Below are 55,602 nucleotides of genomic sequence, written 5' to 3' on the forward strand. Positions count from 1 at the left end.
GCCCGCTCCCACAAGGACTGCATTGATCACCTGTGGGAGCGGGCTTGCCCGCGAAGAGGCCCTTGAAAGCGCCACAAATCCCCTCAAAAACTATCCGGTGACCGCGCTTTCTCCCGCGCATGCTCCCGGCTGATCAAGCCCTTGTTCACCAGATCCTTCAAGCACATGTCCAGCGTCTGCATCCCGATCGATCCCCCGGTCTGAATCGACGAGTACATCTGTGCCACCTTGTCTTCGCGGATCAGGTTACGAATCGCCGATGTGCCCAGCATGATTTCGTGGGCGGCTATTCGCCCGCCACCGATCTTTTTCACCAGGGCCTGGGAAACCACCGCCAGCAGCGACTCGGACAGCATCGAACGCACCATCGATTTCTCATCCCCCGGAAACACATCCACAATCCTGTCGATGGTTTTCGCCGCCGAAGTGGTGTGCAGCGTGCCAAACACCAGGTGACCGGTCTCGGCGGCCGTCAGCGCGAGGCGGATGGTTTCCAGATCACGCATCTCCCCCACCAGAATCACATCCGGATCCTCCCGTAGCGCCGAGCGCAGGGCTGTGGCGAAGCTGCGGGTATCGCGATGGACTTCGCGCTGGTTGATCAGGCATTTGCGCGATTCGTGGACGAACTCGATCGGGTCTTCGACGGTAAGAATGTGATGGTGGCGATGGTTGTTCAGGTAATCGATCATGGCCGCCAGGGTGGTGGACTTGCCAGAACCGGTCGGACCGGTCACCAGCACCAGGCCGCGGGAGGATTCTGTAATCTTGCGAAACACTTCCCCCATCCCCAGGTCCTCCATGCTCAGCACCTTGGACGGGATGGTCCGAAACACCGCGCCAGCACCGCGGTTCTGATTGAACACATTGACCCGAAAACGCGCGACACCGGGCACCTCAAAGGAAAAATCGGCCTCCAGGTGTTTTTCAAACTCCACCCGCTGAACATCGTTCATGACGTCGTAGATCAACTCATGGACCTGCTTGGCGTCCAGTGCCGGCAGATTGATGCGCCGCACATCGCCATCGACGCGAATCATCGGTGGCAGGCCGGCAGACAGGTGCAGGTCGGACGCACCTTGTTTGGCGCTGAAGGCCAGCAGCTCAGTGATATCCATAGCGTTCCTCAATTCCAGTAGAATGCCGCGACCCTCAGACCCGCTGGCGCCTTTCGAATGTCCACGATAGCAGACAACGTCACTCAGGTTAGTTCACGCATCCACGCCGCGGCTGTTGCCGCCCATCGTGACGAAAACAGCGTCCAGCTGCTGGCTGTGAGCAAAACCAAGCCCGCTGCAGCACTGCGCGAAGCCTATGCCGCCGGGATCCGCGACTTTGGCGAAAATTACCTGCAGGAAGCCCTGGGCAAACAGCTCGAATTGGCCGACCTGCCCTTGATCTGGCACTTCATCGGCCCCATTCAATCGAACAAGACTCGCGCTATCGCCGAGCACTTCGCCTGGGTGCACTCCGTGGATCGATTGAAAATCGCACAACGCCTGTCCGAACAACGTCCCGCCGATTTGCCCCCCCTGAACATCTGCATCCAGGTCAATGTCAGCGGTGAAGCGAGTAAATCCGGCTGCACCCCGGCCGATCTGCCGGCCCTGGCCAATGCCATCAGCGCCCTGCCGAATCTCGAGTTGCGCGGACTGATGGCGATTCCCGAGCCGACTGAAGATCGCGCCGAACAGGATGCAGCCTTTGCTGCCGTGCAGAGTCTGCAAGCCAGCCTGAACCTGCCGCTCGACACACTTTCCATGGGCATGAGCCACGACCTGGAGTCGGCCATTGCCCAAGGTGCCACTTGGGTCCGTATCGGAACGGCGCTCTTTGGTGCCCGCGACTATAGCCAGCCTTGAAACCATGGCTGACACCTCTCTCTATAAGGACCTGACATGAGCAACATTCGTATTGCCTTTATCGGTGCCGGCAACATGGCCGCCAGCCTGATCGGCGGCTTGCGCGCCAAGGGTCTGGACGCTGCGCAGATCCGCGCCAGCGATCCGGGCGCCGACACCCGCGCCCGTGTGAACGCCGAGCACGGCATCGAAGTATTCGCCGACAACGCCCAAGCCATCCAGGACGCCGATGTGGTCGTGCTGGCAGTCAAACCCCAGGCGATGAAAGCCGTCTGCGAAGCCATTCGCCCAAGCCTCAAGCCGAATCAACTGGTGGTGTCGATCGCCGCCGGTATCACCTGCGCCAGCATGAACAGCTGGCTCGGCGCCCAACCGATCGTGCGTTGCATGCCCAACACCCCGGCGCTGCTGCGTCAGGGCGTAAGCGGTTTGTACGCAACGGCCGAAGTGAACGCCGAACAACGCCAGCAGGCGCAAACGTTGTTATCCGCCGTCGGCATCGCGCTGTGGCTGGACGAAGAGCAGCAACTGGACGCAGTCACCGCCGTCTCCGGCAGCGGCCCGGCGTACTTCTTCCTGCTGATCGAGGCCATGACCGCTGCCGGCGTAAAGCTCGGCCTGCCAGCGGATATCGCCGCACAACTGACCCTGCAAACTGCATTGGGCGCCGCGCACATGGCAGTCGCCAGTGACGTCGATGCCGCCGAACTGCGTCGTCGCGTGACATCGCCTGCGGGCACTACGGAAGCTGCGATCAAGTCGTTCCAGGCCGGGGGCTTCGAAGCCCTGGTAGAAAAAGCACTCGGCGCCGCTGCTCACCGCTCGGCCGAGATGGCTGAGCAACTCGGTCGCTAATCAGCTCTTACAAAGGAATCAAAGATGCTCGGACTCAATGACGCTGCCATTTTCATCATTAAAACCCTAGGCAGCCTGTACCTGCTGATTGTGCTGATGCGCTTCATCCTGCAACTGGTCAGGGCGAACTTCTATAACCCACTCTGCCAGTTCATCGTCAAAGCCACGCAACCGCTGCTCAAGCCTCTGCGCCGGGTGATCCCGAGCATGTTCGGGCTGGACATGTCGTCGCTGGTACTGGCGTTGATCATTCAGATGCTGTTGATTGCAGTCATCCTGCTGCTCAAAGGCTTCATGGTCGACTGGCTGCTTCTGGTGCCATGGGCACTGATCGCGCTCTTCTCGCTGTTTTTGAATATTATTTTCTACGCGATGATCATCAGCGTGATCCTGTCTTGGGTTGCACCGGGCAGCCACAATCCGGGCGCTGAACTGGTCGCACAGATCACAGAACCGGTACTCGCTCCGTTCCGCCGGATCATTCCGAGCCTGGGTGGTCTGGATATCTCGCCGATCTTCGCGTTTATCGTGATCCAGCTGCTGCAAAGCTGGCTGATCCCACGCCTTGCGTACTTCGCCCTCATGCCCAACGGGCTGCTCGGGCTGATCTGATCCGGTGAGCTTGATCAGTGGCGAGTTGAACCGGCAGAAGCGGGTGCGGATTTGTTCGCCGAAGAAGCTGCCGGATTTGCCTGATCTGCTGCGTACGGCAGGCTGACCGCGTCATCGTTCTTCGCGGGCAAGCCTCGCTCCTACGGGATTTATGCGATCCCTTTGGAGCGAGGCTTGCCCGCGAAGGCCGCGCCTCGATTTGACATGAAACAATCAGGCCCGGCCTTTGCTTGCCGCTAACCCCCCCGGTCTTTAGACTTACGCCTCATTTCAACGAGAGCAGGGTCGATGCCAACTGCCTTCCCCCCCGATTCTGTTGGTCTGGTGACGCCGCAAGTGGCGCACTTCAGCGAACCCCTGGCCCTGGCCTGTGGCCGTTCGCTCCCAGCTTATGACCTGATCTACGAGACCTACGGCACGCTGAACGCCACGGCGAGCAATGCCGTGCTGATCTGCCACGCCTTGTCCGGCCACCATCATGCCGCCGGCTTCCATAGCCCCGACGACCGCAAACCCGGTTGGTGGGACAGCTGCATCGGCCCCGGCAAACCGATCGACACCAACACGTTCTTCGTGGTCAGCCTGAACAACCTCGGCGGCTGCAACGGCTCTACCGGCCCGAGCAGCATCAACCCGGAGACCGGCAAGCCGTTCGGTGCCGACTTCCCGGTACTGACCGTGGAAGATTGGGTGCACAGCCAGGCACGCTTGTCCGACCTGCTCGGCATCCGCCAGTGGGCGGCCGTGATTGGCGGCAGCCTCGGCGGCATGCAGGCGCTGCAGTGGACCATCACTTATCCGGACCGCGTGCGGCACTGCCTGGCCATCGCCTCGGCACCCAAGCTGTCGGCGCAGAACATCGCGTTCAACGAAGTGGCGCGCCAGGCGATCCTCACCGACCCCGAATTCCACGGCGGCTCCTTCCAGGAAGCGGGTGTGATCCCCAAGCGCGGGTTGATGCTGGCGCGGATGGTCGGGCACATCACCTACCTGTCCGACGACTCCATGGGCGAGAAATTCGGCCGCGGCCTGAAGAGCGAAAAGCTCAACTACGACTTCCATAGCGTCGAGTTCCAGGTCGAAAGCTACCTGCGTTATCAGGGCGAAGAGTTCTCCGGGCGTTTCGACGCCAACACTTACCTGCTGATGACCAAGGCGCTGGACTACTTCGACCCGGCGGCGAACTTCGACGATGACCTGGCGAAAACCTTCGCCGGCGCCACCGCCAAATTCTGCGTGATGTCCTTCACCACCGACTGGCGCTTCTCTCCGGCCCGCTCGCGGGAACTGGTGGATGCGCTGATGGCGGCGAAAAAAGACGTCTGCTACCTGGAAATCGACGCTCCGCAAGGTCATGACGCCTTCCTGATTCCGATCCCGCGTTATCTGCAGGCGTTCAGCAACTACATGAAACGTATATCGCTTTGAGGAAGACATGAGAGCCGATCTGGAAATCATCCAGGAATGGATCCCCGCCGGCAGCCGCGTGCTCGACCTCGGCTGCGGTGATGGCGAGTTGCTGACCTGGCTGCGGGACAACAAGCAGGTCACTGGCTATGGCCTGGAAAACGACCCGGACAACATCGCCGAATGCGTGGCCAAGGGCATCAACGTCATCGAGCAGGACCTGGACAAGGGCCTCGGCAACTTCGCCAGCGACAGCTTCGACATCGTGGTCATGACCCAGGCGCTGCAAGCGGTGCATTACCCGGACAGGATTCTCGAGGAAATGCTGCGGGTCGGTCGCCAATGCATCATCACGTTTCCCAACTTCGGCCACTGGCGCTGCCGCTGGTACCTGGCGAGCAAGGGGCGGATGCCGGTTTCCGAGTTTCTGCCCTACACCTGGTACAACACGCCGAACATCCACTTCTGCACCTTCGCTGACTTTGAAGCCTTGTGCCGCGAACGTGAAGCCAAGGTCATTGATCGGCTGGCCGTGGATCAACAGCATCGGCACGGGTGGGCCAGTAAGCTATGGCCTAATCTGTTAGGTGAGATCGGTATTTACCGCGTCAGCAGCCCGGGGCTGCAAGACCACAAGGTCGCGGTCTGAACAGCGACACTACGAGGAGAACATCATGGGTCGTCTAGCGCTGTTTTTACTCACTGCCTGCCTGAGCGTCACGGCCATGGCCGCCGACGTCATCAAGGGCGAGCGCAAAGAAACCTTTGGCGACGTGACGGTGCATTACAACACGTTCAATTCCACCTTCCTGACACCCGATATCGCCAAAGCGGCCGGGCTGACGCGAAGCAAGAACCAGGGTGTGATCAACGTCTCCGTGCTCAAGGATGGCAAGCCTCTGACCGCTGAAGTCAGCGGATCGGTGAAAGACCTGACCAGCCAGACCGTGCCGTTGAAGTTCAAACAGATCACTGAACAAGGCGCGATCTACTACATCGCCCAGTTCCCGGTCGATCAGCAAGAAATCCGGACCTTCAACATCAAGGTGCAGAACGGCGATAAAATCAACACCATCAATTTCAACCAAGAGCTCTTCCCCGGCGAATGATCAATTTCACGCAACTCGTACTGGCCAGCCATAACGCCGGCAAACTCAAGGAACTCCAGGCCATGCTCGGCGAATCGGTGCACTTGCGCTCGATCGGCGAGTTCAGCAGCGTCGAGCCTGAAGAAACCGGCCTGTCGTTCGTCGAAAACGCCATCCTCAAGGCCCGCAATGCCGCGCGCATCTCCGGTTTACCGGCGCTGGCCGACGATTCGGGGCTGGCGGTGGACTTCCTCGGCGGTGCGCCAGGGATCTATTCGGCGCGTTATGCCGACGGTCTGGGCGATGCGGCGAACAACGCCAAACTGCTCGACGCCTTGAAAGACGTGCCTGAAGCCGAGCGTGGCGCACAGTTCGTCTGCGTGCTGGCGTTGGTGCGGCATGCCGAGGATCCGTTGCCGATCCTCTGCGAAGGCCTGTGGCACGGGCGTATCCTGCCTGCGGCCAGTGGCGAACACGGCTTTGGCTACGATCCGCTGTTCTGGGTGCCGGAGCGCGATTGCTCCAGTGCAGAACTGAGCCCGAGCGAAAAAAACCTCATCAGCCACCGCGCCCGTGCAATGGATCTGCTGCGCCAGCGTTTGGGCTTGAAATGACCCATGACTCGTCCGCGTCGCCGCTGATCTTCGGCGGTGCCGCACAATCGCCACGGGCTGCGCTCCCCATGCTGCCGCCCCTGGCGTTGTACATCCACATCCCGTGGTGTGTGCGCAAATGCCCCTATTGCGACTTCAACTCCCATACCGCCAGCCCGGTGCTGCCGGAAGAAGAGTATGTGGACGCCTTGCTGGCCGACCTCGATCAGGACCTGCACGCCGTCTACGGCCGTGAGCTGAGCTCGATCTTTTTTGGTGGCGGTACGCCAAGCCTGTTCAGCGCCGAGGCGTTGGGCCGCTTGCTCAAAGGCGTCGAGCAACGCATAGCGTTTGCCAGCGACATTGAAATCACCCTGGAAGCCAATCCAGGAACGTTCGAGCAGGAAAAGTTCGTCGCCTACCGAAAACTGGGGATCAATCGCCTGTCGATCGGCATCCAGAGCTTTCAAGAAGAAAAACTCAAGGCCCTGGGGCGGATTCACAACGGCGATGAAGCCGTGCGTGCCGCCGGCATGGCCCGCCAGGCAGGCTTCGACAACTTCAACATGGACTTGATGCACGGGCTGCCCGATCAGTCCCTGGACGACGCCCTGGGCGACCTGCGCCAGGCCATTGCCCTGAAGCCGACCCACTTGTCCTGGTACCAGCTGACGCTGGAGCCGAACACCGTGTTCTGGAACCAGCCACCGACGCTGCCGGAAGACGACACCTTGTGGGACATCCAGGAAGCCGGTCAGGCCCTGCTGGCCGAGCACGGTTATGCGCAATACGAAGTCTCGGCCTATGCCCAACCGGGGCGTGCGGCGCGGCACAACCTCAATTACTGGAGTTTCGGCGATTTCATCGGCATCGGCGCCGGCGCCCACGGCAAGCTCAGCCATCCGGACGGACGCATCGTGCGTACCTGGAAGACGCGCCTGCCGAAGGACTACCTCAATCCCGCCAAAAGCTTCCAGGCCGGGGAGAAAGCCCTGACCAACGAAGAGATGCCGTTCGAATTCCTGATGAACGCCCTGCGCCTGACCGAAGGCGTCGAATCGCGACTGTACCCCGAGCGCACCGGCATGACCCTGGAAAGCCTCGCCGAAGGCCGTCGCGAGGCCGAACAAAGTGGCTTGTTGCAGGTCGAACCGTCACGTCTGGCAGCCACGATGCGCGGACAACTGTTTCTCAATGACTTGTTGCAGACATTTCTGACATAAGGAAATCGAATGGATTTGGTACTCGACCTGCTCGCCACGGCGTCCCGCTGGAGTCGCAGCAATCTCTCGGAAATCGCCCTGGCCCTGGTGGGTTGTCTGCTGGTGCTGTTTGGCGCGGATATAAAAGGCTGGGTCGATCAACGCCTGGGCAGCATCGCCGGCGCCTTGCGCGTGCCGCTGATGGCCCTGGTGTGCATGGTCGGCAGCGGCGTGGCGCTGATCTACGCCACACCGTGGATCATCAAAGGCCTGAGTCAGTTCAACAACTACAGCCTGGCGCCGGTGTTGCTGGTGGTGCTGGTGTTGATCGGCGTGGTAGCCGACCGCCGCTGACTCAAACACAACACAATACGACTGTGGGAGCGGGCTTGCTCGCGAAGAGGGGGTGTCAGTCGACATTAATATCGACTGATACACCGCCTTCGCGAGCAAGCCCGCTCCCACAGTTGGTATGGCGTATGATTTAAGACTGTTTTTCGAACTTCAGATCCCAAACCCCATGCCCAAGCCTTTCGCCGCGGCGTTCGAACTTGGTGATCGGACGCTCGGTCGGGCGCGGGACGCACTTGCCGTCTTCGGCCAGATTGCGATAACCCGGCGCGACGTTCATCACTTCCAGCATGTACTCGGCATACGGTTCCCAGTCGGTGGCCATGTGCAGCACCCCGCCGACCTTCAACTTGCTGCGCACCAGCTCCGCGAACGAGGCCTGAACGATACGGCGCTTGTGGTGGCGGCTCTTGTGCCACGGGTCCGGAAAAAACAGCATCAGGCGATCGAGGCTGTTGTCGGCCACGCAACGGTTGAGCACTTCGATCGCATCGCAATCGTAGACCCGCAGGTTGGTCAGGCCCTGGGTCAGCACGCCATTGAGCAGCGCGCCAACACCCGGACGGTGCACTTCCACGCCAATGAAATCCTGTTCCGGCGAGGCTGCAGCCATTTCCAGCAGCGAATGGCCCATGCCGAAACCGATTTCCAGCGAGCGCGGCGCCGAACGGCCGAACACTTGATCGAAGTCCACCGGCGCATCGGCCAACGGCAGCACGAACAGCGGCGTGCCCTGGTCCAGACCGCGCTGCTGGCCTTCGGTCATGCGCCCGGCGCGCATCACGAAACTCTTGATGCGGCGGTGTTGGCGCTCGTCGCCTTCTTCCGTCTGGATAGGCGTGTCGTTTGATTCAGTCATCAATGGCTCTTACTTGATCAGACCATCCAGCGGCGAGGACGCGCTGGCATAGAGTTTTTTCGGCATGCGGCCGGCGAGGTAGGCCAGGCGGCCCGCGACGATCGCGTGTTTCATGGCTTCAGCCATCATGATCGGCTGCTGGGCATGGGCAATGGCCGAGTTCATCAGCACCGCTTCGCAGCCCAGTTCCATGGCGATGGTGGCGTCAGAGGCGGTACCGACACCGGCATCCACCAGCACAGGGATCTTGGCTTCTTCGAGGATGATCTGCAGGTTGTACGGGTTGCAGATCCCCAGGCCCGTGCCGATCAGACCGGCCAGCGGCATGACCGCGATAACGCCGATTTCCGCCAGTTGACGGGCGATGATCGGGTCATCGCTGGTGTAGACCATCACGTCGAAACCTTCCTTGACCAGCACTTCGGCGGCCTTGAGGGTTTCGATCACGTTGGGGAACAGGGTTTTCTGGTCGGCCAGTACTTCCAGCTTCACCAGGTTGTGGCCGCCGAGCAGCTCACGGGCCAGGCGGCAAGTGCGCACAGCCTCGGTCGCGTCGAAGCAACCGGCGGTGTTCGGCAGGAAGGTGTAGCGGTCCGGCGACAGGACTTCGAGCAGGTTCGGTTCGCCCGGGTTCTGGCCGAGGTTGGTGCGGCGCACGGCGAAGGTGACGATCTCGGCACCCGAGGCTTCGATGGCCAGGCGGGTTTCTTCCATGTCGCGGTACTTGCCGGTGCCTACCAGCAAACGCGACTGGTAGGTACGACCGGCCAGGACGAAGGGCTTGTCGCTACGAACGATGCTCATGGGAAATCCTCTGTTGGGGTGAGGTTCTTGCAGAATTCTGTGCCCTTGCGGGCCCGACGGCTAGCCGCCGCCGATGGCGTGGACCACTTCGACCGAATCGCCGTCGTTCAGCGTGGTTTCAGCATGCTGGCTGCGCGGGACGATATCCAGATTGAGTTCGACCGCCACCCGGCGTCCGGTCAGCTCCAGACGGGTCAGCAGGGCCGCAACGGTTTCACCGTCGGGCAGTTCAAGGGATTCGCCGTTCAATTGAATGCGCATACCGAAGGGCCGCCATCATTTTTAGGGGCTGGCATTCTAGCCCGATCAGTCTTGGCGACCCAAGCCATTCGTCATGATTTGGACAGACGCGCCTTGCCCCCTGTAGGAGCTGGCTTGCAGCGAAGAGGCCCTTACAGTCGACATCATTGTTGTCTGAAAGTACGCCTTCGCTGGCAAGCCAGCTCCTACAGGGGGGGGGGATCAGGCCAACCGCCAGGCGGCGAGGCCCAGGCAGAACCAGCCAACCAGGAATGCCAGGCCGCCGAAGGGCGTGATGATGCCCAGCTTGCTGATGCCGGTCATGGTCAACACGTACAAACTGCCGGAAAACAGCAGGATGCCGATGGCAAAGGACGCCCCGGCCCAGCCGATCAAGCGACCGGGGATCTGCGTGGCCAGCAGCGCCACGCCCAATAATGCCAAGGTGTGCACCAACTGGTAGGTGACGCCGGTGTGGAAGATCGCCAGGTATTCGGGCGTCAGACGGCTTTTCAAGCCGTGAGCGGCGAACGCGCCAAGGGCAACGCCGGTGAAGCCGAAGAAAGCGGCCAGCATCAGAAAGCCACGCAGCATGAAGAACTCCAGTCAGACTCGATCCACAGGGTCTGTATAATGGCCCGCTCGACGGGTTCGGCCAAGCCATCTCTATGCTGCGTTTATTCTTACGACGATTCATGAAGGCCCTGCTCTGGTTCGCGGGCGGCAGCGTAGTGCTGGTCCTGATTTTTCGCGTGGTGCCACCGCCAGGGACCACGCTGATGGTCGAGCGCAAGATCGAATCCTGGATCGACGGCGAGCCGATTGACCTGCAACGCACCTGGAAGCCCTGGGATGAAATCTCCGACGACCTGAAAGTCGCGGTGATTGCGGGCGAGGACCAGAAATTCCCGGAGCACTGGGGTTTTGACTTCGGTGCGATCCAGAAAGCATTGGCCCACAACGAGCTCGGCGGCACTATTCGGGGTGCCAGCACCCTGAGCCAGCAGGTCTCGAAAAACCTGTTCCTGTGGTCCGGCCGCAGCTGGCTGCGCAAAGGCCTGGAAGCCTGGTTTACCGGGTTGATCGAAGTTCTTTGGCCCAAGCAGCGGATTCTTGAGGTGTACCTCAACAGCGTGGAGTGGGATGAAGGGGTGTTTGGCGCTGAAGCGGCGGCTCGGCATCATTTTGGCGTAAGCGCCAAGGGGCTGAGCCGACAGCAATCAAGTTTGCTGGCGGCCGTACTGCCCAACCCGCGCGTGTGGAGCGCCAGTCATCCGACCAACTACGTAGCCCGGCGGGCGGGGTGGATTCGGCAGCAGATGAGCCAGCTGGGTGGCGACAGTTATCTGGTGGGCATCAACGATTCGCGCCGGGCGCCTTGGTCAAATTAACGCCGCGCCCCTTGCAGGAGCTGGCTTGCCAGCGAAGGCGGTATGCCTGACACACCGAGTCGCCTGATTCGCCGGCAAGCCAGCTCCTACAAGAGCAGCGCCAGGCTTAAGATTCCGGGCACCAACAAAAACGCCCCGATCAATGAACGGGGCGTTTTTTATTGCCGGTGTGCAGGTTATGCAGCAATCGACAACTTGAGCTTGTTCATCGCGCTCTTCTCGAGCTGACGAATACGCTCGGCCGACACGTTGTACTTCTGCGCCAGGTCGTGCAGCGTGGCTTTTTCTTCTGCCAGCCAGCGCTGGTAGAGGATGTCACGGCTGCGGTCGTCCAGCACTTCCAGCGCTTCGTGCAGGTTGTGGTTGGAGTTGTCGCTCCAGTCGGCATCTTCCAGTTGACGGGCCGGGTCGTACCGGTGGTCTTCCAGATAGTTGGCCGGCGATTGGAATGCACTGTCGTCGTCCGCTTCCGCGGCTGGGTCGAAGGCCATGTCATGGCCGGTCAGGCGACTTTCCATCTCGCGCACTTCCCGCGGCTCTACGCCAAGGCTTTCCGCCACACGGTGGACTTCCTCGTTGTTCAGCCACGCCAGACGTTTCTTCTGGCTGCGCAGGTTGAAGAACAGCTTGCGCTGGGCCTTGGTGGTCGCGACTTTCACGATGCGCCAGTTGCGCAGGATGAACTCGTGGATTTCCGCCTTGATCCAGTGCACAGCGAACGAAACCAGACGCACACCCATTTCCGGGTTGAAGCGCTTCACGGCCTTCATCAGGCCGACGTTGCCTTCCTGAATCAGGTCAGCCTGAGCCAGGCCGTAGCCGGAATAGCTACGGGCGATATGTACGACAAAACGCAGGTGGGCGAGCACCATCTGCCGAGCCGCCCCCAAATCCTGCTCATAATAGAGACTCTCGGCCAGTTCACGCTCCTGCTCCGGCGTCAGCAATGGAATGCTGTTGACGGTGTGCACATAGGCCTCCAGGTTCGCACCCGGGACCAGAGCATATGCAGGTTGCAAAGAATTGGTCATACGAAAAAACCTCCGACTTACAAACTCGTGCAGTTCAGCACTGCGAAAATTGACCGGAAACCAAAGAACAAGTTCCCTAAACCCATAAAAGCTGAAAGGTCAATACGAGCAAAATGATACTACTTAGGCGCAAGCTCCCTCAGGTGGCGTGCGACTGCAATCCATGCACCGATATACCCTAACAGCACCGCGCCAAGCAAGAGCGACAGACCGTCGGCAACCGGCACGCCGGCCAGCGCGAAATCACTGCCGTACAAACCGGCCAGCCCGACTACCGCGTCGTTCAGCCAGTCCAGGCCGAACGCCAGTACGCCCCATGAAAGAATCCCCGCACCAAAGCCATACAGCGCACCCATATACAGAAAAGGCCTGCGCACATAGCTGTCAGTGCCGCCCACGAGTTTAATCACTTCTATCTCTGTGCGGCGGTTTTCAATATGAAGACGAATGGTATTGCCTATCACCAAAAGTAATGCAGAAACCAGAAGCACGGTCAGACCGAAGACAAAACGGTCGCCCAGCTTGAGGATGGCTGCCAGACGCTCGACCCAGACTAGATCAAGTTGCGCCTGTTGTACCTTCGGCAGCTCGGAAAGTTTTTGTCTCAATGCTTCAAGCGCAGGCTTGTCGACTTCGTTCGGCGTCACCAGCACCACGCCTGGCAACGGGTTTTCCGGCAATTCCTTCAGGGCCTCGCCCAGTCCGGACTGTTGCTGGAACTCTTCGAGCGCCTGATCGCGGCCGACATAGTCGGCCTCCGCGACCCCGGGCATGCCCTTGATCTGCTCGCGCAACGCCTCGCCCTCGGTCGGGCTGGCGTCGATTTGCAGATAAAGGGAAATCTGCGCCGCACGCTGCCAGGAACCGCCGAGGCGTTCGACGTTACCTAGCAAAAGTGACAGGCCCATGGGCAGACTGAGAGCAACCGCCATCACCATGCAGGTGAAAAAGCTGCCGACCGGCTGCTTGCCCAGGCGTCGCAAACTATCCACCATGCTGGCACGATGGCTTTCGATCCAGGCGCGCAGCAGCGTGGCGAAATCCGGACCATCGTCATCGTCGCGTTTTTTCTTCTGCGGTTGCGGATCGGCACCCTTGGGCGCTACGCGCTCGGACACCTTGGGGCTGCGTGTCGCGCTCATACCGCGGCCTCCCCGTCGCCGATCAATCGGCCGCGTTGCAAGGTCAGCATGCGGTGACGCATGCGAGCGATCAGCGCCAGGTCGTGACTGGCGATCAGTACGCTGGTGCCCAGGCGGTTGATGTCTTCGAAGACGCCCATGATTTCGGCTGCCAGGCGCGGGTCGAGGTTACCGGTCGGTTCGTCCGCCAGCAGCAGGGCCGGGCGGTGGACGATTGCACGGGCGATGCCGACGCGCTGTTGCTGACCGGTAGACAGATCGCCCGGGTACAGATCGGTCTTGTCCGACAGCGCCACGCGCTCCAGGGCCGAGTCCACACGCTTGACGATCTCGGCCTTGGACAGGCCAAGAATCTGCAACGGCAATGCGACGTTGTTGAACACCGTGCGATCGAACAACAACTGGTGGTTCTGGAACACCACGCCGATCTGCCGACGCAGGAAAGGTATCTGCGCGTTGCTGATGGTGGCCAGGTCTTGCCCGGCCAGCAGCAATTTGCCCGTGGTCGGGCGTTCCATGGCCAACAGCAGCCGCAACAGAGTGCTTTTACCGGCGCCGGAATGGCCGGTGACAAACAAGAATTCGCCCCGACGGACTCGAAAGCTCAGCTCATGCAAGCCGACGTGACCGTTCGGGTAGCGTTTACCGACCTGTTCGAAACGAATCATGAACGCTCCCGCTCGGCAAACAGTGCCTGGACAAAGGGTTCTGCTTCAAAAGTACGCAAATCATCGATGCCTTCACCGACGCCAATGTAGCGAATCGGCAGGCCAAACTGCTTGGCCAGGGCGAAAATCACCCCGCCCTTGGCGGTGCCGTCGAGTTTGGTCAGTGCCAGGCCGGTCAATTCGACGGTCTGGTTGAACTGTTTGGCCTGGTTGATGGCGTTCTGGCCGGTGCCGGCATCCAGAACCAGCAACACTTCGTGGGGCGCGTCGGCATCGAGCTTGCTGATCACCCGGCGCACCTTCTTCAGCTCTTCCATCAAGTTGTCTTTGGTGTGCAGGCGACCGGCGGTGTCGGCAATCAGGACGTCGATGCCACGGGCCTTGGCGGCCTGCACGGCGTCGAAGATCACCGATGCCGAGTCGGCGCCGGTGTGCTGGGCAATCACCGGGATCTTGTTGCGCTCGCCCCAGACCTGCAACTGCTCGACCGCTGCGGCGCGGAACGTGTCACCCGCCGCCAGCATGACCTTCTTGCCTTCGAGCTGCAGCTTCTTCGCCAGCTTGCCGATGGTAGTGGTCTTGCCGGCACCATTGACACCGACCACCAGAATCACGAACGGCTTGTTCTGCGAGGTGATCTTCAGCGGCTGCTCGACGGGCTTGAGCATTGCCGCCAGCTCGGCCTGCAGGGACTTGTAGAGCGCATCCGCATCGGCCAGCTCCTTGCGCGCGACCTTCTGGGTCAGGCGCTGGATGATCACCGAAGTGGCTTCGACGCCCACATCGGCGGTCAACAGACGGGTCTCGATGTCTTCGAGCAGCTCGTCATCGATGATCTTCTTGCCCAGGAACAGGCTGGCCATGCCTTCGCCGATGCTGGCACTGGTCTTGGACAGGCCTTGCTTGAGACGGGCGAAGAAACCGGCCTTGGTTTCCTCAGTACGCACAGGCGCTGCGGGTGCTTCGACGGGGACGGCAGGTGCCGGAGCAACGGGGGCAGTAACAGGAACGGGTGCCGGAACAACCGGAACAACGACAGGCGCGGGGGCTGGGACAACCGGAGCCGAAACGGGAACAGGAACAGGAGCTGGAGCTGGAGCAACCGGAGCCGCAACGGGAACGGGTTCTCGAGCAACCGGAGCAACAAACGCTGGAGCCACAGGCTCCGGAATCACCGGAACAGGCTCGGCCACCACAACGGGAGCGACCACCGGCGCCACCACCGGTGGCTGAACCGGCTCGAGAGCAAAGGCAGTCGGGGCTGGAATCGGTGGCGCAATATGCGGCGCCAGTTCATCTTCGACCAATGCCACCGGCTCCTCTGCCACAGGCAATGTCAGCCAGGGCTCGGCGGTGGGGGTCAACGGATACTGGGGCACGGTGTCGGCCACGACCCGGGATTCAGGCTCGGTGACCGGTTGCAACACCGGCTCGGCGATCGGCAAGACCACCGGCGCGGGCTGTTCACCGATGACCGGCGCAGGCGTTGGCTCAGGCAGCTCAGGAAGTGGCTGTGGCTGTTCGACGACGGGTTCCTGCGGCTTTTTGCGCAGCCATCCGAACAGGCTTTTCTTCTCGCCAGCCGCAGCTGGGGCTTTCTTGTCGTCGTTGGAACCAAACATGGAGGACGGCTATCTCACAGTAGCGACGCGCCAAAGGGCGCCTCGGCAAATGAATATTCGATGCTGAACAGACTGCGATTGATCCAGCTTGTTCACGCGCAACATTTTATCGAGGTGCAAACGGCACCTTACAAAATCGATTTCACGAAGGACTGAAGCGGCAAAATCGGCGAAAAAGCAAAGTCTAGTCGATAAACCACAGCCTTTTGCCGCAAACCCATACAACCTGATCAAACACAAAGGCCTGATAGGCGTGGCCGCCAGTAAAACGGATCAGTATCCTAGCACCCTCTCGCCCGCTGACGCTAAGAACAAGCGGGCAGCCCCAAAGGTTTAAAAACGAATGAATGCTCTAGCCCGCCGCGCTGCAGGCCTGCTGCTCAGCACAGTTTGCCTGCCCCTTTCGGCCCTGGCTGCCGATCCACAACCCACCCACGAATTCACCCTCGATAACGGCCTGAAGGTCGTCGTGCGCGAGGACCATCGTGCGCCGGTGGTGGTTTCCCAGGTCTGGTACAAGGTCGGCTCCAGCTACGAGACGCCGGGTCAGACCGGTTTGTCCCACGCCCTGGAACACATGATGTTCAAGGGCAGCGAGAAAGTCGGCCCCGGCGAGGCCTCCCTGATCCTGCGCGACCTCGGTGCCGAAGAGAACGCCTTTACCAGCGACGACTTCACCGCCTATTACCAGGTCCTGGCCCGCGACCGCCTGGGCGTGGCCTTCGAGCTGGAAGCCGACCGCATGGCCACCCTGCGCCTGCCGCCGGACGAGTTCGCCCGCGAGATCGAGGTCATTAAAGAGGAACGTCGCCTGCGCACCGACGACAAGCCGATGTCCAAGGCCTACGAACGTTTCAAGGCCATGGCCTACCCGGCCAGCGGCTACCACACGCCGACCATCGGCTGGATGGCGGACCTGGACCGCATGAAGGTCGAAGAGCTGCGCCACTGGTACCAGTCCTGGTACGTGCCGAACAACGCCACCCTGGTGGTGGTGGGCGACGTGACGCCGGATGAAGTCAAAACCCTGGCCCAACGCTACTTCGGCCCGATCGCCAAGCGTGACGTGCCGGCGGCGAAAATCCCGCTGGAGCTGGCCGAACCCGGCGAACGCCAGATCACCTTGCACGTGCAGACCCAACTGCCAAGCCTGATGCTGGGCTTCAACGTGCCCAGCATCGCCACCGCCGAAGACAAACGCCCGGTGAACGCCTTGCGCCTGATTTCCGCCCTGCTCGATGGCGGCTACAGCGGCCGCATCCCGACGCAACTGGAACGCGGCGAAGAACTGGTGTCGGGCGGTTCGTCGAGCTACGACGCCTATACCCGTGGCGACAGCCTGTTTACCCTGTCGGCAACACCGAACACCCAGAAAAACAAAACCATGGCCCAGGTTGAAGCCGGCCTGTGGAAGCTGCTTGAACAGCTGAAAACCACGGCGCCGTCCACCGAAGAACTGGAACGCGTCCGCGCGCAGGTCATTGCCGGCCTGGTCTACGAGCGTGACTCGATCACCAGCCAGGCCACCGCAATCGGCCAACTGGAAACCGTGGGCCTGTCCTGGAAGTTGATGGACACCGAACTGGCCGACCTGGAAAGCGTCACTCCGCAAGACATCCAGAACGCCGCCAAGCTGTACTTCACCCGCGAACGTCTCAGCGTCGCCCATGTCCTGCCACAGGAGACGACTCATGAGTGAGCGTAAAAAAACCCGCCTGGCCCTGGCCGGCCTGATCGTCGCCGCACTGGTCGGGTCTGCCGTGTTTTACTTTGCAAAGACCGACGAATCAAAGGCCAGCGAAGCCCTGGACAAGGCCAAGGCCAGCCAGAAACTGCAATCGCTGGCCGAGCTCGATGGCAAGGCACCCAGCCGCCGCAGTCTGGATGTGCAGACCTGGAACACCGCCGAAGGCGCCAAGGTACTGTTCGTCGAGGCTCGCGAATTGCCGATGTTCGACATGCGCCTGATCTTTTCCGCCGGCAGCAGCCAGGACGCAGACGCGCCGGGCCTGGCCGTACTGACCAACGCCATGCTCAACGAAGGCGTGGCCGGTAAAGATGTCGGCGCCATCGCCCAGGGCTTCGAAGGCCTGGGCGCGGACTTTGGCAACGGCGCATTCAAGGACATGGCACTGGCCTCCCTGCGCAGCCTCAGCGCCGCGGACAAACGCGAACCCGCGCTGAAACTGTTCTCGGAAGTGGTCGGCAAACCGACCTTCCCTGCCGATTCGTTCGCGCGCATCAAGAACCAGATGCTGGCCGGTTTCGAATACCAGAAGCAGAACCCTGGCAAATTGGCGAGTATGGAGCTGATGAACCGCCTGTACGGTGATCATCCTTACGCGCATTCCAGCGATGGCACGGAGAAAACCATACCGGCGATCACCCTGGCGCAACTGAAGGCGTTCCATGAAAAAGCCTACGCCTCCGGCAACGCGGTCATTGCGCTGGTAGGCGACCTGTCCCGCGCCGAAGCCGAGGCGATTGCCGCACAGGTATCCGGTGCGCTGCCCAAAGGACCGGCCCTGGAGAAGATCCCGCAACCGGCAGAACCCAAAGCCAGCATTGGCCATATCGAGTTTCCGTCCAAGCAGACCAACCTGATGCTCGCGCAATTGGGCATCGACCGTGACGATCCGGACTACGCGGCACTGTCCATGGGCAACCAGATCCTTGGCGGCGGTGGTTTTGGCACCCGGCTGATGAGCGAAGTGCGCGAGAAGCGTGGCCTGGCCTACGGCGTCTATTCGGGCTTCACCCCGATGCAGGCGCGTGGGCCGTTCATGATCAACCTGCAAACCCGCGCCGAAATGAGCGAAGGCACACTTAAACTGGTGCAGGATGTACTCGCCGACTACCTCAAGACCGGCCCGACGGCAAAAGAACTCGACGACGCCAAGCGTGAACTGGCCGGCAGCTTTCCGCTGTCTACCGCCAGCAACGCCGATATCGTCGGTCAGCTCGGCGCCATGGGTTTCTACAACCTGCCGTTGAGCTATCTGGAAGATTTCATGCAGCAATCCCAGAGCCTGACCGTCGAACAGGTCAAAACCGCACTGAACAAACACTTGAGCACGGACAAACTGGTCATCGTCAGCGCTGGCCCGACCGTGCCACAAAAGCCGTTACCGGCCCCTTCTGATAAACCTGCCGAGCAACCGCTCGGGGTTCCGGAGCATTGATGGCCACTCGTCCTAAAAAACCCGTACACAACGTGCATAACGGCGTGAACCAACTGCGTATCATCGGCGGTGAATGGGGCAGCCGAAAGCTGAGCTTCCCCGATGCACCGGGCCTGCGCCCGACCCCGGACCGGGTGCGCGAAACCCTGTTCAACTGGCTCGCACCCTATGTCGCCGGGGCAAAAGTATTTGATCCATTCGCCGGCAGCGGCGCGTTGTTTCTCGAGGCTTTATCCCGTGGCGCAGCGATGGGCCAGGCGCTGGATGCGAGCAACATCGCGGTAGCGAGCATCAAGGAACATCTGGGTACCCTGCGCTGCTCGACCGGCCAGATTCAGACGGCGGATGCCTTGCGCTATCTGGAAACCCAGACAGCGGTTGCCTACGACCTGGTGTTCCTTGACCCGCCGTTCAATCAGAATCTGTTGCCTGCCGTGTGCGCGCTGCTTGAAGAACGCCAATGGCTGGCCGATGACGCCTGGGTGTACACCGAAAGCGAAACCGCGCCTTCGAAGCTTGGCCTGCCGGAGAACTGGCGCCTGCACCGCGAACAGAAATCCGGGCGCGTGTACTACTCGTTGTGGCAACGTATGGCAGAGATCGCCGGTTAACCGACCGGCCTGATAAGGTGCGCACAGGTTGCGCACCGCTGCATCGAGAGCCACCGTGTCCCTTCCGTCAGAACGCTTCATCCCCGCCTTCGGCCTGGGCAACCCGCACTTGCAAACCTTGTGGGGACCCCTTTGGCGCAAAACCACCCATATCGAACGCGAGCGCGAACGCCTGTGGCTCGAGGATGGTGACTTCCTCGACCTGGACTGGCACGGCCCGCACAGCGCCAATGCGCCACTGGTGCTGGTGTTGCACGGACTGACCGGTTCGGCGAACTCGCCTTACGTGGCCGGATTGCAAAAGGCGCTGGCGATCCAGGGCTGGGCCAGCGTCGCGCTGAACTGGCGCGGCTGTTCGGGCGAACCCAATCTCCTCCCGCGCAGCTACCATTCCGGCGCCAGCGAAGACCTGGCCGAAACCATCAGGCACCTGCGGGCCAAACGGCCGCTCGCCCCCCTGTACGCGGTCGGTTATTCCTTGGGTGGCAACGTCTTGCTCAAGCATTTGGGCGAGACCGGCAAGGACAGCGGCGTGCTCGGCGCAGTCGCGGTGTCCGTGCCGTTTCGGCTGGACCAATGTGCCGATCGTATTGGCCAAGGTTTTTCGAAAATTTATCAGGCGCATTTCATGCGCGAGATGGTGGCCTACATCAAGAATAAGCAGCGGCAGTTCCAGCACGACGAACGCGAGGACGGGCTGGCGGCATTGGCGGCCCTTGGTTCGCTGGAAAACATGCGTACCTTCTGGGATTTCGATGGTCGGGTGACAGCGCCGTTGCACGGATTCGCCGATGCCGAAGATTATTATCGTCGCGCTTCGAGCCGATATTTCCTGGGGGAGATTTGCACGCCGACCCTGATCATTCAGGCGGCTGACGACCCTTTTGTCTTCCCGCATAGCCTGCCGCACGCAGCAGAATTATCCGCCTGCACCCAATTCGAGCTACAAGCCAAGGGCGGGCATGTCGGCTTCGTCGATGGCTCGTTCAGGCAACCGGGCTACTACCTGGAACGGCGCATTCCTCAGTGGCTGACCGCTGCGGGTCGCGAGTAAGCCGATGGATACGGATCAAGGCGAGTCGATTCATTTTTGGCAAACGGCGCCGCTGGCCGGGGTCGAATTGTTGTCTGCGCGCTACATCGAGCACCGCTTCGCGCCCCACGTGCATGACGGCTATGTGATCGGCATGATCATGGCGGGTGCCCAGCGTTATCGCTACCGTGGCGCCGAGCATCTGGCGGGTAGCGGCACACTGGTGTTGATCAATCCGGATGAACTGCACACCGGCCATAAAGGCACGGAAGACGGCTGGTTGTATCGGGCGTTTTATCCCGACAGCGCTCAGATTCTCTCGCTGCTGGCCGAGCTCGAACTGCCGACCGACACCTTGCCGCCGCACACCTGGCTGATGCAGCAGCGCATTGCCCGGGCGCGGGCGTTGCTACAGGGCGGTTGCCTGCCTTTGGAAGTGGCCACGCAGTTGGGTTTCGCCGACCAGAGTCACCTGAGTCGGCAGTTCAAGCAGGTGTACGGCGTCGGGCCCGGCGCATATCGCAGTGCGTTTACTCGCCGGTGGCGATGCCCCGCGCCGGATCGTTGATCCACTCGCTCCACGACCCCGCATACAACGCCCCCAGCGGATAACCCGCCAGGCACAAGGCGAACAGGTTGTGACAAGCCGTCACCCCGGAGCCGCAATACGCCACTAGATCAGTCGGTGAACGATTACCCAGTTTCGCGGCAAACCGCTGCTTGAGCTGATCGGCCGGCAGGAAACGCCCGTCGCTGCCCAGGTTGTCGGTGAACGCCGCACATTGCGCGCCCGGGATGTGCCCGGCAACCGGGTCGATCGGCTCCACTTCGCCCTTGAAGCGCGGCAAGGCCCGGGCGTCGAGCAAGGTCAATGCTGGCTGGCCGAGACGTTGCGCAAGTGCGTCGGCATCCAGGATGAGCGCGTTGTCCGGCACCCCGGTGAAGGTCCCGCGTTCGTTATCGGGCGCATCCAGACTCAGCGGCAACCCTGCCGCATGCCAGGCCTTGAGCCCGCCATCCAGAATAAACACGCCGTCGCGCTTGCCCAGCCAGGCCAGCAACCACCAGGCGCGAGCCGCAAAGGCACCGGGACCGTCGTCGTATAAAACCACATCGCTGTCGGCGTTGATGCCCCAGGCTTGCAGGCGTTCGATCAAGTCGTCGGGTTCAGGCAACGGATGGCGACCCGTCACCCCCTTGACCACCGTCCCGCTCAAATCACGCTCGAGATCGGCAAAGCTCGACCCGGCAATATGCCCTTCGGCATAGCTGCGCTGGCCGTAGTCCAAGTCTTCCAGGGCAAAACGACAATCCAGAATCACCAGCCCTGGCGCCTCCTTTTTCAGGTCCAACGCTTGCGGGCTGATCAGTTGCGCAATGGGCATAACGGGCTCCTGTGATGGCGGTAGTCGATCGTGTTGCTGTTTCTATCCCACTTCTTCCAGTGCCTGGGCGAGTGGCACATAAAACTCCTCGAACAGCGCGTTGACCGCGTCGCGGGACTGATCCGTGACGAAGCCGGCTTCCAGTACCAGCACCTGGTAAACACCACGTTTAATCGCTTGTTCGCTCAAGTGATTGGAATTTTCTCGCGTGGTACACAGAAAACGCACCCAGGATGTGAGGATGATCCAGGCGTTGAGGGTCAGCGACTCGATCTGCACCCGGTCCATCTTCAAGATGCCGGCCTCGACGAATCCCTTGTAGATGGCCGATCCCTGAATCACGCAGCGCTGGGAAAAACGTCGGTAACGGGCGGCCAGTTCCGGATCGCTGTCGAGCAAATGCTCGAGGTCTCGATGCAAAAACCGATAGCGCCACATGGCTGCCAGCAACTCCTGGAGGTAGTAACGCTTGTCCTCGACTGTCGCGGCACGGCCCTGGGGCGGGCGCAGAAAACTGTCCACCAGACTTTCGTACTCGCTGAACAGCACGGCGATGATCGCCTGCTTGTTAGGGAAGTGGTAGTACAGGTTGCCGGGGGAAATTTCCATGTGGGCGGCAATGTGGTTGGTGCTGATACTGCGCTCGCCCTGCTGATTGAACAGCTCCAGGCTGTTCTGCACGATGCGCTCGCTGGTTTTGATCCTGGGGGCCATGGCTTGAGCTTAAATTCAGAGTGCGGTGGCGGGCATCTTACGACCTATCCGGACGCGGATAAAACAAAGCTGCGTCAGATGCCATTTGACTTTATAGAGTATAGACTCTAAAAAGCTCCTAATAAAAAATAATCCGGAGCCGACAATGACTGCTGACATCGCCTACATGCAGAACCTACAGCAGCCACTGGAAGAACTCCAAGCCTTGTTCAACGCCCAACGTGCGGCGTATGCCGGCAACCCCATGCCGCCAGCGGCGCAACGCCAGCAATGGCTCAAGGCGCTGCGGGACCTGCTGAACAATGAGCGCCAGGCCTTGATCGACGCGATCGACCAGGACTTCAGCCATCGCAGCGCCGATGAAACCCTGCTTGCCGAACTGATGCCCAGCCTGCACGGCATCCATTACGCCAGCCAGCACCTCAAACACTGGATGAAAGCGTCACGGCGCAAAGTCGGCGTTGCCTTTCAACCTGCCTCGGCCAAAGTCGTTTATCAACCCTTGGGCGTGGTCGGCGTGATCGTGCCGTGGAACTACCCGTTGTACCTGGCTATCGGTCCGCTGGTGGGCGCGTTGTCGGCGGGCAATCGGGTGATGCTCAAGATAAGCGAGTCGACGCCGGCCACCGGTCTGCTGCTCAAGGAGCTGCTGGCTCGAATCTTTCCCCAGGACCTGGTTTGCGTGGTGCTGGGAGAAGCCGATATCGGCGTGGCTTTCTCCCGGCTGCGCTTCGATCACCTGCTGTTCACCGGCGCTACCAGCGTCGGCAAACAGGTGATGCGCGCGGCTGCCGAGAACCTGACACCGGTGACCCTGGAGCTGGGCGGAAAGTCGCCCGCCATCGTCTCCCGCGATGTGCCGCTCAAGGATGCCGCTGAACGGATCGCTTTCGGCAAGACGCTCAACGCCGGGCAAACCTGCGTGGCCCCGGACTACGTGCTGGTGCCGGAAGATCGCGTGGGAGCCTTCGTCGAAGCCTATCGCCAGGCAGTTCGCGGGTTTTATCCGACCCTGGCGGACAACCCGGACTACACCGCGATCATCAATGACCGACAACTGCAGCGGCTCAATGGCTACCTGAGTGATGCCACCAGCAAAGGCGCGCTGCTGATTCCTTTGTTCGACCAGGGCCAGGGCCGACGCATGAGCCACAGCCTGCTGCTCAACGTCACTGACGAGATGCTGGTGATGCAGGATGAGATCTTCGGCCCGCTGCTGCCGATCGTGCCTTATAAGGATCTGGACCAGGCGTTTGCCTACATCAATCAAAGACCTCGTCCGCTGGCCCTGTATTACTTCGGCTACGACAAGCGCGAGCAAAACCGCGTGCTTCACGAAACCCATTCGGGTGGCGTGTGCCTGAACGACACCTTGCTGCACGTCGCTCAGGACGATATGCCGTTCGGCGGTATTGGCGCCTCCGGCATGGGCCATTACCACGGCCACGAAGGCTTCCTGACCTTCAGCAAGGCCAAGGGCGTGCTGATCAAACAGCGTTTCAACGCAGCGAAACTGATCTACCCGCCGTATGGCAAACCCCTTCAAAAACTGATTCAGAAGCTGTTTATTCGCTAACGATCATCAGCGCCGGACACTCACAATAATGAGCCTCAGCCTGTCCGATACACCTGCGTTGTCACGGCGCGGTTTGCTTAAATTCAGCCTGGGGGCGAGTGCCTTCCTGGCCACGGTCGGGCTTGGTGCCAGCCTCAGCGGCTGTTCCGCCAGCACCTCGGCCAGTGGTTTCACGATTCTGCGCAGCGGTGACCTGCTGTTTCTGCGGGCGTTGATTCCGGTGATGCTCGACGGTGCCATAACGCTCGAGAACATGCCGGCGGCGGTCGACCAGACCCTGCACTGCCTGGATAACGGCCTCAATCACCTGTCTCCGGAAATGCTCAAGCTGACCCGACAGTTGTTCGATGTGCTGGGGATAACCGTGACCCGCGGGCCGCTCACCGGGATCTGGGGGAGTTGGGAAAATGCCAGCGGCGAGGACATCCGCGAATTTCTCGATCGCTGGGAAAGCAGCGCCTTGAGTTTGCTGCGCATGGGGCATAGCTCGTTGCAGCAACTGGTGATGATGGCTTGGTACAGCCGGGCGGAATCGTGGGCGCATTGCGGGTATCCGGGGCCGCCCAAGGTCTGAGATCGAGTCGACCCCATCGCGGGCAAGCCACGCTCCCACAGGGTTTGAGTCGTTTGCAAAAGGGTCGTCCACCTCAAAAACCTGAGGGAGCGGGCTTGCCCGCGAAGACGTCAGCCGCATCACCACCGAATCCAAAACAAATAAGAGAGCCAGTACATGCCCGTACCCGATCCCTTCCGCGAAGGCCTGGCCCGTGGCTGGAAAACCTATAACGGTTCACAACTGACCCAGGACCTGACCCTCGAAGCGGACGTGGCCATCATCGGCAGCGGCGCTGGTGGCGGGACCACGGCAGAGATTCTCAGCGCCGCCGGCTACAAGGTGCTGCTGATCGAAGAAGGCCCGCTCAAGACCAGCAGCGATTTCAAGATGCTCGAAGACCAGGCGTATACCAGCCTCTACCAGGAAGGCATCGGCCGCATGAGCAAGGACGGCGCGATTACCATTCTTCAGGGCCGGGCGGTGGGCGGCACCACGCTGATCAACTGGACCTCAAGCTTTCGCACGCCAGACCCGACACTCGAGCACTGGGCCAGGGAACATGAGGTCAAAGGTCATAGCCCGGCGGAGATGGCGCCCTGGTTCGAAAAAATGGAACAACGCCTGGGCGTAGCGCCTTGGATGGTTCCGCCGAATGCCAACAACGACGTGATCCGCAAGGGCTGCGAAAAGCTTGGCTACGCCTGGCATGTCATCCCGCGCAACGTGCGCGGGTGCTGGAACCTCGGCTATTGCGGCATGGGCTGCCCGACCAACGCCAAGCAATCGATGCTGGTGACGACCATTCCCGCCACCCTGGAAAAAGGTGGCGAACTGCTCTACCTCGCCCGCGCCGAAAAACTCTCGATCAAGGACGGCAAGGTCACTGGCCTGCAATGCGTGGCGATGGACGCGCGTTGCGTCGCCCCCACGGGCAGGACTATCACGATCAAGGCCCGGCATTACGTGTTGGCCGGCGGCGGCATCAACAGCCCCGCACTGCTGTTGCGCTCCGATGCGCCCGATCCGCACAAGCGCCTGGGCCAACGGACGTTCCTGCACCTGGTCAACATGTCCGCGGGTCTGTTCGAAGAGGTGATCAATCCGTTCTATGGCGCGCCGCAGTCGATCTACTCCGACCATTTCCAGTGGCAGGACGGCACCACCGGCAAGATGTCCTACAAACTGGAAGTGCCACCGCTGCATCCTGCGCTGGCCACGACCCTGCTCGGCGGTTTCGGCAAGGAAAACGCCCGGCACATGGAGCACCTGCCCCACACTCATGCGATGTTGGCGTTACTGCGCGACGGCTTTCACCCGGACAGCCCCGGCGGCAGCGTCGAATTGCGCGGTGACGGTACGCCAGTGCTCGACTATCAGGTTTCACCCTACGCCTGGGACGGTTTGCGCCGCGCTTTCCACAGCATGGCCGAGATCCAGTTCGCCGGTGGCGCCAATGCCGTGATGCCAATGCACGCCGACGCTCGTTATGTGAAGACCCTGGCCGAAGCCCGCACGCTGATCGACGGTTTGAGCCTTGAGCTGTATCGCACACGGCTGGGCAGTGCGCATGTGATGGGCGGTTGTGCCATGGGTGAAGACCCGAAAAGCGCCGTGACCGATAGCCTTGGCCGACATCATCAGCTAGGCAATCTGTCGATCCATGACGGCTCGCTGTTCCCCACCAGCATTGGCGCAAACCCGCAACTGTCGGTCTATGGGCTGACGGCGCAACTGGCCGCTTCCTTGGCCGAACGTTTGAAAAACCCATGAAAAAGGAGAATATTGCGATCGTCTATAGTGCTTTCTTACCCAACAGCCGACTTGGCCGAGCGGGAAGGCTGCGATACCATCCGAGTCCCCAACGGACTTCCGCCAGGACGACGCGATGAACCGAGTGTTGTACCCAGGTACCTTCGACCCTATTACCAAGGGCCATGGCGATCTGGTCGAACGCGCCGCGCGCCTGTTCGATCATGTGATCATTGCCGTCGCCGCCAGCCCCAAGAAAAACCCGTTGTTCCCTCTGGAACAGCGTGTGGCACTGGCACGCGAGGTCACTCAACATTTGCCCAACGTGGAAGTGGTCGGCTTCTCATCGCTGCTGGCACACTTCGCCAAAGAGAAGAACGCCAACGTGTTCCTGCGTGGTTTGCGTGCGGTCTCGGACTTCGAATACGAATTCCAGCTGGCCAACATGAACCGCCAGCTGGCACCGGAAGTGGAAAGTCTGTTTCTGACCCCATCCGAGCGGTATTCGTACATTTCCTCGACGCTGGTGCGTGAAATCGCCGCTTTGGGCGGTGATATCACCAAATTCGTCCACCCCGCGGTGGCGGACGCGCTGACCGAACGCTTCAAGAAGTAACCTGCACACCTGTAGGAGCGAGCTTGCTCGCGAAGGACATTAACGATGACGAAGGCTGCCTGGATGATCGCGGCACCCTTACGTCCATCGCCAGCAAGCTGGCTCCTACAGCGCCAATGCGGCACAATTGCGCATTGATTTATTGCGCCTGGGTATTCCGCCCTGGCTGGAGTTAGCATGTCCCTGATCATCACCGACGATTGCATCAACTGCGACGTCTGCGAACCTGAGTGCCCGAACGCCGCCATCTCCCAGGGCGAAGAGATCTACGTGATCGACCCGAACCTGTGCACGCAGTGCGTCGGCCACTATGACGAACCTCAATGCCAGCAGGTTTGCCCGGTGGATTGCATTCCGCTGGACGAAGCGCATCCGGAGACTGAAGAGCAGTTGATGGAGAAGTACCACAAGATTACCGGCAAGGCGTGAGCCTGAGGTTTTTGTAGCGTTTGTGCGGGCCCCTTCGCGGGCAAGCCCGCTCCCACAGTGGATCTGTGTTGTTAATCCGACAGCGTGAACACAACACATCCACTGTGGGAGCGGGCTTGCTCCGGGCGGCGTTCCGACGAAGAGGCCATCCGCCACACCAAAGATGCAACTGACCTCACTCCCGCTGCTCAAACCCCTCCCCGATACACCCCAGGCACCGCACAAACGCTGCTTTCGCCGGGTCGACCACCAACGCCTGGCCCGCATCGCCAATACCGCCCCCCAGCGCGGTGAACGGCAACGACACCACAAACACCCCGGCACCGATCACCGTCGCCGCGACCAGCAAGGGCCGGGCGATCAGCAAATCGCCGATCATGGCGTACGCCGGGGGATTCTGGATGGTGTAACGCGGGTCGCCGCTACCGGTGTTCGCTGCCAGCACGGGCGTACCGAGACTCAGCAGCAGAACGACGACAAGGGTTCGAAACAGGTTCATGGCACGGTCCTTCGGCTAGGCAGTGAGTACTGACTATAGCCCCAAGGACCTGTCAGCTTTGACAACGCGGGCAAAACACACTGGCACGCTGCCCGAGTTTGACTTCCCGCAATTGCGTTGCGCAGATCTTACAATGCTCGTTACCGCGGCCGTAAACGAACAATTCCTGCTGGAAGTAACCGGGCTGGCCGTCACCGCCGATAAAGTCGCGCAATGTGGTGCCGCCGCGCTCGATGGCGTGTGCAAGGATGCGTTTGATCTCTATCGCCAACTTCAGATAGCGCGCCCGGGAAATGCTCTTCGCCTCCCGGCGCGGATCGATACCGGCGGCGAACAGCGCTTCGGTGGCGTAGATATTGCCGACACCGACCACGACCGCGTTGTCCATGATGAACGGTTTGATCGCCATGGAGCGCGCGCGCGACAGCTGAAACAAGCGCTCGCCGTCGAACAGGTCGGTCAATGGCTCCGGCCCCAGGCGAATCAGCAATTCGTGGTTGAGCGGGTCGAGACTCCAGAGCATCGCGCCAAACCGGCGCGGGTCGGTATAGCGCAGGGCCAGCCCCGATTCCAGCTCGATGTCCACGTGTTCATGCTTGGCGGCCGGCATGCCGGCTTCCACCAGTCGCAAATTGCCCGACATCCCCAAATGACTGATGAGCGTGCCCACTTCGGCATTGATCAGCAGGTACTTGGCCCGCCGTTCCACCAACACGATGCGCTGGCCGGACAGCCGCACATCGAGATCTTCGGGGATCGGCCAGCGCAGACGACGCTCCCGCACGATGACCCGGCTGACGCGCTGGCCTTCAAGGTGTGGCGCAATCCCGCGGCGGGTGGTTTCGACTTCCGGCAGTTCAGGCATGGGGCTCTCGAATCAGGCTGTCGCTCAGCGGTGCGCGCCGAGGTCGCGAATCGTTTGTTTGAGGGTCTCGAAGTCGTAGTCCGAGAGGCCGACGTAATCCAGCACCAACGGCCCTATGCTGTTCCACTCGTGGTCCTCGGCCTGGTTGCCCAGCACCCGATAGGACGCACAGATGTGCTCGGCCATTTTCAGGATCCCCAGCAGGCTTTTCAGCTGGCTGTTGCGCGACGACTCATCGGTGAAGATCGCCAAGGCATTGTGGTGATTGGCGATGGCAGCGGTCACGTGCTCCGGCAGGCGCCAGGACTTGGCTGTGTAATAACCGACCACTGCGTGGTTAGTGTTGAACATCCGGTTCTCGGTGTCCACCACCCGGCATTCGGCACCGGCGCTGGCGTAGGCCTCTTCCAGAACCCTCATGTAGTCGGGAAAGCGCTGGAGCATCAGGGGTACGCCACAATCGTGGAACAGGCCCAGGGCGTACGCTTCATCGCCCGCCTGGGCACCGATGCGCTTGGCCAGGGTCAGGCAGGTCATCGCCACGTCCTGGGCGGTGTCCCAGAAACGGTTCAGGGTGACGATGGTGTCGTCGTTCATTTCGCCTTTGATCGACTGCGCGTTGATCAGGTTGATGATCGAACGGCTGCCCAGCAGATTCACCGCCCGCTGGATCGAGGCGATCTTGTTGCTCAAGCCGTAATACGGCGAGTTGACGATTTTCAGCAACGAGCCGGAGAGGCCCGGGTCTTGGGAGATCAACCTGGCGATCACGTCCAGATCCGGGTCGGGCATGTACTGCTCCATCTGCAAATCCACCATGATTTGCGGTTGGGCCGGCACGCTGATGCCTTGCAGGGACTGTCGAATCTGTTCGGTGGTCAGCTCTTGGAACATATATATGCACTCAGGGTCAGGCGGCGATTCTAACCTTTATGAAGTTGGATCCGACATACCGGAGGGCCAATCGCAGGAACTTACAGTCGGCGTAGCGCCTGAAATCGCTTCGCTGGCAAGCCAGCTCCTACATGATCGCCGGCGTACCGATGAATTGTGGTCAACACAAAACCCTGTAGGAGCTGGCTTGCCAGCGAAGGCGTCTTCCGCGTTTCATCGCCACCCAGCCCGCCACAAGTCGCAACACGCTATACTCCCGCTCTTTTTTCCGGAGCGACGTCATGTCCCTGCCTAGCCTGCGCCTCAAAGCCAACGCCGACCGTCGCCTGCGAAACGGCCACCTGTGGGTCTACAGCAACGAAATCGATGTCGCCGCGACGCCGTTGCACGGCTTCAAGCCCGGTGACCAGGCAATCCTCGAAGCCGCCAGCGGCAAGCCGCTGGGCATCGTTGCCATGAGCCCGAACAACCTGATCTGCGCCCGCCTGCTGTCGCGCGACATCAAGTTGCCGCTGGACAAATCGCTGCTGGTGCACCGCCTGAACGTGGCCCTGTCCCTGCGCGAGCGCCTGTTCGACAAGCCGTTCTACCGCCTGGTCTACGGCGATTCCGACCTGCTGCCGGGCCTGGTGGTCGACCGTTTCGGCGACATCCTGGTGGTCCAGATCGCCTCGGCGACCATGGAAGCCCATAAAGAAGACGTGATCGCGGCGCTGACTCAAGTCATCAAGCCAAGCGGCATCCTGTTCAAGAACGATTCCGCCGCGCGCGATGCCGAAGGCCTCAACCGCTACGTCGAAACCGTGTTCGGCCTGGTGCCGGAGTGGGTCGCGCTGGAAGAGAACGGCGTGAAATTCGAAGCGCCGGTCATTCAAGGTCAGAAAACCGGCTGGTTCTACGACCACCGCATGAACCGTGCACGCCTGGCACCCTATGCCAAAGGCAAACGCGTACTGGACCTGTACAGCTACATCGGTGGCTGGGGCGTGCAAGCCGCCGCGTTCGGTGCCAGTGAAGTGTTCTGCGTAGACGCCTCGGCCTTCGCCCTCGACGGCGTCGAGCGCAACGCCGCGCTGAACGGCTTCGCCGAGAAAATGACCTGCATCGAAGGCGACGTGTTCGAAGCCCTGAAAGAACTGAAAGCCAGCGAAGAACGCTTCGACGTGATCGTCGCCGACCCGCCGGCCTTCATCAAACGCAAGAAAGACATGAAGAACGGCGAAGGCGCCTACCGTCGCCTGAACGAGCAAGCCATGCGCCTGCTCAGCAAGGACGGCATCCTGATCAGCGCTTCGTGCTCGATGCACCTGCCGGAAGACGATCTGCAGAACATCCTGCTGACCAGCGCCCGCCACCTGGATCGCAACATCCAGATGCTCGAACGCGGCGGCCAGGGCCCGGATCACCCGGTTCACCCGGCGATTGCTGAAACGCGTTACATCAAGAGCATTACTTGCCGGTTGTTGCCTAACAGCTAACAACACCGCTTGATAGGGGCGTCAATCGGCGCCCCTTCTTATTTTAATTTCCCCCTCTCCTAATCCGCCAATCCTGGTGAGACGCTCTTCCATGATCTTTGGAATTTTTTCGGACAGATCTTACAAAATTCATGCAGACGTAGGACTGCTCCGACAAAATCATCAGAAGATTCTTACCTAATATTTTCTTGAAAAGCATCAATTAATATCTATGATTGAGCTGTCACTACGAAGTGGCACTTACTTAAAACTACAAGGAGTTCCAAAAATGAAAGCAATCACTCTGGAAGTTTCCACTATCGCCAACCTGGCTTTTCTGGTTGCCCAAAAGCCGGCTAAGTAAATGAGGCGCTGGGGAGTGCCGGCTACCCAGCGTTTTCTATAGAAGACCAGAGTGGATCGCCAACCATGCAAATAAACCCTTATATATTTATACTTCCTTGCACACCATACCAAATAGTCTGGGATTACAAAAATCATAAGCAATTCGAACTAAATCTAGAATATTCAACCCGTCTCGCCCAACTTATTGAAAACCCAGAAAAATTCGACAACAACAACACAATAGACATTCAATTTCTGAACTCAGAAATACTAACAGCATCAACACAAGAGACTATTGAATGGGGCTGGGATGAGCTATCAAAAATATTTCATATCGGCACCAAGAACATCCCTTGTGAATATGTCCCCCAAGATATTAATGAATGGTCGAGGCACTACCTGGACCATTGCGCCGACGTATTGGCCACGCCTGCCCCAAGGACCAGACTCACCGAGCGTCCGACAAGCGAGTGGATTTCCCTGCCTCAACCTTCCAGTCTGCCGGCAAACGCTCTTGTAAAGACGTTGATTGAGCGAAAGACCTGTCGCACTTTCACGGGTGAGGGGGCTTCCCTCGATGATGTGAGCACCCTCCTATATTTGTCTCTTGGTTATTTGCGTGAGCGCGAAAACGACATCGACGAAACCATTGCCGAAGGTCTCGGCGCCCGGCGCAGTAGTCCATCCGGCGGAGGGCTGAATGCCTGCGAAGGTTTTCTACATGTTCAAAACGTCAGCGGCCTGAATCCTGGATTATACGTCTACCACCCCACCGAACATGCTTTGAGCTTCGTAAATCCGGTGCCTGACTCGCCCTTGGGGCAGTTGTTGTGTGGCCAGCATTTCATCAACAACATGCCCGTTGGCCTGTTCATTACCGCTCGCTTCGACAAATTGTGGTGGAAATATGAACACTCGCGGGCGTACAGAATGGCTTACGTCGAGGCAGGCCACATTTCCCAGACCTTTCAACTGGTGGCCACCGCACTTGGGTTAAGCACTTGGCTGACCGGTGCATTGACGGACGATCAGGTCGAAAGGTTACTGAGGATCGAGGACAGCGCCGAACAACCGTTGTTTTTTGTTGGCTGCGGCCAGAGTGATGGACAAGTGATGTGTAAGGAGTTGAAAGAGCTGCTGAGCAGCCGAGGCTCACAACAATGATCGAGCCCCGCACAGACGATCTGCCCCAGCCCGACGCCTGGGACCAGCGCTTCACACTCAGCGACTGGAACACCCGAGCCTCGGTACGAACCAGCGAACACACCTATCAATTGCCGTCAGATCTGGAGCGGCAACTGGAAACACGACACTGGTTCCCGCCGACCCTCCTGCCCTACCTGAAGCACCCGGCCATCGAAGCAGCAGGCAGCGAGACCACCCATCGATTATCGGCCAACCATCTGGTGTATTTCCTCGATTACACCACCCGACTCGAACATCGGATCGTCAACCGCTCCGTGGAAACCATCGTCCATCACGAACTCGGTGCGTGCATCCCCCAGCGAATGAAAACAGCCGCCCTTCAGCTCTATACCGATGAGGGTTATCACGCTTTGTTTTCCAATAGTCTCGCCGAGCAGATAGCCGACCTCTACGGCATGACCCAACGCCCCGTAATGCCGCACCGCATTACCCGATTGAACGCCCTGATTAACTGCGCCCCTGACAAGCATAAGGCGCTGACATGGTTTCTTCTCGGCTTCGTGTCCGAGACCATAATCGCCAAGGAGCTGCTTGAGGTTTGCCGCAACGAGCTGGTGTCAAGCGTCCAGGAAATGCTCAGGGACCACCTCACCGACGAGGCTCGACACAGTCGTTATTTTTCCGAAGTGTTCCATTATCTGTGGCTGACCTTAAATGGCAGCCAACGCACTTTCGCTGCAAAGATGCTGATGGATATCATCCTGATTTTCTTTGAAGTCGATGAGCGATGGCTGAAGGAAAGCCTGGACAGCGTGGGTCTCAGGGAGAGTTGCGTCGCAGAAATTCTCTCTACCCTGACCGGCCCGCAAGCCTGCCTTGACCGCGCTCGATCGGGAGCAGGCGCGACGCTTCAGGCAATGGAAAAGGCTGGTTTTTTCGACCTGTCTTCCAACCAGAAGATCTTCACCAAGGCAGGACTTGTCGATGGATGAAGGAAAACCCGCAGCCAGTGTCAAACACCGCCGCGCCATGATCACCTTGTTGTTGTCCATGGTGGTGCTTGGGGTTTTTCCTCTCGATGTTCTACTGCCATCGTTCCCGGCGCTGGCCGAACACTTCCGTACTACGCCAAGCGATATCGCGTTTTCCATCAGCCTGTTTGCCGTCGGAATCGCATTCTCTCAGCTGCTGGTTGGGCCGCTCTCGGATGTCATTGGGCGCAAAAGCCTGCTGTTGGTGGGAATGGCGGTCTCGATGATCGGTGCGACAGGTTGCGTGCTCTCCACCGACTACGCCTGGTTCCTGATGTTTCGGGTAATACAGGCCGCTGGCTGCGGGTGCTTCGTGCTCTCCCAGGCGCTGGTCCAGGACCTGTTCGACGGCAAAGAAAGGGATAAACTGCGGATTCTGATGATCACCACCAGCGGGATCTTCATTTCCGTCTCGCCGCTGGTAGGCACCCTGTTGCAACAGGCGCTGGACTGGCCCGCAAGCTTTATTGTCTTTATTGCCCTCGCCGCCGCCGTGTTCCTGAGGGCCTGCTTCCTTCTTGAAAGCGAGCCCCCCGCAACAACCCAGCGCCGAAGTATTCTTCAGTCCTACCGGCGCGCTTGTTATGATGCGGGTTTCCTCGGCTATTGGCTGATTGCAGCGATCGCATTCGCCTGCCACTTTTCCTTCATTGTCATCTCGCCCCTGATCTTCATGGAGCAGTTGCAACTATCGGCCTACGAGTTTTCCCTGACACTCCTGCTGTATGGTGCCGCCTACATCATCGGAGGCATCGTCGCTCGAACCCTGGCGGGGCGGATCGCATCCAATACCCAAACCATTGTGGGTCTGAGCCTGATCTTCTATTCGGGGCTAGTAATGCTCGTGCTCTCAAGTGTGGTGGGACTGACAATCCTGACGGTGTTGATCCCGATGATCATCTGCACAGCCGGAACCACCATCGCCCGGCCGGTTGCCACCTCCAAGGCGATGGAGATATTTCCGGACATGGCCGGCACCTCGGCTTCGGTCGGGAACACGATGATATTCATCGTCGGTGGTCTGATCAGCGCACTGATCAACCTTAGTCCCATCGAACTGCAACTGACGCTGGCCTTCGGCTTCATCGTCTTGAGCAGCTTCGGGCTGGTCGTAAGCCGACGCATCCGTCTACGCAATCCGGCTTTGAGTGAAGCCTGATGCAGTGGGGTCGGTGTCGTAGCTTCATCAGATTCTGGGATTTGGATGTTCTTTAAGCGCGGCTCGGTGAGCACCAGCGTCAGGATTGCCGCCACGCCCCCTATGCCAATGTTGAGCTTGTCGAACTGCCAATACTAACCCTTGGCACAGGCCGGTCAGCAGGTAAAATCACAACGAACGATTCAACAGCGACATTCCAACTCCTTTTGGTGGCGTTACGTGAGGGAAGGCAGTTTAGCCAAGTGTCCCGTACGCGCGCGAGGCGCTCGCGCACCTTACCGATGGTCATCCCACACGCCCCATCGGTATTGGATCAGCCTCTTCTGGCATTCCCTCCTGACGCCAGCCGTGTAGAATCGCGACATTCATCGCCAGTCATCCCCCGGCGGGTTTATGAGCTCAAGCTGAAGCGCGCGGCGATCCCGCAAAGTTATCGGCAACTTCCGGACACACGGCCATTTCTGAGTGTTCCAGACGTCAATAGAAGCTCACTTCCCTTTTGATACCTGATTAGCCGCCCGGAGTGCTTCATGCCTGATTACCGCTCGAAAACATCCACCCACGGCCGTAACATGGCCGGTGCCCGCGCATTGTGGCGCGCCACGGGGATGAAAGATGACGACTTCAAAAAGCCGATCATCGCCATTTCCAACTCCTTCACCCAGTTCGTCCCGGGCCATGTGCACCTCAAGGACCTGGGCCAGCTGGTCGCCCGCGAGATCGAACGCGCTGGCGGTGTGGCAAAAGAATTCAACACCATCGCTGTGGATGACGGCATCGCCATGGGTCACGATGGCATGCTGTATTCGCTGCCGAGCCGCGAGATCATCGCCGACTCCGTCGAGTACATGGTCAACGCCCACTGCGCCGACGCGATCGTCTGCATCTCCAACTGCGACAAGATCACCCCTGGCATGCTGATGGCTGCGTTGCGCCTGAACATCCCGGTGATCTTCGTCTCCGGCGGCCCGATGGAAGCCGGCAAGACCAAACTGGCCAGCCACGGTCTCGACCTGGTCGACGCCATGGTGATCGCCGCCGACTCCAGCGCTTCTGACGAGAAAGTCGCTGAGTACGAGCGCAGCGCCTGTCCGACCTGCGGCTCGTGCTCCGGCATGTTCACCGCCAACTCGATGAACTGCCTGGTTGAAGCCCTGGGCCTGGCATTGCCGGGCAACGGTTCCACCCTGGCCACCCACAGCGACCGCGAACAGTTGTTCCTGCAGGCCGGCCGCACCATCGTCGAGCTGTGCAAGCGTTACTACAACGACAACGACGAGTCGGTATTGCCGCGCAACATCGCCAACTTCAAGGCGTTCGAAAACGCCATGACCCTGGATATCGCCATGGGCGGTTCCACCAACACCATTCTGCACTTGCTGGCCGCGGCCCAGGAAGCCGAGATCGATTTCGACCTGCGCGACATCGACCGCCTCTCCCGTCACGTGCCGCAATTGTGCAAAGTTGCGCCGAACATCCAGAAGTACCACATGGAAGACGTGCACCGTGCCGGCGGGATCTTCAGCATCCTCGGTTCGCTGGCCCGTGGCGGCCTGCTGCACACCGACCTGCCGACCGTGCACAGCAAGACCCTGGCCGAAGGCATCGCCAAGTGGGACATCACCCAGACCGACGACGAAGCGGTGCATCACTTCTTCAAGGCCGGCCCTGCGGGCATCCCGACGCAAACTGCGTTCAGCCAGTCGACCCGTTGGGAAACTTTGGACGACGACCGTGAAAACGGCTGCATCCGCAGTGTCGAACACGCTTACTCGAAAGAAGGCGGCCTGGCCGTTCTCTACGGCAACATCGCGCTCGACGGCTGCGTGGTGAAAACCGCCGGCGTCGACGAGTCGATCCATGTCTTCGAAGGCAACGCGAAGATCTTCGAAAGCCAGGACAGCGCCGTACGCGGCATCCTCGCCGATGAAGTGAAGGCCGGCGACATCGTGATCATCCGTTACGAAGGCCCGAAAGGCGGCCCGGGCATGCAGGAAATGCTGTACCCGACGTCCTACCTGAAATCCAAAGGCCTGGGCAAAGCCTGCGCCCTGCTCACCGATGGCCGTTTCTCCGGCGGCACCTCGGGCCTGTCCATCGGCCATGCTTCGCCGGAAGCGGCTGCTGGCGGCGCGATAGGTCTGGTGCAGGACGGCGACAAGGTGTTGATCGACATTCCGAACCGTTCGATCAACCTGCTGATCAGCGATGAAGAGATGGCTGGGCGTCGTGCCGAGCAGGATCAGAAGGGCTGGAAGCCGGTGGAGAAGCGTCCGCGTAAGGTGACTACCGCGTTGAAGGCCTATGCCTTGCTGGCGACCAGTGCCGACAAGGGTGCTGTGCGTAACAAGGCGATGCTTGATGGGCTGTAAGCGTCAGTTATCGCAATAAAAATGCCCCGCCAAGTGCGGGGTATTTTTTTGGGCGCAATTATTATTCAACTACCTCCGCCGTTAATTCTTCTAACTTACCAACGTAAAGCAAACTCCAGAGGGCAAATTCAGGGCTAAGCGTCATCACTTGTCGGAGCTGGAAATAAACGCAGCCTGCCCGAGATATAGAAATGCCAATAATGTCGGTCCCAGAATTGCCGCATTAAACCAAACCTTGTCGCTGGGGTGCTCTAACGAAGTAAACAATACAGGGGACATAACTATCAACCCCATTATTAACATTACCGAAACAATACGCCTGCGACGTGACCCGGTAGCTCTGGGCGTATTTAGCGCCGCCAAACCGAGACCAGCGGTCCCTGACCATATGAATGTACTCATTATTATGCCAAAGGCTTCCCCAGACATCATAAGGAACGAGGTTAGCAGAGCCAATCCAAAGGCAGGGAGGGCACCTCCAACTATGTAAATAGTTGCCCAAAGAATGCGTATCACCATCTACTTCTGCTCCATAAAGACACTTTGCTTAGATGAGTAATCTCTCGGCCAGACGAACGTTTCACGTCTCGGATAAACCGAAAATTTATTTTGGCCGGAATCAATGCTGCGACTATTTATGAGGCGCAGTCTCATGGACTTCCCCATGGAGTGGCAAGTTGTAACGTAATGAGGTAACGCTCTTCTGTGGGACGCTTATCGTCCCTGAAGCGATTAACTCCCAGCATTACCTGATACTTGTCGTCAGCTCGCCAGTAAGCAGTGCCGCCAATGTTCACGTCTCGTAATCTGGCACGCCATTGAGGAGTATCGGCAAACGACGGAAAGTCATTGAGCCGGATTGGCATCCAACCCCCTTGGCGCCATTGGTCCTGCAGATCCAACAGAACCTTGAGCGTGTCGTCGAGCAGGAGAGGCTCGATCTGTGGGGACATACGGAGACTGCTGACTAACCCGTCACTATCGAAACTAACCGTGAAAAAGCGAGCTAACGGAGTCACAAACCCGTATTGCGGCTCCAGGAAACGAAGACGAGAATCCGACTTTGGTAATCTTCCCCAAAAATGGCCGGGAATGGCCGGATCGATCACAGCGCTCGAGCGCTGTCGCATCGCTTCCCAAGGCTCGCCAATCATCAGCGCAATCTCAGGTTCGCCCGAAAGCGCTCGAACCATCGAGAAGATCAACAGAGCTGCGCCGGCGAGTAACAAAATCCCACGTCGCCAACCAACGCGTCGCCGCAAAATCATCGCACGCCTCGACCTGCGGCAATGTCCAGAATCGCCTCTTCGATTAAATGGCGATCAGAACGCCGCAGTAGCTGATCAAACTGCGATGCGGCCTTAAGCACAAACGACATGCGCTGATCAATATCGGCCAAATTGGCGAAATGCTCACTGCTGAAACCCACGGTGCGACCGTCTTCGCTGGGATAGCACTGGCTGGCCAAGGTAAGTTCGACAGCGGCTGCAGCACCAGGTGGAATGCCTGTGACAAAAGCGAACTGATTTCTGCGCAGTAGAGTTACCAGTAGTTCGTCGCTGTACATTACCGGTTGCAGGATGTTTTGCTGTTCGTGCCAAGCCAGATGCACAACACTTTCGGTGATATTACCAACCTCAATGGCTTGGAAAGCTTGCAGGATTTCCTTGTAGTCATAGCCGAACTTCAACTTCTCCTGCTCAATCGGCCACAGGACCGGATACTGATCATGCCCATAAATTTTATGACGTGATTCCAGGCAAGTCTTAAGCGCCTGCAGCCCACGCTCCTTGTAAAAAGCATGCAACGGAAATACATCCAGAAACAGCGTGGTATTGCCCAGCGCCAGCATGTCGTGAACAAACAGGAGTTGCTTCTGCACGAGCGACAACGGTTCGTTCGGGCTCCGCACGTCGAGCCACCACGTCGGGTTGTTGCGGCGGGCTTGCTCGTAATCCCGTTCAGCCTGCTCAAGCTCCCGCGCTCTCGCCTGCTGCTGACTCTTACTGGCCCATCCGAACAAGCCAGCGGGCCGTCTCCTAAGCGCCTCCACCCGGCGTAGTTTCGCTTCCTGTTCCGCATCGATCTTTTCGATCGAATCAGCGGCATGCAACAAACCACATCCCACCTGCTTGGAGGCGAACGCCGCGAGGCCCGCCCATTGGAAACGCTGATCCTCAACCCACATATTGGCGTACGCCGCATTGATCGCGCGATTACGCGCCTTTGGGTCGGCAATCAGAATGCCACCTGGCGCCACGACGGCCTCGGCTCTTTGCTGGTAGCTACGCCACAGGTTCTGGCAGATGACCCCCGGCAACTCGCTGAAAGACGGTGTTGCGGGGCTCTTGGCAGGTGCAAATCCGGTGGGGGGCGATTTGACTGTCGGTTGTCGCGCTTGGGCCGGCGACGCGAGTTGAGCGCCGGCTCGGGCAGTCGGCGCAGCGTTGCCTACGTCGATCTGTTGGCTCCTCATGGTCTGATTGGCAATCAACTTGGGCGGTGGATCGCACTTGCACTTGCAGAGGTCGCCATCCAGGGCGGGCTTGAGTCCATCCCACTCCTCCGACAGGCGTGGGCCGACGCACATGATTATCACCGTGCTGTCGCATCCCGGGCATTTGACTTCATCGCCTTCGCGGGCAATGGCCTGGCCATTGATGCTGCCACGACGCCAACCGCTGACGACCGTGCCGCCGACGGTGGTTTTGGCTCCGACGGTGATGTTGTAGCGCTTCATGCGAAATGTGTCCTTGTCAGATCGAAGGACGCAAGTTAGAAGAGGCGAAGTGGAGGAAGAATCAGATGCTTCTTTGATTGATGTAGGGCATTTCTGAAAATGAGGCTGGATGGTCGTCGGTATGCTGGCGATAAAGCGAGGGAATGCCCCGCCAAGTGCGGGGCATTTTTTTTGCCCGGGTTATTCCTGCGGGTCGAGGTTATCCAGCGCCTGATTCACCGCCAGCTCGCCCAACATGATGACCTGGGCAATCCCCAGCATCGTGCTGCGTTGAGAGCCTTCCAGCAGGCCGGCGAAATCGCTGGCCATGACATTTGCCGAGGCGAGGGATTCGCAGGCGTGCGCCAACAGGGTTTCGGTGTCGAGGCCCGGTGCGATGACGAATGTTCGGCTGGGTTTGCGCGGGGTGGCGTTGATGTGGGCTGACAGGTTTTCGGTGTCCGGCGGATCAGGGGTAATTTTCAGCATCGATGATTCTCCTGGAAGTAAGGAGCTATCACCTTCGCTACCAAACGAAAGGTGGCAGCCATACGCAGGTTGGTAGACCGGTCCAGGGAGCCGGCGCGCTCGAAAGCGCCCTACGCATGACCACCATAAAAGCAGGAACGAAAAAAACCTGCCAAGGTGCAGTCATGCGCCTGGAAGAACCGGGCTACCAAACCCGATCGCTGATGGGCAGCGACGCTGAGAAGATAAAACCCGCCAAACAGGCGCACAAGTCGGCGAATTCTGAAGTAGTCGTAGTCCCTTACGCAAGAACGTGCAGGTTGCGACTGTAGGAAGAAGTTGATCAAGCAGAGGCTTTTATTGCACCGACTGGCCCTTTCGCGAGCAAGCCCGCTCCCACAATGGGTCTTCAGTGCACATGCTATGTGTGAATAACCGGGATCAACTGTAGGAGCGAGCTTGCTCGCGATGAACGCAAGGACGCCGCGTTAAATCAGACAGTACGCGTTATCGTTAACGACCATCGCGAGCAAGCTCGCTCCTACAGTGAATCTAAACCCTTACTGGATCTCTTGCGGCGTCACGATCACCCAGTTCTTGTCCGCCGTCACCGGCAACCCTTCCTTGGCCTGGGCCGCGGCGTTCTTGGCCATCATGCCTTGGATCTGGGTCATGTACTTGTCCTTGCGGTTGACCCACAAGTGGATGCCACCCTTGGCCACGTCGACGCCGTGGAACAGCATGTAGCCGTCGCTGGTTGGGGTATCGCCGCCGACCAGGACCGGTTTTTTCCACTCGTCGATGTAGGTCAGGATCGCTGCGTGCTTGCCGGCCATCCAGGTTGCCGGGGTCCACAGGTACGGGGTCAGTTCCAGGCCGAGGTTGGCTTGCTCGTCATACTTGCCGGCAGTGATCTGCTTGCGCGCCGTGGTCAATTCACCGGTCTTGGGGTCCTTGAGCAGCATCGACACGCCGATCACGTTTTGCGGTTTGACGTTGTAGCCGTACTTCGGATCGGCCGCGACCATGCGCACCAGCTCTTCGGAGGCGGCGGTCATCACGTAGACCTCGATGCCGTTCTCCATCAGTTTGCTGTAGAGCTCTTGCTGGCCGGTGAAAATCTTCGGCGGGTTGACGTCGAGTTTCTTGACCACGTCGCCTTCGTAATAGGTCGCTGGCACCGGTTTGCCGGAAGCCATCAATTCATCGACGTAGCCCTTGAGTTCCTGGAGCGTGAAGCCGGAGAACACTTGGGCGACCCATGGATAGCAGACCATGTCGTCGAGTTCGCAGAGGCGATAGTAGTAGCTGAACAGACTTTCCTTGTGCTCGGCGGTGTCCTTGAACGGAATCAGTTTCAGGGAGGGATCGAGTTTGTCGCGGGTGATCAGGCCCTTGTTTTCCATGAACGGCAGCAACGACTCTTCAAGGTCGTAGCGGTAACTGGTGTTGTCCATGTCGAACACCGCGTAGTTACCCTTGTTGGCGTTGGCGGCGATCATCGCGTCCAGCGCCTTGGCCTGATCAGCTGGCCAGTGTTTCAGATCCGTGGCGAGTACCTGGCCGGCAAGGCCCAGGCAAAGTGCTGCAACCAGAAATTTCGGTGCAAATCTCATCGTCAAATCTCCCTGATTCAAAGAGATCGACGCTAACAAATAAGTGTGACGTTCCTCGCCTGTCAGCGACCGCCAACGTGCCTATCGCGCCAGCTGCATCCCCAAGAGCGACATGCGCTTATTCCAAAAACGACAGTTAACAGACATTTTTGATATTAATTCATTGCAAATCAAGCTGTTAGGCTTGCCGGTTCGCAGCTGCCCCGGAAGGTGGCTGGCACAAGTCTTTATCGGAGTTCTCATGAATCTGCCGCTGATCCTCAATCTGCTGGTGTTCCTCGTATTACTTTTTGGCTTGGCACAAACCCGCCACACCACTTGGAGCCTGGCGAAAAAAGTCCTGTTGGCGCTGACGCTGGGTGTGGGTTTCGGTGTCGCTCTGCACGCGATTTACGGTGCCGGCAACCCTGTGCTGAAGGCCTCGATCAGCTGGTTCGATCTGGTGGGCAACGGTTATGTGCAGTTGCTGCAAATGATCGTGATCCCGCTGGTGTTCGCCTCGATCCTCAGTGCCGTGGCCCGTCTGCACAACGCATCGTCCCTGGGCAAGATCAGTTTCCTGACCATCGGCACGCTGTTGTTCACCACGGCCATCGCCGCGCTGATCGGTATCGGCCTGACCAACCTCTTTGGCCTGACCGCCGAAGGCCTGGTGGCCGGCACTCAGGAAATGGCCCGGCTGCAAACGATCCAGAGCGACTATGCGGGCAAGGTCGCGGACCTGAATGTGCCGCAGCTGTTGCTGTCGTTCATCCCGCAGAACCCGTTCGCCGACCTGGCGCGGGCCAAGCCGACGTCGATCATCAGCGTGGTGATCTTCGCGGCGTTCCTTGGGGTCGCGGCGCTGCAACTGCTGAAGGATGATGTTGAGAAAGGTCAGAAAGTGATCAACGCTATCGACACCCTGCAAGCCTGGGTGATGCGCCTGGTGCGCCTGGTGATGAAGTTGACGCCATACGGTGTATTGGCGTTGATGACCAAAGTGGTCGCCGGTTCCAACCTGCAGGACATCATCAAGCTCGGCAGTTTCGTGTTGGTTTCCTACATCGGCCTGGGGCTGATGTTCGTGGTGCATGGTCTGTTGGTCTCGGCGGCCGGGATCAACCCGCTGCGCTTCTTCCGCAAGATCTGGCCGGTGCTGACGTTTGCCTTCACCAGCCGTTCGAGTGCCGCGACCATTCCGCTGAGCATCGAAGCGCAGACCAGCCGCTTGGGCATTCCACAGTCGATCGCCAGTTTTGCCGCCTCGTTTGGTGCGACCATTGGCCAGAATGGCTGTGCCGGTCTGTACCCGGCGATGTTGGCGGTGATGGTGGCGCCGACCGTGGGCATCAACCCGCTGGACCCGCTGTGGATCGCGACATTGGTGGCGATTGTGACGCTGAGCTCGGCCGGGGTGGCCGGGGTCGGTGGTGGTGCGACGTTTGCCGCGTTGATCGTGTTGCCGGCGATGGGGTTGCCAGTGTCACTGGTGGCGCTGCTGATTTCGGTCGAGCCGCTGATTGATATGGGGCGTACAGCGCTGAATGTCAGTGGTTCGATTGCGGCGGGGGCGATTACCAGTCAGGTGATGCAGCAGACGGATAAAGCGTTGCTGGGTGCGGATGAGCATTCGGCGTTGGCTCACGCCTGAGTGTTTTGTTGCTTGAGCGGGCCTCATCGCATTGCTTTCAGGCCCTCTCAAACCTCAGGTGGCCACGCCCCAGGACAAAACCTGGCGCGACGGCAAACTGCCCGAGGCACTGAACAAGGCACATGCGCATCCGCAGGGTCGTCGCTTAACCCGCATCCAAAAAATGAGACAGGCGGAACGACAGGAGGAGATCAAAGTGTTGGCCGGAAAAGGCGCCGAACTGTAGGTCCCGTTATTTCCACCTGAACATGAGAAACACATTGGCCAGCGATTGAACGATTACACCGTCGATCTGCTCGAGAACTCCGTCGTGATTGGCATCGCCGTTGGCGACGCTCTCCAGCACGCCATCGTTGTTGCTATCAAAGACGCTGTGCCAAGACATCAGGCTCGCAGGCTCGACACCACCCTCGGCATGGTGCAAGTGCAATTTCACGACGTTGGGTGTGCCGTCGGAGTGGACGTCTTCGGCGAAAACCTTCATGTAGCGATCCCTGATTTCTCCGTCGTTGAACCAATTCATCTTGAGATAAGAATTGGCGAAAATCTCCAGCAACCGTTGGTCTATCGAGTTTTCCTTCCCGTTGTGATTTACATCGCCCCTCTTGTAGTCGACTTTGCCGTCGGCGTCGAAATCAACGGCGACGGCCTCGTTGACCACGACACTTTTCATGGTCGGGCCAGGCGCCTGATAAAACTCAAGCATAACCAAATCCGCCCGGCCATCTCCATTACGATCCTGTGCAATCACTTTCAAATAACGCATCCGTGCGCTTCCTTGGGAAAAGCCCAGACTGACCCGTTATCCCAAAGCAATCCATACGCTGTTTCCCTGCGATCTGTCAGACAACTCGGCGCGCTACGTCAGACTTGACCCGATGGACCGGTATTGAACGTCAGCGGGTCGATTGCGGCGGGGGCGATTACCAGTCAGGTCATGCAGCAGACGGATAGAGAGTAGCTGGGTGCGGATGAGCATTCGGAGCTGGCGCACACTTGATCGGCCCTGATAGACCGCTTTCGCTGGCAAGCCAGCTCCTACAGGGGTTGTGTCGTTCGCAAAATCCGCGATCAATACACATTCTGCAGGAGCTGGCTTGCCGGCGAAGCTTTTAAGCTTTTTCCCACACTTCAAAGTTGTAGGCTGGCTTATCCCCTTCCGCCGGATTCGGCACATTCGACACCAGCTTCCACTGCCCCGAATCAACCTCCGGAAACCACGCATCCCCTTCCGGGCTCAGCGCCACACGGGTCAGGTACAACCGATCGGCCTGCGCCAGCCCCTGCGCATACAACTGCGCCCCACCAATCAACATCACCTCATCGACGCCCTGCTCGTTCGCCCATGCTTGCGCGCGAACAATGGCGGCCTCCAGCGACGGATACACCTCGGCGCCTTCCAGCACCAGGTCTGCCTGGCGGCTGACCACGATGTTCAACCGGCCCGGCAGCGGGCGACCGAGGGAGTCCCAGGTCTTGCGCCCCATGATGATCGGCTTGCCGAGGGTGGTGGCCTTGAAGTATTTGAAGTCCCCCGGCAAGTGCCAGGGCATGCTGTTGTCGACGCCGATCACGCGGTTTTCACCGAGGGCTGCAATCAGGCTGAGGGGGAGTGATTTAGTCATGCCGGCGAGGATACCAGAGCCTCCCGTACCCCGATAAGCGTCACAGCGGTTATGCTCACGACTCAATTGAGCGACGGGATGCCGCGTGACTGAACTGAATAACCTCTGGCTGACGGAAACCATTCGCCTGCGCGAAGAACACGCCGGCCCCCTGGATGATCTGGAAGCCAATCGACTGGCCCGTACCGCGGGCGGTGACCTGCCGGCCCGGATTCAACGCCGGGCCCTGTGGCTGGCCGAGCGTGACGGACTGACCCATGCCCTCCACCACTGGCGGCAAGGTGCGCGACTGGCGCTGCTTGTCATGGCGGTGCTGGCCGTGATCAGCGGCGCCGGCCTGGCATTTGCGGCGCTGGGCGACGGGCAGACTCCGGTGAATGTGTTCTGGGCCCTGGGCAGCCTGCTCGGGCTGAACCTGATTCTATTGCTGAGCTGGGCGCTGGGCCTGGTGTTTGCCGGTGAACACGGCGCAACGCTGGGACGCGTGTGGCTGTGGCTGAGCGAAAAACTCGCTCGTGATGCCAAGGCTGCGCAACTGGCGCCGGCCCTGCTGTTGCTACTGCAACGACAAAAACTCAATCGCTGGGCGCTCGGTGTGCTCGTCAACGGCTTGTGGTTACTGGCGATGCTCAGTGCCTTGGTGATTCTGTTGATGCTGATGGCGACCCGGCGTTACGGCTTCGTCTGGGAAACCACCATCCTCGGTGGCGACACCTTCGTCGCCATGACCCAGGCCCTGGGTGCACTGCCGGCCCTGCTCGGTTTCAGCGTGCCCACCGTGGAGATGATCCGCGCCAGTGGCGATGCCGCGCTGAATATCGACAGCGCCCGCCAGGCCTGGGCGGCGTGGCTGGTGGGGGTGCTGCTGGTCTACGGGGTATTGCCGCGTTTGCTGCTGGCGCTGTTCTGCCGCTGGCGCTGGACAACCGGCCAGGCAACCTTGCAGCTGGATTTGAACCTGCCCGGTTACGCCCAACTGCGCGAACGACTGATGCCCACCAGCGAACGCCTGGGCATCAGCGATGCCGCCCCAGAACAGCTGCATCAGATTGAAAACGGCGTCAGTGACCTGCCAAGCGATGGCGCGCTGCTGGTGGCGATCGAGCTGGACGATCAACGCCAGTGGCCGCCACAACTGCCGAAAACCGTGAGCAATGCCGGCATCCTCGACAGCCGCGAATCCCGCCACAAACTGCTCGAACAGCTGAGTCGATTTCCTCCTGCTCGCCTGGCTATCGCTTGCGATCCGCGCCGCTCGCCGGATCGCGGCAGCCTTGCGCTGATCGCCGAACTGGCTCGCGGCGCCAGCGCCACCCGTGTCTGGCTGCTGCCAGCGCCGCCCGGCGAAGCGCTGGTCGCCGAGCGCCTCGGTGACTGGCACGTGGCGTTGCAACAGCTGGAACTGCCGTTCGCCGACAGTGCGCCGATGAACTGGCTGGAGACCGGTCATGACTAAGCCCTGGAAACCGCCGTTGAAGCTCGCCGTGGTCGGCCACACCAACGTCGGCAAAACGTCGCTGCTCCGCACCCTGACCCGGGATGTCGGTTTCGGCGAGGTCTCCCATCGACCCAGTACCACGCGACACGTCGAAGGCGCGCGGTTGTCGGTGGATGGCGAGCCCTTGCTCGACCTGTTCGACACCCCCGGCCTGGAAGACGCCATCGCCCTGCTCGACTACCTCGAACGCCTGGAGCGTCCCGGGGAACGCCTCGACGGCCCGGCACGCCTGGCACGATTCCTTGAAGGCAGCGAGGCCCAGCAGCGTTTCGAACAGGAAGCCAAGGTGCTGCGGCAACTGCTGACCTGCGACGCCGGCCTCTACGTGATCGACGCCCGCGAGCCGGTGCTGTCCAAGTACCGCGACGAACTGGAAGTGCTGGCCAGTTGCGGCAAACCGTTGCTGCCGGTGCTCAACTTCGTCAGCAGCGCCAACCACCGCGAGCCGGACTGGCGCGAGGCGTTGGCGCGCCTGGGTTTGCACGCACTGGTGCGTTTCGACAGCGTGGCCCCGCCGGAGGATGGCGAACGCCGACTCTATGAAAGCCTCGCGCTGCTGCTGGAAGACGCTCGCGGGCAACTGGAACGCCTGATCGCCGATCAGCAAGCACAACGCCTGGCGCGTGAGCAGAGCGCCGCGCAATTGATTGCCGATTTATTGATCGATTGCGCCGCCTGCCGACGTAGCGTGATCAGCAACGCCGAGCAGGAACAGCGAGCCATCGACGAGCTGCGCAAAGCCGTTCGACAGCGGGAACAGCGTTGCGTCGAAGCCCTGCTCAAGCTCTACGCCTTTCGCCCGCAGGACGCGTCGGCCACTGATCTGCCGCTGCTCGATGGCCGTTGGGGTGATGATCTGTTCAACCCGGAAACCCTCAAGCAACTGGGCGTGCGGGTCGGTGGCGGTATCGCGGCCGGCGCGGCGGCAGGCGCTGGAGTCGATTTGCTGGTGGGCGGCCTGACCCTCGGCGCAGCGGCACTGGCTGGGGCAATTGCCGGCGGCGCCCTGCAAACTGCGCGCAGTTATGGCAGCCGTCTCATGGGTAAAATCAAAGGCAAGCGCGAACTGACTGTCGATGACAGCGTGCTGCGGCTGTTGGCGTTGCGCCAGCGCCAGCTGCTGCAGGCGTTGAACGCGCGTGGGCATGCGGCGATGGACAGCATTCAGGTCGCTACCCCACAGGACAAGACCTGGCGCGAAGGCAAACTGCCCGAAGCCCTGAACAAGGCCCGGGCGCATCCGCAATGGTCGTCGCTTAATCCGCAGGCGAAGTTGAACCAGGCGGAGAGGCAGGAGCAGGTTGAGGTGTTGGCGCGGCAGTTGTAAGGGCCTGAGCTATTTTCTGCGTTGTCGAAACTGGCCCCTTCGCGAGCAAGCCCGCTCCCACATTTGATCTCGGGTGTTCACAAATGCTGTGTTCACCGCAGAACAAATGTGGGAGCGGGCTTGCTCGCGAAGGCCGCACCTCGGTCCCGCTGCCCTACTCGGCCAATAGCCGCAACGCCTTCTCCTTCAATACATCCAGATCTATAACCGGCACCAACATCTCCTTCGCCTGCTCATCCCACTGACGCATCCGCAGACTGACCTCGCACAACGGATCCTGCTCGAAGGCTAAAGCCTCGGCCGCAGTCATCACCCCACCCTGATATTCCAGGGTCCGGCGACTGGCTTCGCTCAAGCGCTCGTAGTACCCGGGCTCTTTGAGCGTCAGATAACGCTTGGCCTGGACGTGGTATTCCACCAGCCGCGCCATGCGTTCGCTGAAGCCTGCGCGCCGCAGGTAGTCCGCACCGAGGCGTTCATGGCTGACTACGCCGAAACCACCCATATTTTCGGCATTCTCGGCGGGACAGATATGGCCAATATCATGAAAGAACGCCGCCAGTACCACTTCGTCATCAAAGCCTTCGGCCATGGCCCGTTCGGCCGCCTGGGACATGTGCTCGATCTGCGACACCGGTTCGCCGATGTAGTCATCGGCGCCGAAACGCTCGTACAGCTCGAACACCTTGGCAACCACTTGTTCGTTGCGGCGCATCAGATGTCTCCCTATGACGTAAATGTCGTTTTGAACTATAGACCGCCATCGCGAGCAAGCTCGCTCCCACAGTTGGAATGCGCTCCCCCTGTAGGAGCTGGCTTGCCAGCGAAGAGGCCCTGTCAGCCAATAAAGACTTTATTTGGCAGCCACTTTCTCCGACTTGCCGTCATACCGCTTGCGCCACTCAGCCAGGATTTCATCGCGATTCTTCGACGCCCAGGCAAAGTCGTTCTTGATCAAACGTTGCTCATAATCCGCCGGCAATTCAGTCTGCGGCTTGGCAATACCCGGCTGGGCGAGGACCGCGAAGTTTTCTTTATAAAGCTCCATCGCCGCCGGACTGGCAGAGAAGTCCGCCAGCTTTTTCGCCGCCTCTTCATGCGGCGTACCCTTGATCACTGCAGTGGCTTCGATCTCCCAGCCCAGGCCCTCTTTCGGCAGGATAATGTCCAGCGGCGCGCCCTGGCGCTTCAGCTGAACGGCCGGATATTCGAACGAAATACCGATCGGGAATTCACCCGAAGCCGCCAGTTTGCAAGGTTTGGAGCCGGAATGAACGTACTGGCCGATGTTCTGGTGCAGGTCGTCCATGTACTGCCAGCCCTGCTTCTCGCCGAAGGTCTGCAACCAGGCACTGACGTCGAGAAAACCGGTGCCGGACGACGCCGGATTGGGCATGACGATCTTGCCTTTGTACTCAGGCTTGGTCAGGTCCTGCCAGCTCACCGGTTTGCTCAGACCCTGCTTTTCAGCTTCGATAGTGTTGAAGCAAATGGTGGCCGCCCACACGTCCATGCCGACCCAGGCCGGTGGGTTGGCGGCATCGCGGTAGTTGACGCCGATCTTGCCCAGGTCCTTCGGCGCATAACTTTGCAGCATGCCTTGCTGATCGAGAATCGCCAGGCTCGACGCCGCCAGGCCCCAGACCGCGTCAGCCTGCGGACGGGCTTTTTCGGCCAGCAGTTTGGCGGTGATGATGCCGGTGGAATCGCGCACCCACTTGATCTCGACGTCCGGGTTGGCTTTTTCGAAGGCTTGTTTGTAGGTCTTCAGTTGTTCGGCTTCGAGGGCGGTGTACACCGTCAACTCGGTTGTCGCCGCGAAGGCGTTCAGGCTGAAAGCGGTGAGGACAGCAGCGGCCAGGGCCAAAGGCTTGAACATGATGCAATTCCTGTATGAGTTGAAGGTATGAATCAATGGCCGGGCGCGGTTTGCCGCCAGGCCTGGGAGCGGCGCAGCAAACCGCGCGAAGCCCAGGCCAGCAGCAGGGACACGCCCGCCGAGGTGAACAGAATCAGGGTCGACATGGCCGCCGCGCCGCCGACGTTGCCGGCGTCATCCATGTTCAGCACTGCCACCGCGGCGAGGATGGTGTCGGGGCTGTAGAGGAAGATCGCCGCCGAGACGGTGGTCATGGCCGAGACGAAGAGGTAGCGCACGATGTCCAGCAGCGCCGGCAGGCAAATCGGCACCGTGACGCGCAGGTAGTGCCGATACAGCGGAGCCTTGAGCGACAGCGCGGCGGCTTCGAACTCGGCGTCGAGCTGACGCAACGCGGTGGTGGCGGTCATTTGCGCAGTGGTCAGATAGTGCGCAATGGTGCAGACCACCAGCAGGGTCATGGTCCCGTAGAGCACATGCAACGGGTTGCCGGTGAGGTTGAAAAAGAACACGTAACCCAGGCCCAGCACCAGGCCTGGCACGGCCATCGGGACAAAACTGAGCATGCGCAGTGCCAGATTCAGCCCGCGCTGGCCCTTGGTTTTTTCCATCAGGTACGCGCCGGTGAAGATCAGCACACTGCCGATCAACGCCGTGCACAATGCCATTTTCACGCTGTTGCCATAGGCCAGCCAGCCACCACCGGCCGTGTCGTTGAACTGGTAATGGTTGAGCGACAGCGACAGGTTGTACGGCCAGAATTTGACCAGCGACGAGAACACCGCCATGCCGAACACCAGCAGCAATACTGCGCAGATCAGGACCACGATGGCCAGGTAGCAACCGTCGCGCAGCTTCGATGGCGCAGGCTTGAACACCTGTGCACGACCACTCATGGAGTCGCCGTGACGTCGACGCAACCACGCATCGACCCCGAAGCTGAACAGCGCCGGCAACAGCAGCACCATGCCAATCAACGCGCCGCGACCGAATTGTTGCTGACCGACCACGGCCTTGTAGGCTTCCAGTGCCAGCACCTGATAGTCGCCGCCCACCACCACGGGCACGCCGAAGTCGGTGATGGTCAGGGTGAACACCAGACAGAACGCTGCGAACACCGCCTGACGCGTCGCCGGCCAGGTGATGCTGCGGAAGGCTTTGGCCGGACTGGCGCCCATACTGGACGCGGCGTCGAACAGGCGCGCATCCGCCAGGGACAGGGCCGACAGCAAAATCATCAAGGCATGGGGGAAGGTGTAGATCACCTCACCCAGCACAATGCCCCAGAAGCCGTAGATGTTGTCCGACAGCAAACCGCGCAACATGCCCTGGTTGCCGAACAGATAAACCAGCGCAATCCCCGGCAGCATCGACGGCGCCATCAATGGCAACAACGACATGCCACGCCAGATGCCTTTGCCCGGAATCAATGTGCGTTGCAAGGCGTAGGCAAACAGGTAAGCCAGGGGTACGACAATCGCCGCGACACTGAGGGAAACCTTCAAGCTATTACCCAGCAACCAGTGGAAATTGGCACTGGTCACCAACTCTCGAGCGGCGACCAGGCCACCGCCCTGCCCGGCTTCCGAGCTGAACCCGCGCCAGAAGATCGCCAGCAACGGCATCAACACCGCGACGCCGAGCAACCCCAGCAAAAGGACTTTGCCGCCGACCACGAATACCCGGTCGCCGATCTCGGCACGGGAGGCCTGCCGAACCTGTTTGTGCGGCATCGGCAGCGCGATGTTCGCGCTCATCAGGCAAACACCTGCAGGCTGCGCGGAGGCAAGGCGACCATGATCTGCTGCGCACCCAGACGCGGCATGGCTTCCGGCGCCAGTTCCGCCAGCAATGCATGGCCTGGCAGTTGATCGAGTTCGAAGCTCATGCGGCAACGGTTGCCGAGGAAGGTGATCTCGCGAACCTTGGCCGGGAACAGGTTTTCTTCATGCACCGGCGGGTTGATGTTGATCGCTTCCGGGCGGCAGAACAGACGACCCGAGGCCGCTTTTGCGCTGCCTTCGGCCAAACGCAGGTTCATCCCGCCGACCTGCGCATGGCTGTCGCTGCTGCGGCTGAACGGCAGCCAGTTGCCCTGGCCGACAAACTCCGCGACAAACGGCGTCGCCGGGCGATCGTAGATTTCCTGAGGCGTGGCGTACTGCTCGACCTTGCCGTTGTTCATCACGGCGATGCGGTCGGCCATCAGCATGGCTTCGTCCTGATTGTGGGTAACCATCAGGGTGGTGATGCCAAGGCTGCGCTGCAACTGGCGCAATTCGGTGCACAGATGCTCGCGGACCCGGGCGTCCAGTGCCGACATCGGTTCATCCAGCAACAACAGGGACGGTGCCGGAGCCAAGGCCCGGGCCAGTGCCACCCGTTGCTGCTGGCCGCCGGACAACTGACCGGGGTATTTTTTCTCACTGCCGATCAGGCCGACCAATTCCAGCATCTGGCCGACACGCTTGCGCACTTCATCGCGACCGCTGCCGGCGAGGCCGTAGGCAATGTTCGCCTCGACGGTGAGATTGGGGAACAACGCGTAGGACTGAAACAGAATGCCGTAGTCCCGGGCCTGAGGCGCCAGGTGGGACACGTCGCGATCGCCGAGGTACAGCTCGCCGCTGTCTTGCTGCTCAAGGCCGGCGATGCAGCGCAGCAAGGTGGTTTTGCCGCAGCCCGACGGACCGAGCAGACACACCAGCTCCCCTGCGGCCACGTCCAGGGACACGTTATCCAGCGCAGTGAAGGCGCCGAAGCGTTTCTGCACGCCGCGCACTTTCATCGGGGCGCCGGGGTTGGTCAGGGCAGTTGCGATCGAGTGGTTCATGGACAGGCCTCATCAAGCAGATGAAGGCCATCCTAGGGATGTAATGCGAACGTCATGTGGCAGTGAGGCAAAAATGGCTGATAGTGGTATTCGGGGATTTGGGTTCAGGGCTCAGGTCATGTGGTGTCTGTTCCGGCGCCTTCGCTGGCAAGCCAGCGCCTACAGGGGGACGCGATAACCTGTAGGAGCTGGCTTGCCAGCGAAGAGGCCAGTGCAGGCACTGAAGATTTCAGACTGGCGCCATTTCCTGCGCCAACCCCAAAAACGCCGCCGGCAACCGCGCACCTTTCCTTTCCTTGAGGCAATACAAATACTCAGGAATCTGCGGCGCATTCTCGATGGTCAACACCCGCAACTGCGGATCATGGGGCACTTCCTGCCGGGCAATGATGCTGATCCCGATGTTGCGCAACACGGCCTCGCGAATCGACTCACGGCTGCCGATTTCCAGCAGCGGGCCGAAACTAACGCCGGCGCTGGTCAGCAACTCCTCGGTCAATCGCCGGGTGGTCGAGCCTGATTCCCGCATCAACAGGGTATACCCGGCCAACGCCGTCAGCGGCACATGATCGTGAACCGCCAGCGGATGATGGCGATGCACCGCCAATACCAGCGGGTCGCTACCGAGTACCCGGCGAATCAGCCGCGCATCATCGAGCAACTGCGATGACGCCGCGACATCCACCCGATAATCTTCAAGCGCCTCGAGCACCTGCTGGGAATTGCCGATTTCCACCGAGACTTCCACCTGCGGCAGACGCTCGCGGAACGTTTTCACCAGATCGAGGATGTAATACGGTGCCGTGGCGGCGATGCGCAACGTGCCCTGCACCTGGCCGCTGTTGCGCAGGAAGAACTCGATGTCGGCTTCTTGCTGCAACAGCGCCTTGACCATCGGCAGCAGCCGCGCACCTTCATCGCTGACGCTGAGGCGGCGCCCGCCGCGGTAGAACAGTTCTACCGAGTACTGACTTTCCAGGTGGCGGATCTGGGTCGTCACCGTCGGTTGGCTAAGGCCAAGCTTTTTCGCCGCCAGGGTTATGCTGCCCAGGCGGGCAACCATGTAAAACGCCTTCAGCTCGGCACTCAGCACTGCCTTCCCTCATTATTTATTTGCGCAACAGGCGCAAACCGTTGAACACCACCAACAGGCTCACGCCCATGTCGGCAAACACCGCCATCCACATGGTGGCGATCCCGGCGAAGGTTACCCCAAGAAAGATCGCCTTGATCACCAGCGCCAGCGCGATGTTCTGTTTCAGGATGCTGGAGGTCTGTCGCGACAATCGAATGAAGGCTGGAATCTTGCGCAGATCATCGTCCATCAGGGCGACGTCGGCGGTTTCGATGGCGGTATCGGTCCCCGCGGCGGCCATGGCAAACCCGATTTCGGCCCGGGCCAGTGCCGGAGCGTCATTGATGCCGTCGCCGACCATGCCGACTCTGTGGCCCTGTGCATAAAGTGCTTCGATGGCTTGCAGCTTGTCGGTCGGCAGCAGATCGCCTTGCGCCTGATCGATACCGACTTGCGTTGCAATAGCCTGGGCGGTGTGCACGTTGTCGCCGGTGAGCATCAGGGTTTTGATGCCCAGGTCGTGCAGTTGCTGGATAGCCTCGCGACTGGACTCTTTCACCGTGTCGGCCACGGCGAACAGTGCCAGGGGGCCGGATGCGTCGAGCAACAGCACCACGGACTTGCCCTGTTTTTCCAGGGCGAACAGCTGCTCTTCCAGCGCTGGCGAGCACAGGCCCAGATCTTCCACCAGGCGGTGGTTGCCCAGGTGGTAGGTCTGGCCGTTGATTTCGCCGCGCACACCCCGCCCGCCGAGTGCCTCGAAGTTATCCACAACCAAGGTCGCAGCGTGTTTATCCACAGCTGCATTGGCGATGGCCACCGACACCGGGTGATCCGAGCGGCCGGCCAGCGCCGCGGCAATGGCAGGGGCCGATTCAACTGCCGTCGGATCGAGGGACACATAATCGGTCTGCACCGGTTTGCCGTGAGTCAGGGTACCGGTCTTGTCCAGGGCCAGATAATCAAGTTTGTAACCGCCCTCCAGATACACGCCGCCCTTGACCAGAATCCCTTTGCGCGCCGCCGCCGCCAGGCCGCTGACGATGGTCACCGGCGTGGAAATCACCAGTGCACAGGGGCAGGCGACCACCAGTAACACCAGCGCGCGGTAGATCCAGTCGAACCACAGCGCCTCCATGAACAGCGGCGGAATCACGGCCACCGCGATGGCCAGGACGAACACTGCCGGTGTGTAGATTTTCGAGAACCGGTCCACGAAACGCTGGGTGGGCGCCCGCGCGCCCTGGGCCTGCTCGACGGCGTGGATGATGCGTGCCAGGGTCGAGTTGTTGGCCGCGGCGGTCACGGTGTATTCCAGGGACCCCGCCTGGTTGATGGTACCGGCGAAGACTTTATCGCCCAAAGCCTTCTCGATCGGCAGGCTTTCGCCGGTGATCGGTGCCTGATCGATGGTGGAAGTGCCTGCAACGACTTCACCGTCCAATCCAATCCGCTCACCCGGCCGCACGCGTACCCGTGCCCCCAGCTCAACGATTTTGACGTCCTGCGCAACCCAGCTGCCGTCGGCCAACTGCACCGTGACCTGTTCCGGGGTCATCTGCATCAGGCCGCCAATGGCATTG

General features: G+C 60.1%; 54 protein-coding genes and 2 pseudogenes (1 of these 56 only partly in view). 30 read left to right on the forward strand and 26 right to left on the reverse strand.

Features of this window, described 5'->3' with window-relative positions; translation table 11 throughout:
- Positions 1–83: 83 nt before the first annotated feature.
- A complete protein-coding gene (locus BZ163_RS27500; RefSeq protein WP_128873521.1) occupies positions 84–1,118 on the reverse strand; it encodes a type IV pilus twitching motility protein PilT in 1,035 nt (344 codons plus the stop codon).
- Positions 1,119–1,175: 57 nt separating this feature from the next.
- Here BZ163_RS27500 and BZ163_RS27505 point away from each other — a divergent pair, with 57 nt between their 5' ends.
- The 10 genes and pseudogenes from BZ163_RS27505 (at position 1,176) to BZ163_RS27550 (ending at position 7,973) form a co-directional block, all read left to right on the forward strand.
- The gene (locus BZ163_RS27505; RefSeq protein ID WP_128873522.1) at positions 1,176–1,862 is read left to right on the forward strand and encodes a YggS family pyridoxal phosphate-dependent enzyme; all 687 of its coding nucleotides are present in this window, start codon (positions 1,176–1,178) and stop codon (positions 1,860–1,862) included.
- Positions 1,863–1,898: 36 nt separating this feature from the next.
- Complete coding sequence (proC, locus tag BZ163_RS27510) at positions 1,899–2,717, forward strand: pyrroline-5-carboxylate reductase (RefSeq protein ID WP_128873523.1); 819 nt, start codon at positions 1,899–1,901, stop codon at positions 2,715–2,717.
- 24 nt (positions 2,718–2,741) lie between these two features.
- Positions 2,742–3,329 carry a YggT family protein gene (locus BZ163_RS27515; protein WP_128873524.1) on the forward strand — a complete coding sequence of 196 codons (588 nt, stop codon included), beginning with the start codon at positions 2,742–2,744 and terminating at the stop codon, positions 3,327–3,329.
- Between the two features lie 4 nt (positions 3,330–3,333).
- Positions 3,334–3,435: pseudogene (locus BZ163_RS36055) on the forward strand (YggU family protein); the annotation flags it as partial.
- Positions 3,436–3,617: 182 nt separating this feature from the next.
- On the forward strand, positions 3,618–4,757 hold the full coding sequence (locus BZ163_RS27525; RefSeq protein ID WP_128873525.1) for a homoserine O-acetyltransferase: 1,140 nt from the start codon (positions 3,618–3,620) through the stop codon (positions 4,755–4,757).
- 7 nt (positions 4,758–4,764) lie between these two features.
- Positions 4,765–5,385 (forward strand): methionine biosynthesis protein MetW, encoded by a 621-nt coding sequence (gene metW / locus BZ163_RS27530; protein ID WP_128873526.1) that lies wholly within the window; start codon positions 4,765–4,767, stop codon positions 5,383–5,385.
- Positions 5,386–5,410: 25 nt separating this feature from the next.
- Positions 5,411–5,845, forward strand: a complete 435-nt coding sequence (locus tag BZ163_RS27535; RefSeq protein WP_128873527.1) for a DUF4426 domain-containing protein — start codon at positions 5,411–5,413, stop codon at positions 5,843–5,845.
- Positions 5,842–6,438, forward strand: coding sequence for an RdgB/HAM1 family non-canonical purine NTP pyrophosphatase (gene rdgB / locus BZ163_RS27540; protein ID WP_128873528.1), 597 nt, complete (start codon positions 5,842–5,844; stop codon positions 6,436–6,438). The genes BZ163_RS27535 and rdgB overlap by 4 nt, the downstream gene beginning before the upstream one ends.
- 68 nt (positions 6,439–6,506) lie before the next feature.
- Positions 6,507–7,640 carry a radical SAM family heme chaperone HemW gene (gene hemW / locus BZ163_RS27545; RefSeq protein ID WP_218190533.1) on the forward strand — a complete coding sequence of 378 codons (1,134 nt, stop codon included), beginning with the start codon at positions 6,507–6,509 and terminating at the stop codon, positions 7,638–7,640.
- Between the two features lie 9 nt (positions 7,641–7,649).
- On the forward strand, positions 7,650–7,973 hold the full coding sequence (locus BZ163_RS27550; RefSeq protein WP_128873530.1) for a DUF3392 domain-containing protein: 324 nt from the start codon (positions 7,650–7,652) through the stop codon (positions 7,971–7,973).
- Positions 7,974–8,103: 130 nt separating this feature from the next.
- Here BZ163_RS27550 and trmB read toward each other — a convergent pair whose 3' ends face one another.
- The 4 genes from trmB to BZ163_RS27570 all read right to left on the reverse strand — a co-directional run bounded on the left by trmB (position 8,104) and on the right by BZ163_RS27570 (position 10,467).
- Positions 8,104–8,829 (reverse strand): tRNA (guanosine(46)-N7)-methyltransferase TrmB, encoded by a 726-nt coding sequence (trmB, locus tag BZ163_RS27555; RefSeq protein ID WP_128873531.1) that lies wholly within the window; start codon positions 8,827–8,829, stop codon positions 8,104–8,106.
- A 9-nt stretch (positions 8,830–8,838) separates the two neighbouring features.
- The gene (locus BZ163_RS27560; RefSeq protein ID WP_008068101.1) at positions 8,839–9,633 is read right to left on the reverse strand and encodes a thiazole synthase; all 795 of its coding nucleotides are present in this window, start codon (positions 9,631–9,633) and stop codon (positions 8,839–8,841) included.
- Positions 9,634–9,693: 60 nt separating this feature from the next.
- On the reverse strand, positions 9,694–9,894 hold the full coding sequence (gene thiS / locus BZ163_RS27565; protein WP_007897898.1) for a sulfur carrier protein ThiS: 201 nt from the start codon (positions 9,892–9,894) through the stop codon (positions 9,694–9,696).
- 201 nt (positions 9,895–10,095) lie between these two features.
- A complete protein-coding gene (locus BZ163_RS27570; protein ID WP_128873532.1) occupies positions 10,096–10,467 on the reverse strand; it encodes a DUF423 domain-containing protein in 372 nt (123 codons plus the stop codon).
- Positions 10,468–10,541: 74 nt separating this feature from the next.
- Between BZ163_RS27570 and mtgA the strand changes: the two genes are divergently transcribed.
- Positions 10,542–11,264, forward strand: coding sequence for a monofunctional biosynthetic peptidoglycan transglycosylase (gene mtgA / locus BZ163_RS27575; RefSeq protein WP_128873533.1), 723 nt, complete (start codon positions 10,542–10,544; stop codon positions 11,262–11,264).
- Positions 11,265–11,440: 176 nt separating this feature from the next.
- Here mtgA and rpoH read toward each other — a convergent pair whose 3' ends face one another.
- The 4 genes from rpoH to ftsY all read right to left on the reverse strand — a co-directional run bounded on the left by rpoH (position 11,441) and on the right by ftsY (position 15,727).
- Complete coding sequence (gene rpoH, locus BZ163_RS27580) at positions 11,441–12,295, reverse strand: RNA polymerase sigma factor RpoH (RefSeq protein WP_007897890.1); 855 nt, start codon at positions 12,293–12,295, stop codon at positions 11,441–11,443.
- Positions 12,296–12,414: 119 nt separating this feature from the next.
- The gene (gene ftsX / locus BZ163_RS27585) at positions 12,415–13,437 is read right to left on the reverse strand and encodes a permease-like cell division protein FtsX (protein WP_128873534.1); all 1,023 of its coding nucleotides are present in this window, start codon (positions 13,435–13,437) and stop codon (positions 12,415–12,417) included.
- A complete protein-coding gene (ftsE, locus tag BZ163_RS27590; protein ID WP_064680267.1) occupies positions 13,434–14,105 on the reverse strand; it encodes a cell division ATP-binding protein FtsE in 672 nt (223 codons plus the stop codon). Before ftsE ends, ftsX begins: the two co-directional genes overlap by 4 nt.
- Positions 14,102–15,727, reverse strand: a complete 1,626-nt coding sequence (gene ftsY, locus BZ163_RS27595) for a signal recognition particle-docking protein FtsY (protein ID WP_128873535.1) — start codon at positions 15,725–15,727, stop codon at positions 14,102–14,104. The genes ftsE and ftsY overlap by 4 nt, the downstream gene beginning before the upstream one ends.
- A gap of 343 nt (positions 15,728–16,070) precedes the next feature.
- Between ftsY and BZ163_RS27600 the strand changes: the two genes are divergently transcribed.
- From BZ163_RS27600 to BZ163_RS27620, 5 genes are read left to right on the forward strand one after another with little or no spacing between them, the layout of a single operon-like run.
- Positions 16,071–17,426 (forward strand): pitrilysin family protein, encoded by a 1,356-nt coding sequence (locus BZ163_RS27600; RefSeq protein ID WP_128873536.1) that lies wholly within the window; start codon positions 16,071–16,073, stop codon positions 17,424–17,426.
- On the forward strand, positions 17,419–18,909 hold the full coding sequence (locus BZ163_RS27605) for a pitrilysin family protein (RefSeq protein ID WP_128873537.1): 1,491 nt from the start codon (positions 17,419–17,421) through the stop codon (positions 18,907–18,909). The genes BZ163_RS27600 and BZ163_RS27605 overlap by 8 nt, the downstream gene beginning before the upstream one ends.
- Positions 18,909–19,520: a 16S rRNA (guanine(966)-N(2))-methyltransferase RsmD gene (gene rsmD / locus BZ163_RS27610; protein WP_128873538.1), complete on the forward strand. Its 612-nt coding sequence runs from the start codon at positions 18,909–18,911 to the stop codon at positions 19,518–19,520. Before BZ163_RS27605 ends, rsmD begins: the two co-directional genes overlap by 1 nt.
- Before the next feature lie 55 nt (positions 19,521–19,575).
- Positions 19,576–20,574: a hydrolase gene (locus BZ163_RS27615; protein WP_128873539.1), complete on the forward strand. Its 999-nt coding sequence runs from the start codon at positions 19,576–19,578 to the stop codon at positions 20,572–20,574.
- Between the two features lie 4 nt (positions 20,575–20,578).
- Positions 20,579–21,121, forward strand: coding sequence for an AraC family transcriptional regulator (locus BZ163_RS27620; RefSeq protein WP_128873540.1), 543 nt, complete (start codon positions 20,579–20,581; stop codon positions 21,119–21,121).
- Here the strand turns inward: BZ163_RS27620 and BZ163_RS27625 are convergent.
- Positions 21,084–21,938, reverse strand: coding sequence for a sulfurtransferase (locus BZ163_RS27625; RefSeq protein ID WP_128873541.1), 855 nt, complete (start codon positions 21,936–21,938; stop codon positions 21,084–21,086). The two genes, BZ163_RS27620 and BZ163_RS27625, sit on opposite strands and share 38 nt — an antisense overlap.
- A gap of 42 nt (positions 21,939–21,980) precedes the next feature.
- Positions 21,981–22,652, reverse strand: coding sequence for a TetR/AcrR family transcriptional regulator (locus tag BZ163_RS27630; protein ID WP_128873542.1), 672 nt, complete (start codon positions 22,650–22,652; stop codon positions 21,981–21,983).
- A gap of 145 nt (positions 22,653–22,797) precedes the next feature.
- Between BZ163_RS27630 and BZ163_RS27635 the strand changes: the two genes are divergently transcribed.
- From BZ163_RS27635 to BZ163_RS27655, 5 genes are all read left to right on the forward strand, one after another.
- Positions 22,798–24,228, forward strand: coding sequence for a coniferyl aldehyde dehydrogenase (locus BZ163_RS27635; RefSeq protein ID WP_128873543.1), 1,431 nt, complete (start codon positions 22,798–22,800; stop codon positions 24,226–24,228).
- A 28-nt stretch (positions 24,229–24,256) separates the two neighbouring features.
- Positions 24,257–24,802: a twin-arginine translocation pathway signal protein gene (locus BZ163_RS27640; RefSeq protein ID WP_128873544.1), complete on the forward strand. Its 546-nt coding sequence runs from the start codon at positions 24,257–24,259 to the stop codon at positions 24,800–24,802.
- A 156-nt stretch (positions 24,803–24,958) separates the two neighbouring features.
- A complete protein-coding gene (locus BZ163_RS27645) occupies positions 24,959–26,554 on the forward strand; it encodes a GMC family oxidoreductase (RefSeq protein WP_128873545.1) in 1,596 nt (531 codons plus the stop codon).
- 115 nt (positions 26,555–26,669) lie between these two features.
- Complete coding sequence (gene coaD, locus BZ163_RS27650; protein ID WP_128873546.1) at positions 26,670–27,149, forward strand: pantetheine-phosphate adenylyltransferase; 480 nt, start codon at positions 26,670–26,672, stop codon at positions 27,147–27,149.
- Positions 27,150–27,326: 177 nt separating this feature from the next.
- Positions 27,327–27,578, forward strand: a complete 252-nt coding sequence (locus BZ163_RS27655; protein WP_128873547.1) for a YfhL family 4Fe-4S dicluster ferredoxin — start codon at positions 27,327–27,329, stop codon at positions 27,576–27,578.
- 175 nt (positions 27,579–27,753) lie between these two features.
- Here the strand turns inward: BZ163_RS27655 and BZ163_RS27660 are convergent, their stop codons facing one another.
- Genes BZ163_RS27660 through BZ163_RS27670 form a run of 3 tightly spaced genes read right to left on the reverse strand, consistent with a single transcriptional unit; the run spans position 27,754 to position 29,782 of the window.
- Positions 27,754–28,077, reverse strand: a complete 324-nt coding sequence (locus BZ163_RS27660) for a multidrug transporter (protein WP_128873548.1) — start codon at positions 28,075–28,077, stop codon at positions 27,754–27,756.
- 52 nt (positions 28,078–28,129) lie between these two features.
- A complete protein-coding gene (mutM, locus tag BZ163_RS27665) occupies positions 28,130–28,942 on the reverse strand; it encodes a bifunctional DNA-formamidopyrimidine glycosylase/DNA-(apurinic or apyrimidinic site) lyase (RefSeq protein ID WP_128873549.1) in 813 nt (270 codons plus the stop codon).
- Between the two features lie 24 nt (positions 28,943–28,966).
- On the reverse strand, positions 28,967–29,782 hold the full coding sequence (locus BZ163_RS27670) for an HDOD domain-containing protein (RefSeq protein WP_178084778.1): 816 nt from the start codon (positions 29,780–29,782) through the stop codon (positions 28,967–28,969).
- A 335-nt stretch (positions 29,783–30,117) separates the two neighbouring features.
- Between BZ163_RS27670 and BZ163_RS27675 the strand changes: the two genes are divergently transcribed.
- The 5 genes from BZ163_RS27675 (at position 30,118) to ilvD (ending at position 37,346) form a co-directional block, all read left to right on the forward strand.
- Positions 30,118–31,314, forward strand: coding sequence for a class I SAM-dependent rRNA methyltransferase (locus BZ163_RS27675; protein WP_064680284.1), 1,197 nt, complete (start codon positions 30,118–30,120; stop codon positions 31,312–31,314).
- Between the two features lie 408 nt (positions 31,315–31,722).
- Positions 31,723–32,802 carry a SagB family peptide dehydrogenase gene (locus tag BZ163_RS27680; RefSeq protein WP_128873551.1) on the forward strand — a complete coding sequence of 360 codons (1,080 nt, stop codon included), beginning with the start codon at positions 31,723–31,725 and terminating at the stop codon, positions 32,800–32,802.
- Positions 32,799–33,776: a diiron oxygenase gene (locus tag BZ163_RS27685; RefSeq protein ID WP_128873552.1), complete on the forward strand. Its 978-nt coding sequence runs from the start codon at positions 32,799–32,801 to the stop codon at positions 33,774–33,776. Before BZ163_RS27680 ends, BZ163_RS27685 begins: the two co-directional genes overlap by 4 nt.
- Positions 33,769–34,974, forward strand: coding sequence for a multidrug effflux MFS transporter (locus BZ163_RS27690; RefSeq protein ID WP_128873553.1), 1,206 nt, complete (start codon positions 33,769–33,771; stop codon positions 34,972–34,974). The genes BZ163_RS27685 and BZ163_RS27690 overlap by 8 nt, the downstream gene beginning before the upstream one ends.
- Before the next feature lie 530 nt (positions 34,975–35,504).
- Positions 35,505–37,346: a dihydroxy-acid dehydratase gene (ilvD, locus tag BZ163_RS27695; RefSeq protein WP_033060521.1), complete on the forward strand. Its 1,842-nt coding sequence runs from the start codon at positions 35,505–35,507 to the stop codon at positions 37,344–37,346.
- 650 nt (positions 37,347–37,996) lie between these two features.
- On the opposite strand, the gene BZ163_RS27700 is transcribed toward ilvD, so the two are convergent.
- The 4 genes from BZ163_RS27700 to BZ163_RS27715 form a co-directional block, all read right to left on the reverse strand.
- On the reverse strand, positions 37,997–38,614 hold the full coding sequence (locus BZ163_RS27700) for a hypothetical protein (RefSeq protein WP_128873554.1): 618 nt from the start codon (positions 38,612–38,614) through the stop codon (positions 37,997–37,999).
- Positions 38,611–40,086 carry a PAAR domain-containing protein gene (locus BZ163_RS27705; protein WP_128873555.1) on the reverse strand — a complete coding sequence of 492 codons (1,476 nt, stop codon included), beginning with the start codon at positions 40,084–40,086 and terminating at the stop codon, positions 38,611–38,613. The genes BZ163_RS27700 and BZ163_RS27705 overlap by 4 nt, the downstream gene beginning before the upstream one ends.
- A gap of 180 nt (positions 40,087–40,266) precedes the next feature.
- Positions 40,267–40,554, reverse strand: a complete 288-nt coding sequence (locus BZ163_RS27710) for a DUF6124 family protein (RefSeq protein ID WP_128873556.1) — start codon at positions 40,552–40,554, stop codon at positions 40,267–40,269.
- Between the two features lie 539 nt (positions 40,555–41,093).
- Positions 41,094–42,149 (reverse strand): haloacid dehalogenase-like hydrolase, encoded by a 1,056-nt coding sequence (locus BZ163_RS27715; protein ID WP_128873557.1) that lies wholly within the window; start codon positions 42,147–42,149, stop codon positions 41,094–41,096.
- 241 nt (positions 42,150–42,390) lie between these two features.
- Between BZ163_RS27715 and BZ163_RS27720 the strand changes: the two genes are divergently transcribed.
- The gene (locus BZ163_RS27720; protein WP_128873558.1) at positions 42,391–43,782 is read left to right on the forward strand and encodes an L-cystine transporter; all 1,392 of its coding nucleotides are present in this window, start codon (positions 42,391–42,393) and stop codon (positions 43,780–43,782) included.
- 55 nt (positions 43,783–43,837) lie between these two features.
- Positions 43,838–44,008: pseudogene (locus BZ163_RS36060) on the forward strand (DUF3482 domain-containing protein); the annotation flags it as partial.
- 6 nt (positions 44,009–44,014) lie between these two features.
- Here BZ163_RS36060 and BZ163_RS27730 read toward each other — a convergent pair.
- A complete protein-coding gene (locus tag BZ163_RS27730) occupies positions 44,015–44,548 on the reverse strand; it encodes a hypothetical protein (protein WP_128873559.1) in 534 nt (177 codons plus the stop codon).
- 346 nt (positions 44,549–44,894) lie between these two features.
- The gene (locus tag BZ163_RS27735) at positions 44,895–45,407 is read right to left on the reverse strand and encodes a dihydrofolate reductase (protein WP_128873560.1); all 513 of its coding nucleotides are present in this window, start codon (positions 45,405–45,407) and stop codon (positions 44,895–44,897) included.
- 85 nt (positions 45,408–45,492) lie between these two features.
- Between BZ163_RS27735 and BZ163_RS27740 the strand changes: the two genes are divergently transcribed.
- Together BZ163_RS27740 and BZ163_RS27745 are read left to right on the forward strand one after the other, a co-directional pair.
- Positions 45,493–46,863, forward strand: coding sequence for a DUF2868 domain-containing protein (locus BZ163_RS27740; RefSeq protein ID WP_128873561.1), 1,371 nt, complete (start codon positions 45,493–45,495; stop codon positions 46,861–46,863).
- Positions 46,856–48,232 (forward strand): GTPase/DUF3482 domain-containing protein, encoded by a 1,377-nt coding sequence (locus BZ163_RS27745; RefSeq protein ID WP_128873562.1) that lies wholly within the window; start codon positions 46,856–46,858, stop codon positions 48,230–48,232. Before BZ163_RS27740 ends, BZ163_RS27745 begins: the two co-directional genes overlap by 8 nt.
- Positions 48,233–48,386: 154 nt before the next feature.
- Here the strand turns inward: BZ163_RS27745 and BZ163_RS27750 are convergent, their stop codons facing one another.
- The 6 genes from BZ163_RS27750 to BZ163_RS27775 all read right to left on the reverse strand — a co-directional run.
- Positions 48,387–48,947, reverse strand: a complete 561-nt coding sequence (locus tag BZ163_RS27750) for a phosphonate degradation HD-domain oxygenase (RefSeq protein ID WP_128873563.1) — start codon at positions 48,945–48,947, stop codon at positions 48,387–48,389.
- A 138-nt stretch (positions 48,948–49,085) separates the two neighbouring features.
- Entirely contained in the window at positions 49,086–50,111 is a 1,026-nt protein-coding gene (locus BZ163_RS27755) for a putative 2-aminoethylphosphonate ABC transporter substrate-binding protein (protein WP_128873564.1), read from the reverse strand.
- A gap of 32 nt (positions 50,112–50,143) precedes the next feature.
- Positions 50,144–51,868: a putative 2-aminoethylphosphonate ABC transporter permease subunit gene (locus BZ163_RS27760; RefSeq protein WP_128873565.1), complete on the reverse strand. Its 1,725-nt coding sequence runs from the start codon at positions 51,866–51,868 to the stop codon at positions 50,144–50,146.
- Positions 51,868–52,944 (reverse strand): putative 2-aminoethylphosphonate ABC transporter ATP-binding protein, encoded by a 1,077-nt coding sequence (locus tag BZ163_RS27765; RefSeq protein WP_128873566.1) that lies wholly within the window; start codon positions 52,942–52,944, stop codon positions 51,868–51,870. The genes BZ163_RS27760 and BZ163_RS27765 overlap by 1 nt, the downstream gene beginning before the upstream one ends.
- 229 nt (positions 52,945–53,173) lie before the next feature.
- Positions 53,174–54,037 (reverse strand): LysR family transcriptional regulator, encoded by an 864-nt coding sequence (locus BZ163_RS27770; RefSeq protein ID WP_128873567.1) that lies wholly within the window; start codon positions 54,035–54,037, stop codon positions 53,174–53,176.
- 16 nt (positions 54,038–54,053) lie between these two features.
- Positions 54,054–55,602: the 3' portion of a heavy metal translocating P-type ATPase gene (locus BZ163_RS27775; protein WP_128873568.1), read on the reverse strand. Its footprint extends 716 nt past the window's final position; the window shows 1,549 of its 2,265 coding nt (coding positions 717–2,265); its start codon lies off the right edge, out of view; its stop codon occupies positions 54,054–54,056.

Source organism: Pseudomonas sp. VI4.1, assembly GCF_002029345.1.
In the GTDB taxonomy this organism is placed as follows: Bacteria; Pseudomonadota; Gammaproteobacteria; order Pseudomonadales; family Pseudomonadaceae; genus Aquipseudomonas.

Excerpts from the sequence above, each read along its gene's own strand:
- thiS (WP_007897898.1), bottom strand. The coding sequence starts at position 9,894 with ATGCGCATTCAATTGAACGGCGAATCCCTTGAACTGCCCGACGGTGAA.
- ftsY (WP_128873535.1), bottom strand. The coding sequence starts at position 15,727 with ATGTTTGGTTCCAACGACGACAAGAAAGCCCCAGCTGCGGCTGGCGAG.
- ftsX (WP_128873534.1), bottom strand. The coding sequence starts at position 13,437 with ATGAGCGCGACACGCAGCCCCAAGGTGTCCGAGCGCGTAGCGCCCAAG.
- BZ163_RS27735 (WP_128873560.1), bottom strand. The coding sequence starts at position 45,407 with ATGACTAAATCACTCCCCCTCAGCCTGATTGCAGCCCTCGGTGAAAAC.
- BZ163_RS27675 (WP_064680284.1), top strand. The coding sequence starts at position 30,118 with ATGTCCCTGCCTAGCCTGCGCCTCAAAGCCAACGCCGACCGTCGCCTG.
- BZ163_RS27500 (WP_128873521.1), bottom strand. The coding sequence starts at position 1,118 with ATGGATATCACTGAGCTGCTGGCCTTCAGCGCCAAACAAGGTGCGTCC.
- BZ163_RS27750 (WP_128873563.1), bottom strand. The coding sequence starts at position 48,947 with ATGCGCCGCAACGAACAAGTGGTTGCCAAGGTGTTCGAGCTGTACGAG.
- BZ163_RS27685 (WP_128873552.1), top strand. The coding sequence starts at position 32,799 with ATGATCGAGCCCCGCACAGACGATCTGCCCCAGCCCGACGCCTGGGAC.
- rdgB (WP_128873528.1), top strand. The coding sequence starts at position 5,842 with ATGATCAATTTCACGCAACTCGTACTGGCCAGCCATAACGCCGGCAAA.
- BZ163_RS27550 (WP_128873530.1), top strand. The coding sequence starts at position 7,650 with ATGGATTTGGTACTCGACCTGCTCGCCACGGCGTCCCGCTGGAGTCGC.
- mtgA (WP_128873533.1), top strand. The coding sequence starts at position 10,542 with ATGCTGCGTTTATTCTTACGACGATTCATGAAGGCCCTGCTCTGGTTC.
- metW (WP_128873526.1), top strand. The coding sequence starts at position 4,765 with ATGAGAGCCGATCTGGAAATCATCCAGGAATGGATCCCCGCCGGCAGC.
- BZ163_RS27605 (WP_128873537.1), top strand. The coding sequence starts at position 17,419 with ATGAGTGAGCGTAAAAAAACCCGCCTGGCCCTGGCCGGCCTGATCGTC.
- ftsE (WP_064680267.1), bottom strand. The coding sequence starts at position 14,105 with ATGATTCGTTTCGAACAGGTCGGTAAACGCTACCCGAACGGTCACGTC.
- BZ163_RS27700 (WP_128873554.1), bottom strand. The coding sequence starts at position 38,614 with ATGATTTTGCGGCGACGCGTTGGTTGGCGACGTGGGATTTTGTTACTC.
- BZ163_RS27745 (WP_128873562.1), top strand. The coding sequence starts at position 46,856 with ATGACTAAGCCCTGGAAACCGCCGTTGAAGCTCGCCGTGGTCGGCCAC.
- BZ163_RS27570 (WP_128873532.1), bottom strand. The coding sequence starts at position 10,467 with ATGCTGCGTGGCTTTCTGATGCTGGCCGCTTTCTTCGGCTTCACCGGC.
- rsmD (WP_128873538.1), top strand. The coding sequence starts at position 18,909 with ATGGCCACTCGTCCTAAAAAACCCGTACACAACGTGCATAACGGCGTG.
- BZ163_RS27535 (WP_128873527.1), top strand. The coding sequence starts at position 5,411 with ATGGGTCGTCTAGCGCTGTTTTTACTCACTGCCTGCCTGAGCGTCACG.
- hemW (WP_218190533.1), top strand. The coding sequence starts at position 6,507 with ATGCTGCCGCCCCTGGCGTTGTACATCCACATCCCGTGGTGTGTGCGC.
- BZ163_RS27705 (WP_128873555.1), bottom strand. The coding sequence starts at position 40,086 with ATGAAGCGCTACAACATCACCGTCGGAGCCAAAACCACCGTCGGCGGC.
- BZ163_RS27760 (WP_128873565.1), bottom strand. The coding sequence starts at position 51,868 with ATGAGCGCGAACATCGCGCTGCCGATGCCGCACAAACAGGTTCGGCAG.
- proC (WP_128873523.1), top strand. The coding sequence starts at position 1,899 with ATGAGCAACATTCGTATTGCCTTTATCGGTGCCGGCAACATGGCCGCC.
- BZ163_RS27660 (WP_128873548.1), bottom strand. The coding sequence starts at position 28,077 with ATGAACCTGTTTCGAACCCTTGTCGTCGTTCTGCTGCTGAGTCTCGGT.
- BZ163_RS27720 (WP_128873558.1), top strand. The coding sequence starts at position 42,391 with ATGAATCTGCCGCTGATCCTCAATCTGCTGGTGTTCCTCGTATTACTT.
- BZ163_RS27645 (WP_128873545.1), top strand. The coding sequence starts at position 24,959 with ATGCCCGTACCCGATCCCTTCCGCGAAGGCCTGGCCCGTGGCTGGAAA.
- ilvD (WP_033060521.1), top strand. The coding sequence starts at position 35,505 with ATGCCTGATTACCGCTCGAAAACATCCACCCACGGCCGTAACATGGCC.
- trmB (WP_128873531.1), bottom strand. The coding sequence starts at position 8,829 with ATGACTGAATCAAACGACACGCCTATCCAGACGGAAGAAGGCGACGAG.
- coaD (WP_128873546.1), top strand. The coding sequence starts at position 26,670 with ATGAACCGAGTGTTGTACCCAGGTACCTTCGACCCTATTACCAAGGGC.
- BZ163_RS27690 (WP_128873553.1), top strand. The coding sequence starts at position 33,769 with ATGGATGAAGGAAAACCCGCAGCCAGTGTCAAACACCGCCGCGCCATG.
- BZ163_RS27635 (WP_128873543.1), top strand. The coding sequence starts at position 22,798 with ATGACTGCTGACATCGCCTACATGCAGAACCTACAGCAGCCACTGGAA.
- BZ163_RS27715 (WP_128873557.1), bottom strand. The coding sequence starts at position 42,149 with ATGAGATTTGCACCGAAATTTCTGGTTGCAGCACTTTGCCTGGGCCTT.
- BZ163_RS27710 (WP_128873556.1), bottom strand. The coding sequence starts at position 40,554 with ATGCTGAAAATTACCCCTGATCCGCCGGACACCGAAAACCTGTCAGCC.
- mutM (WP_128873549.1), bottom strand. The coding sequence starts at position 28,942 with ATGCCTGAACTGCCGGAAGTCGAAACCACCCGCCGCGGGATTGCGCCA.
- rpoH (WP_007897890.1), bottom strand. The coding sequence starts at position 12,295 with ATGACCAATTCTTTGCAACCTGCATATGCTCTGGTCCCGGGTGCGAAC.
- BZ163_RS27620 (WP_128873540.1), top strand. The coding sequence starts at position 20,579 with ATGGATACGGATCAAGGCGAGTCGATTCATTTTTGGCAAACGGCGCCG.
- BZ163_RS27525 (WP_128873525.1), top strand. The coding sequence starts at position 3,618 with ATGCCAACTGCCTTCCCCCCCGATTCTGTTGGTCTGGTGACGCCGCAA.
- BZ163_RS27730 (WP_128873559.1), bottom strand. The coding sequence starts at position 44,548 with ATGCGTTATTTGAAAGTGATTGCACAGGATCGTAATGGAGATGGCCGG.
- BZ163_RS27505 (WP_128873522.1), top strand. The coding sequence starts at position 1,176 with ATGTCCACGATAGCAGACAACGTCACTCAGGTTAGTTCACGCATCCAC.
- BZ163_RS27640 (WP_128873544.1), top strand. The coding sequence starts at position 24,257 with ATGAGCCTCAGCCTGTCCGATACACCTGCGTTGTCACGGCGCGGTTTG.
- BZ163_RS27625 (WP_128873541.1), bottom strand. The coding sequence starts at position 21,938 with ATGCCCATTGCGCAACTGATCAGCCCGCAAGCGTTGGACCTGAAAAAG.
- BZ163_RS27655 (WP_128873547.1), top strand. The coding sequence starts at position 27,327 with ATGTCCCTGATCATCACCGACGATTGCATCAACTGCGACGTCTGCGAA.
- BZ163_RS27630 (WP_128873542.1), bottom strand. The coding sequence starts at position 22,652 with ATGGCCCCCAGGATCAAAACCAGCGAGCGCATCGTGCAGAACAGCCTG.
- BZ163_RS27680 (WP_128873551.1), top strand. The coding sequence starts at position 31,723 with ATGCAAATAAACCCTTATATATTTATACTTCCTTGCACACCATACCAA.
- BZ163_RS27515 (WP_128873524.1), top strand. The coding sequence starts at position 2,742 with ATGCTCGGACTCAATGACGCTGCCATTTTCATCATTAAAACCCTAGGC.
- BZ163_RS27765 (WP_128873566.1), bottom strand. The coding sequence starts at position 52,944 with ATGAACCACTCGATCGCAACTGCCCTGACCAACCCCGGCGCCCCGATG.
- BZ163_RS27560 (WP_008068101.1), bottom strand. The coding sequence starts at position 9,633 with ATGAGCATCGTTCGTAGCGACAAGCCCTTCGTCCTGGCCGGTCGTACC.
- BZ163_RS27600 (WP_128873536.1), top strand. The coding sequence starts at position 16,071 with ATGAATGCTCTAGCCCGCCGCGCTGCAGGCCTGCTGCTCAGCACAGTT.
- BZ163_RS27755 (WP_128873564.1), bottom strand. The coding sequence starts at position 50,111 with ATGTTCAAGCCTTTGGCCCTGGCCGCTGCTGTCCTCACCGCTTTCAGC.